Origin of the sequence: Sphaerisporangium sp. NPDC051017, from assembly GCF_040683095.1 — a bacterium.
Lineage (GTDB): Bacteria > Actinomycetota > Actinomycetes > Streptosporangiales > Streptosporangiaceae > Sphaerisporangium.
Map to the genome: position 1 here is coordinate 1 of NZ_JBFBCI010000011.1, position 57172 is coordinate 57172.

Below are 57172 nucleotides of genomic sequence, written 5' to 3' on the forward strand. Positions count from 1 at the left end.
CGGACTGGGCCGGAACGTCCTTGCGCCCGGCCTGGCGAGCCGCTTCGACCCGCGACCGCCATTTCTCGTTGCCGAGCAGCCAGTCGAACGACTCGATCTGCAGGGCGAGAAGATCGGGAACTTCGAGCGGCTCCTGGATGCGCGCGAAAGACACGCGGCGGGGACCAGCGGGTACGGCGAAGGCGTTGCGCGAGGCTGCCAACAGATGTCCTTCCGAGGGCTCGCGGACTGGCTGCGCGCACGCCGGACGGCTCGCGAATCAGGCGAGAGTCACGGGACGTCAGAAGGCGGCACGAGTAGACAGTCTAGGCAGAAAGCAAACACCTGTCCACACATTACTATGCGAGTCAATCACGCGGCCAACTTCAGGGTGACACATGGCAATGAACTCGTCAAGCCGTGCGCGACGGGGGAGCCGTGTCGTGCCCCTCGCCAGAGGGGGCGATCACGGAGCCGAGGGGCGGGGTCGATGCGGGGGGCCGGGGTGCCGGCGGCCATCGAGCCGAGGAGGGGCAGGGCGCGGGCGGAGTCGGTGCCGGGCTCGGCGTGGTAAGTGACCAGAAAGGCCGCCGCCGGCGCCGCTTATGGCCGGCTTGTCGCGGTACAGGTCGAGGTCGCCGACCTCCGGGACGCGATCGGCCGGTCATGATGTACGGAATGCCCCAGGCCGCGACGGTCATATCCGCGCGCGGTACTTGAGGGTTTATTTCCAGTCGTGTGTCACGCGGAGTAAGGGCGAGGGTTACGGGGCTTCCGAATGGTGCCTGTCCGCGCCGGTTCAGGGCTCCGAGAACCGTGTACTATTCGCCTCGACTTCTTGTAATCGCTTGACTACGGCGCCGCGGGCGGCGAGCCTCGGATGTGCAAGTCCGTGCATACTTCCGATGCTGGAGGACTCGATGGCGTTACGGTTCTACGGCAAGGGCGGCAGCGAGCAGAACAGTTGCCCGTCGGTCTCGGTCGACGAAGAGGACGGCAGCCTCGTGCTCGTCGGCTACCCGATCGAGGACCCGGACGTGATCGCCGAGATACAGACCTACAGCCATATCGAGGCCAATGAGCGTGCTTTCCGGTTGCCCTCGGAGCTGCGCAAGGCCCTTTGGGAGGCGTGTGGTGGCCATGACCCTCGATTTGACTGAGATGTTCGAGAAGGCCCGGCGCTCCGTGACGCACCTGGAACTCCGCGATACCTATGGCACCGGCAGTGCCGGCTACCGCGCGTGGCGTGAAGGCGTTCCCGTGGAACGGATCGCGCGATACGACTATCTCAGCCCCTGGGTGAATCTCATCAGAACCCACGTCGCCCGCGGGGTCTCCTTCCGTCGCGCGCGGGTGGTGTCCGAGCCGGTCAGCGACTACATCCGTTACGAGCACGCCATCACCCCGGCCGCGAATCTCGCCGGCGGCGAGCAGGTGCGATGGCTGCCCCGGCCCCGTGCGGCCGATCTGGCGCTGCCGGGCAGCGACTTCTGGCAATTCGACGACGGGCTGGTCTGTTTCGTTTTCCAGACGGGCGACGGCGAGCCCGCCGGCCATGTGATGTCCGAGGAGCCCGCCGTCGTCAAGTTGTGCGTCGTGGCGTTCGAGGGCGTCTGGGAAAGAGCCGTCGACCACGCGGAATACACCCCCGTCTGAGCACCGACCGCGCCGCACGTGTCCACTTCGCCGTCCTCCAGCGCCCAGCAGGCCCGCCAGGCCATCGCCGACCGGTTGCGCGAGATCCTGCGCGATTCCGGAATGACCGCCCGAGCCCTGGCCAGGCAGGCCGGCTGGGACGAGACCAAATGCTCGCGCCTCGTCAACGGCCGCACACCGCCCAGTGACGCGGACATTCGCACGTGGTGCCAGATCTGCGGGGTGCCGGACGAGATCCCCGATCTGATCGCCGCCTCCCGCAGCGCGGGCGACGCCTATGTGGAGTGGCGAAGGGTCCAGCGCAGCCAGAAACGCATGCAGGAAATGCGGCTGACGCTCTACGAGGAGACCCGCCTTTTCCGTTTCTACTGCTGCAACGTCGTTCCCTGGCCCTTGCAGACGCCCGGCTACATGCGGGTCCTCATGACGCGCTTCTCCGAATTCCACAGCGCGGGCACCGACATCGAGGCGGGTGTCGAGGCGCGGCTGGCGCGGCGGCGTTTCCTCGCGGGGCGGAACCGCCGCTGCGCGATGCTCATCGAGGAGTCGGTGCTGCGCAACCGGATCGCCGCCGACGATGTGATGGCCGAGCAGCTCCGGCACATGCTGACCGCCATGGGCCAGGCGAACCTGTCCCTGGGGATCATCCCGATGTCGGCGCCCCGGAAACAGGTGGTGACCGAGACCTTCTCCATCTACGACGAGGCGCGGGTCTTCATCGAACTGGTCTCGGCCGCCGTGACGATCACGCAGCCGCGCGAGATCGACCTGTACGTCAGGTACTTCGCCGAGCTGGCGGCGTCCGCCGTCTACGGAGACCAGGCGCGCGCGCTCATCCTCGCGGCCATCGAGGCCCTGGAATGATCGCGTGCAAGTTCGTACATGTTCGTTGAGGCCGGTGACCCTCCGCTCCTACCGTCATGCGTATGGTGATCGGACGGAGGGGGTTTCGCATGGCCCTGCCCGGCGAGAGGGCGGCCGCATGACCGGCGTGCGCGAACTGGAAGCCGCCTACGGCGGGCGGTGGACGTTCATGGACGGCGCCGGGGGAGGGTTCATCGCCCTCCGGATCGGCCGGGTCTCGGCCGAGGCGCAGAGCAGGGGGCTGGCGCACGTCGTGTGCGGCGCAGACGCCGAGGAACTGATACGAGGGCTCGAGGCGCAGTACCGCCTCGAAGGCCGGGCCGTCCCCGCCTCCCCCCGCCGCCAGGAAAGCCACCTGCGGGCCGTCTCCTAGGCGTCGGCAGCCGACCGGGCAGGAGACGGTGGGCTCGATGGCTCTGGACACGGCAATGGTCAACGGAGATTCAGTTTCGGCGGATGGTCGTGGAAGATCACCTGTCTACCGAAATGCGGGTCAGCGCTCCGGCCTTCAGGACTCTGTTGGCGAACCTGGTTGATCGTTCCCGGCAATTCTGATCAGGGTCTGCGCAAGATCCGGTTTGGGGTGGAAGGCGAGAAGCGTGTCCATGCGTCCGGAGTCGTTCATGGAAATTCCCGAGACGACCCGGAAGGTGGCAGCCGCGTTTCCCAAAGGCAGCATGTGCATGCGGCTCCGCGACACGCTAGGGACGATCTTCAGTGACGATGACTTCGCCGATCTGTTTCCGGGTGACGGGCGACCCGCCGAGTCACCCGCCCGGGTGGCTCTCGCGCTGGTGTTGCAATACGCCGAAGGGTTGTCAGACCGGCAGGCGGCCGATGCGGTTCGTGGTCGGCTGGACTGGAAATACGCCCTGGGCCTGGAGCTTGAAGACGCGGGGTTCGACTTCTCGGTGTTCGGTGAGTTCCGGGACCGTGTGATCGCCGGCTCCGCCGAGGAGCGGATTTTAGAACTGCTGCTGGAGCGTGTACGGACTGCCGGCGTGAGGTCCGACCGGCGTGGCGGCGACGGCTTCTCGGCGTCGCGCCGGGCGGGTGGGTATTATCGTCGATGCAATAAGTCGACGGTATTGCGCAATATTTCCGGAATGTTAACGCCACCTCTGTGGAAGGCCGGTTCCAGCGCGGATTCGCCGCCGGACCAGGGGAGTCGGGAGCCCGGCCCGCTTGGGCGGGCGGGTATGGGTCCGAGCTGTGGTGACGTCTCGGCGGGGCCGTTCGGCCTTGCCGGGAGGCCTTCACGTGGCCGTCGGATGACCCGCATGCCAACTCATGATGCTGTCACCGGCTTGCGTTATTTTTTACAGTATCCTTGCGGCATGACACGACGACTTGCGGAAGTTGCTAAGAAGGTCGGGGTCAGCGAGGCCACGGTCAGCCGGGTGCTCAACAGCAAGCCCGGGGTGTCGGAGTCCACGCGCGCCGCGGTGCTGACCGCGCTGGACGTGCTGGGCTATGAAAGGCCGTCCCAGTTGCGGGGGGAGCGGGCGCGCCTGGTCGGGCTCGTGCTGCCCGAACTGGGCAACCCGATCTTCCCCGCCCTGGCGGAGGTCGTCGGGGGCGCGCTGGCGCAGCGGGGCTTCACGCCCGTGCTGTGCACGCGTACGGCCGGCGGGCTGTCCGAGGCCGACTACGTCGAGATGCTGCTGGACCAGCAGGTCTCGGGCGTGGTCTTCGCCGGCGGCCACTACGCCGAGGCCGACGCCCCCCACGACCACTATCGGCGGCTGCTGGAGCTGCGCCTGCCGGTCGTCCTGGTCAACGCCGCCAGCGAGGCCCTCGGCTTCCCCTGCGTGGCCACCGACGACGCGGTGGCGGTCGAGCAGGCGTTCGGCCACCTGCTGTCGCTCGGCCACGAGCGCGTCGGCCTGGTGCTCGGCCCGCGCGACCACGTCCCCTCGCTGCGCAAGCTGATGGCGTTCACCGAGGCCGCGCGGCGGGCCGGCGTGGACGTGGGGCCCGAGACGGTGGAGCGGGGGCTGTTCTCGGTCGAGGGCGGCCAGGCCGCGGCGGCCCGGCTCGTCCGGCAGGGGTTCACCGGCATCATCTGCGCGAGCGACCCCCAGGCTCTTGGAGCGATCCGCGCGGTGCGCCGCCTGGGCCTTTCGGCGCCCGGGGACGTGTCCGTGGTCGGCTACGACGACTCGGCGTTCATGAACTGCACGAACCCTCCGCTGACGACCGTGCGGCAGCCGATCGAGGCGGTCGGCCGGGCCGCGGTCACGCTGCTGGTGGGGCAGATCGAGGGCGCGTCCGTCACCGCGCAGGAGCTGCTGTTCGAGCCCGAGCTGGTGGTCCGGGGCTCGACCGCGCCGGTCAGGGCCCGGGCGCTGGCCGCGGCCGTGTGACGAGATCGGGCAGGGTACGGACGGTAGGACGGGCCGCCGCCGTGTAACGCTCCACGCGGGGGCGGCCGCACGGCCGGGGCGGCCCCGTCCTCCCCGCGTGAAAGCCCCCGTTCGCACGGGCAGCCGGAACGACGTCGTCTATTTGCGGCTCATGTAAGCCGTGTTGCAGGGAGATGTCGCGTTCTGCAAGCGGCTTGTGAGGGGTTCCGGCCCTGCGGCGGGCCCGGACCGTGGCCCGGCGGGCGCGCGTCCGTCAGCCGTTGTGCTTCTTTTCGTCGATCATCTGGTTGAGCTGCGCGCGCATCTGCTGGGCGAGCGGGGCGTCCATCTTGTCGGTCAGCGCCAGCGCCCGCGCCAGCGAGTCCTGCGCCGCCTCGCCGTCCCCGGCGTCGTGCTGCGCCCCGCTGAGGGAGATCAGCGTGCGGGCCTCCAGCAGCGGCATGTGCATGGCGCGGAACAACGACAGCGCCTGCTCGAAGTGGACGACGGCCTGCGTGGCGTCCTCCTGCGCGATGGCGAGCTCGCCCAGCCCTAGCTGCACCCGGGCCTCCACGAGTTGCTCGCTGGACGTGCTCGCCAGCATCAGCGACCGGTGCAGCGCGCTCGCGGCGTCGGCCAGCTCCCCTCGCCGGAGCCGGGCGATGCCGAGGCCGTGCAGGGTGTACGCCTCGCCGGTGGGGTCACCGATGTTGCGTACGACGGTCAGCGCCTCGTTGAAGACCTCCGCCGCCAGCGCGGGCTGGTCGGACTGGAGGTAGGTATGGCCGATGCGGTGGAGGACCTGCGCCTCCACCCGCCTGCTGCCGCTCGTGCGGCTCAGTTCCAGCGCCTCGGTCAGCAGCCGCTGGGCCCCCGGCAGGTCGTCGAACTCCAGGCGGAGCTGGGCCAGGTTGTGCAGGACGTACGCCGACGCGACCTGGTCCTCGGTGCTCCGGAAGATCTCCAGGGCCCGTTTGTAATGTGCCTCTGCGTCGGAGAACCGCCCGCTCAGCCGATCCAGGAACCCGATGTTCCTGATGACCAGGGCCGTTCCCTGCCTGTCCCCGACCTCCTCGAACAACTGGACGGCCGCCTCGAAGTCGCAGCGGGCGTCGCCGAAGCGCTGTTCGGTGATGTAGAGCGAGCCGCGCGAGTAGTGCATCGCCGCCTGCCCGCGTTTGTCCATGGCCTGCCGGGCGGCCGTCAGCGCGATCTGGTGGGTCTCCCGCCAGTCGTCGAGGTAGACCCGCGACTCGAAGAGCGTCACCGAGCTGATCGCCAGGTCCCAGCACAGCTCGACGAAGCCCGCCTGCGCGGCCTGGCGTATGCCGGAGACGAGCATCGACCGCTCGCGCTCGTACCACTGCAGGGGCGCCGCGACGAGCTGGCCGACGAGCTTCTCCGGCAGCGGCCAGCGCAGGGCGCCGCTGTGGATCTGGACGTAGTCCCCGCCGTACTCCCTGCGGTGCGCGGCCTCGGCCAGGTAGAGCAGGCCGCCGAGCACGCGGGCGAGGGCGGAGCCGCGCTCGGCCGGGGTCTCCTCGGCGGCCAGGCGCTCCCGGGCGAACACGCGCAGCAGGTCGTGGAAGCGGTACTGGCTGTGGACGCCGTACCCGACGCCGGTCGTCTCGATGAGCTGGGCGTCGGCCAGGTCGTCCAGCAGGTCCTGCGCCTCGGCCAGCGGCCGGTCCAGAAGCGCGGCGCTGACCCACGCCGAGAAGACGGGGGAGTCGAGGATGGTCAGGCGGCGGAACAGGCGGCGCGCGTCCTCGGTGATGCTGTCGTAGGTCAGCGAGATGCTGGCCCGGATGCCCATCTCGCCGTGCTTCAGTTCGTCCAGCCGCCGCGTCTCGTCCTCCAGGCGGCTGACGAGCTGCTCGATGCTCCAGTGCGGCCGGGCCGACAGGCGCGCGCCGGCGATGCGCAGCGCGAGCGGCAGGTGCCCGCACAGCTCGGCCAAGGCCTCGGCGGCCTCGATCTCGGACTGCACGCGCTCGATGCCCGCGATGCGCGACAGCAGGTTGACCGACTGGTCGGACTCGAAGATCTCCACGTCGACGTGGACGGCCCCGGCCAGCCCGGCCAGGCGGCTGCGGCTGGTGATGATGACGGCCGAGGCCGGGTTGCCGGGGAGCAGGGGCAGCACCTGGCTCTCGCTGCCGGCGTCGTCGAGGACGATGAGCATGCGGCGGTCGGCGAGCAGCGCGCGGTACATCTCGGCCCGCTCCTCCAGGCCGTCGGGGATCGCCGTGCCCGACACGCCGAGGACGCGCAGGAAGCGTTCGAGGACCTGCATGGGGCTGGTGGGCCGCGGCGCCGCGCCGTGCAGGTCGGCGAAGAGCTGGCCGTGGGGGAAGCGGTCGCCGACGCTGTGGGAGGCGTGGACGGCGACGGTGGTCTTGCCGACGCCGGGCTTGCCCACGATCACGATGATGGGGACGGCGAAGCGCGAGCGGTCCTCCGAGGCGAGCATCAGCCGCTGCCGGATGTCCTCGATCTGCTTGGTGCGCCCGGTGAAGTCCGCGATGTCGGTGGGCAGCATGCCCGGGACGTTCGGGACGGTCGGCGCCGGTTGCACCTCCACCCGCTCCGGCTGGGCGGGAGGGGCCAGGCTCTCGTCGGAGGTGAGGATCGCGTGCTCCAGCCGCTGGAGCCGCTCGTTGGGCTCGATGCCCAGCTCCTCGATCATGGTGCGCCGGGCGTTGCGGTACACCTGGAGGGCCTCGGCCTGGCGGCCCGAGCGGTACAGCGCGGTCATGAGCTGGCCGCGCAGACGCTCGCGCAGCGGGTACTCCTCGGTCAGCTCGGTCAGCTCGCCGACCAGTTCGTGGTGGCGCCCGAGGTCGAGCTCCAGCTGGATGCAGTCCTCGTTGGCGGTGATGCGGTCCTCGGCGAGCCTGCTGGCCGCCGACTGCACCAGCCTGCTGTCGATGCCGTCCAGGGCCGGCCCCCGCCACAGCGACAGCGCCTCGCGGTAGTGCCGGATCGCCTCGTTGACGTTGCGGCTCTCACGGGCGCGCCGGGCCCGCTGGACGAGGCTCTCGAAGCGCTGGGCGTCGATCTCGTCGGCGGCGACCCGGATGGCGTAGCCGAGGGACTGCGTGGAGATGATGTCGGGGCTGCCGCTGGCGGCGAACAGGCGCCGCAGCGAGCTGATGCAGATCTGGACCTGGGCCCGGGCGGTCGTCGGGGGCTCGTCGCCGTAGATGGCCTCCATGAGGCGGCCGATGGTGACGACCCGGTTGGCGTCGAGCAGGAGGACGCCGAGCACGATCTGCTGCCTGATCCCGCCGAGATCGAGCCTCCGGCCGGCCACGGACGCTTCGAGAGCCCCTAGAATCCCGAATTCCACCCTGCATCTCCTCGCAAGAAAGCCCGCGGCCCATCCGGAACTTTGCTCACCCTCCGATGCGAGAGGTAACAGGTGTCTGATTCCAGGAGATCCGCCCCGTAGTAAACATCGACCATTGGCCGGTTCGTAGCAACTCCGGCGCATTGATACTGCCAGGCGCTGGATCGTCACGTATAGCGATGTCACTTATGTCTGGATCGTACTACTATACGTGGTTCAGATCTATAGAGAATCTGCGAAGACTTTCCGAACTCGTATGCGTGTTTGCGCGTGCAACCAAACGCCGGATGTCGGACATCCCCATACGGCGAAATGTCCGGTTATATGTGTTTCTTCCCCTTTTTGGTCCAGGTTTAGCGGAGCGAGGAGCGGGGGAGTGCTCTCCGGTGCGTCCGGAGGCGGGTGAGGCGCGCATGCGGAGGCTTTCTGATTCGATTAGCGAATCGTAGTCATGTCGTGGCATGCTGTTACCGGCACGCCCGGCGCCCAGGCGACGTCGGGCACCCTCCCCGGTCGGGCTGTGCACGCCTGACCGGTCGGCGTCCGGAGGGACGTGCTCAGCGGGCCGGCGGCTCCGGTTGCCGGCACCAGGGCACGAAGACGATCGGTGAATACCGGGCAGCTCGTTGTGCCTTGATTCTGTGTAACGCACAGGATCGCTCAGCCAATCAGAGACGCTCAGCCCCACGGAGTGCCGCCGCCGCCCTAGGCGGCCGCGGCGCCCGCGGCGGTCCCGGCGATCCCGATGGAACGGGCGGGTCCGGCCGGCGCGGGGCGGCTGGCGCCGGTGGTCCGGGCGGTCGCGGTCACGGCGACGCGGAAGGCGGAACGGGTGTGAGCACTCAACTCTGCTGACCTCTTCTCGTGTCGCGGTGCTGCGGCGAGCCGCAGCGGGTCGGTTCCGAACACCGACAACGTAGAAACCAGCGCCATTCGGTCATTATCGGTTCTCTTCTCGCCTGGCATTTGTCCTGCTCAGGGCGCTATTCGAGGATTTTTGGTCACTGGTCGCTATTGGTGGCCCGCACGGGGGCCGCAGGGGCCTTTCGCCGCTCGAAAGCGGTGCACGCAGGCGTGGGGCCCAGTGGGCGGCGGTGAATGCCGGGACCGAATAGCCGGACGAAAGTGAATCGATAGCGAGATTTGGCAGGCTTACCCCCAAGGCCGGAACTCTCGGGGTGCCCGTGGCATCTTCGGCTCCGGATCCATGCGCGTCGGGTCAAGGACGGTGAATCCGGATGTGCGCACGCCGTCCGGCAGCTCACGCGCGTGTCGCGCCAGTGGGGGCGCCATGGCGACCGGCGCGCGATCGCAGTGGTGGTCGAGCTGTCCGTCATGGCGGACCCGGCAGATGGGGTTCTCGGGATGAGCGTTACGGCGCAGGCGCTGGACGGCGTCTACGGCCGGTCGGTCGCGGGCGTGCGGGCGCGCCTGGAGCAGGACTGTCTCGGGCGATGGCAGGACCTCGCGGACGCGGAGACCGACAGCGAGGGCTGCATCAGCGAGTGGCGTGACAAGAAGCTGGAACGCGGGCTTTATCGCATTGTTTTCGATAGTGACTACTACTTTGTCGGGTTAGGGCTTATGGCTGCCTATCCCGAGATAATCGTCACTTTTCGCATGCGGGACGAGACCGACGCCTATCTGATCCAGGTGATGTTGTCCCCGTACTCGTACTCGACCCATTTCCGGATCACGTGATCCACGCGAGCCATGCCTTGTCCTTGCCCGACTTCCCGGGGGACAGGCCCCAGGCGGAGAAGGGAACCCCCACAGTGACCACAGGAGACACCGCGGGCGCGGCCGCCGGTGCCGGGGGACCGGCCAGGCCGCCCGCGGCCCGCTACCGCCCGGTCGCGCCGGTCGCGCCGGCCGGGCGTACCTGGCCGGACAACACGATCACCGGGCACGGCATGAACCTGCCTCGCCCGGCGGGGTGGCGGTGTGCGCGGAGTGCCTGCTCCCCGAGGGAACGCTGTGGGGCGCCGGGATCGACCCGGACGTGGAGACGGCCGCGCTGTCGGCCGTCCGGTCCGCGGTCACCCGCGCGCGCCTGGCGGCCACCATGGCCGCGCCCGCCCGACCATCACCCGCGGCGGAGGATGCCGAGCCGCTCGGCATTGCCGCGCCGCGACCCTCACATCCCGCAGTGGCCGTTCGCGCGGTGATAGCCACGCGATAAAGCCCGGAAGGTGCCCGAACTTAACGTGGGCATTAACGCCGAAATCGGACATGTATGGACAATCGGAAGACGCCACGACGTGCGGCCGGGAACTCCCGGCCAGGCACGAAATAGGCGGACGGGGATGCGACGCACTGAACCCGCGTATCGGGGGAGGCCGCTCTCTGGGCTTCCGATTTACGGCGGGGATGTGATTTTCGTCGGGAAAGAGGGAGGCTCGTCATGAGCCTGATCGAACGACAGGAGGCGTTGGCCTCCTTGGAGGGACTACTCGCCAGCGCTATCAACGGGAAAGGCCGGGTGGCCCTGATGAGCGGCACCGTGGCGACCGGCAAGAGTGAGTTACTTCACTCATTCGCCGAGCACGCGGCCGAACTCGGCGCGCTGCCCGTCACCGCGACGGGCTCGCTGGCCGAGCGGGACATGCAGTTAGGCGTGCTCGGGCAGCTCATCCACGACGCGCCGCTGGTCCCGGCCGAGCGTGAACGGGCGATGGCGCTGCTGCAGGAGGGCGCCCGCGCCATCACCTCGTCCGAACCGGACGGCGAGCCGCCCAAGCAGGTCGACGCGCAGATCGTCCATGCCCTGTGCACCGTCCTGCTGGAACTGTCCGAGCGCTACCCCCTGATGATCGTCGTGGACGACGTCCACCACGCCGACCGGGCCTCGCTGCTGTGCCTGGCCTACCTGTCCCGGCGGGTGCGGTTCGCCTCGATCATCGTGGTGTTCAGCCACTCCACCCACGGGCGGTACGCGGAGACATCGTTCCCCACCGAGCTGCTGCGCCAGCCGCACTGCCGCCGGATTCAGCTCGCCCCGCTGTCACCGGCGGGCGTGATGAGCCTGGTGGCCGAGCAACTCGGCGCCGGCGCGGCCGAGAGGTTCGCCGGCGAGTGGTACGCCGTCAGCGGGGGCAACCCGCTGCTGGCCGCCGGGCTCGTGGAGGACTACGAGGCCGCGATGCGCTCGTCCGGAGGCGATCCACCGGACGAACTGGTCGCCGGCGAGGGGTACGGGCAGGCCGTCCTGTCCTGCCTGCACCGGGCCGACCCCAAGATGACGCGGGTCGCGTGGGCTCTCGCGGTGCTCGGACGGCCCGAGTTCCTGGCCAGGCTGCTGGGCGTGGGCCAGGAGTACGTCACCCGCGAGCTCAATGCCCTGGACGCCGCCGGGCTGCTCACCGGGGGCCGGTTCCGCCACGAGGCGGCGCGCGCCGCCATCCTCACGGAACTGGACGCCGAGGAACGGGCCGAGCTGCACCGGCGCGCGGCCAGGCTCGCCTACGACGGCGGCGGCACCACCACGGAGGTCGCCGACCACCTGCTCAGCGCCGGAGGGTCCGGCGAGCCCTGGACCGTCGAGGTCCTGGAGGACGCGGCCCGGCACGCCCTGCGCGACGGACGGGTCGAATCCGCCGTCGAGTACCTGCGCATGGCCAGTCGGACCTGCACCGACGACCAGCGGCGGGTCAGGATCACCACGACGCTCATGCGGGCCGAGTGGCGCATCAACCCCAGCACGCCGACCGGGCACTTCGCCGAGCTGACCGAAGCGTTGCACCGCGGGCACCTGCGGGGAAGCGACGCCGTCGTGCTGGCCAAGGCGCTGCTGTGGCACGGCAGGCTTGAGGACGCCGAGGACGTCCTCAAGCACCTCAACGAGTCGGGGGAGAAGCTGGACGCGGACACGATCACCGAGCTGGTGGTCACCCGTCCGTGGCTGCGCTGCTCCTACGCCCCGTTCCTCTCCCACCTGCCCCAGGTGAGCAGCGAGCAGTCGCGCGCGGCGATCCTGACGGTGGCGGCCTACCGGCGCCTGGAGTCGGCGGTCACGCTCGCCGCCGTCCTCACCCGCGGGCCGCGCGAGGAGATCGTCTCAGGCGTGGAGCGCATCCTGCGCAGCTCACGCCTCGACGAGATGTCGATGGACACAGTGGAGAGCGCCCTGCTCGCGCTCACCTACGGGGGGCGGCCCGACAAGGCGGCGCCCTGGTGCGACGTGTTCATCGACGAGGCCTCCTCACGGTGGGCGCCGAGCAGGCAGGCGCGGCTGTCGGCGATCCGGGCCGAGATCGCCCTGCGTCAGGGCGACATGCTGGGCGCGCAGTTCCACGGCCGCCTCGCCCTGGACACCATCCCGCTGAGCGGGTGGGGCGTGGCGCTCGGCGGGCCGCTGTCGAGCCTCATCATCGCCTACACGGCGATGGGGAACTACGACGCCGTCAACGAACTGCTCGACCAGCCCGTGCCCGAGGCGATGTTCCAGACCCGCTGGGGCCTGCACTACCTGCACGCCCGCGGCCGCTACAGCCTCGCCACCGACCACCCCCAGCTCGCGCTGCGGGACTTCCAGCGGTGCGGCGAGCTGATGGGCAAGTGGGACCTGGACGTGCCCTGGCTCATCCCCTGGCGGGCCGAGGTCGCCGAGGCGTGCCTGCGCCTCGGACGTCCCGACCAGGCAAGGCGTCTGGCCGAGGAGCAGATCAGGCGGTGCGGCAACGGCGCGCCACGGGTGCACGGCATCGCCATGCGCCTGCTGGCCGCCACCAGCGAGCCACGCCACCGCCCCATGCTGCTGCGCCAGGCCGGCGACCTCCTGCAGGCGGGGGGAGACCGGTACGAGCTGGCGCGCGTCCTGGCCGACCTCACGGAGGCCTTCCACGCGCTGGGCGAATACCGGCGGGCCGGCATGATCGGAGGCCGGGCCCGCGCCGTCGCCAAGGAATGCCACGCCGACCCGCTGCACAGGTCCTTGGCCAGGGAGGGCGACGGCAACGGCGCCACCGCCGCGACGGGGACCGTCACCGAGACCACGGACGTGACGGCGATCCTGAGCGACGCCGAACGCCGGGTCGCGGTGCTGGCCGCCGCCGGGTACACCAACCGGGAGATCGCCGACAAGCTGTACGTCACGGTCAGCACCGTCGAACAGCACCTGACCAGGACCTACCGCAAGCTCGACATCACCAGCAGGTCCGAACTGCCCTCCACGTTGCAGCTCGGCACCTCGATGCCCGCCTGACAGACACGCCTTCCCCGGACGCGCTTGGATCGGAGCGCTTCCGAGGACGCTCCGGCCCCGGGCCGGAACGCAAGAGGCCCGAGCACAGGCCGCTCCGCGCGAGACGAGGTCCTCGCGGGAGAAGTCGCCGGCCTGTGCCACCGCCGCTCAGCGGCGACGCGGGCCCGAACGGATCGCCCCCGCCCCACGTGCCCGGCACACGACCGGCACCCGCGCACCCCGTGCCCGGCATAGGCCCGGCACCCGCGCCCGGCGGATCCCCCCACGCACCGTCCGCACCTTGTCACCCGTGCGGAACCCCTGTTTCCGCTTATCGCGCTATCGCGCACCCCAGGCACCCGCGCCCCCGCACCCGGCCGCCCGCGCGCCCCGGGAACGCGGCCGGCGATGTCGGCATAGCGGCTCGGCGGCGGCATGGCCATGCGCCCCATTACGGTCCGCAACCGGCCCAGACGGCGTCGGGGCCGGGGCTGTGGTCAGGTGGTCAGGAGGGCGCGGGCCTCTTTCGTCAGGCGGGTCATGCCTAGGCGGGTGGACTGGCGTAGGGAGCGGTGGAGGAGGCGGGTTGCCTCGCCGGTCGGGTCGGAGGGGTCCAGGAGGCGCAGGGCCTTGGCGCGGTCGAGCTGGATGCGGGCCATGTGCGGCGGCGCGCCCGACACCAGGCGCTTGGCCTCGTCGAAGCAGCGCAGCGCGTCCTCGGCGTCGCCCGCCGTGGTCGCCAGGAGGCCGCGGAACCGCGCCGTCGGCCCGATCAGCACCGTCGGCCACCCGGCGAGCACGATCTCCCCGGGGTAGGCGGCCAAGCGCTCGCGCAGCAGGCGTACGTGGCCGTCGGTCTCGGCCCCCTCCGCGCCCGCCTCGGCGATCATCGCGCACGCCTCGGCCAGCACCGCCAGCGTGGGCACCGTCCAGCCGTGCGGCGGCAGCGCGGACAGGCCCGCGGTGTCGCGGACGACGGCGGCCAGCCGGTCGGCGGCCTCGTCGTACCGCTCGGTCTCGCACAGGGCGAGCACGTGCGCGGCCCGCCAGACCGGGAAGTAGCCGTGCTGCTCGATCTGGGTGGCCAGGCCCCCGTCGAACAGCTCGGACATCGCGCCCCGCTCGCGCAGCAGCCAGAAGTACTGGCCCATCCAGGTCTGCTGCAGCGTCTCGGCGGGCATGGCCTGGCCCTTGGCCAGTTCCTGCACGATGCCGAGCGACTCGCCCATCAGGCGCTCCCGCGCCCGCGTGAAGTCGCCGCCCCACAGGTCCATCACGGTGTCGAGGGTCGCCTGGAGCCAGGGGCCGAGCGCGCGGGGGTTGCGGGCGACGTGCCTGCGGTGGTCGTCCACGGTGCCGAGCGCGTCGGGCAGCAGGCCGAGCCTGAGCTGGTCGACGGCCAGCGCCACCATGCCCTCACTCTGGAAGTACGCCGACCCCGCGCCGATGCCCGCCTCGCGCAGGCGGGCGGAGATGCCGATCAGCTCGCTGGGGTAGGCGTGGTCGAACAGGGCCCAGCGGCACTCGTTCAGCACCTCGCAGCGCACCAGCGGGTCGCCGTCCTCGGGCAGCTCGCGCAGGGTGGCGCGGGCGAGCTCGACCTCCTGCGGCGGCCCGGCGGGGACGGCGCCGGCGCCGGGGCTGACGGCCATCGTCCGCTTCTTGGCCAGATGGGCGCGTAACTGGAGGCGCAGCTCGGCGGTCTGCGCGCCCGGCCCGTCGCCGAGGGAGGCCAGCGCGCCGCGCAGCAGGTGGACGAGCTGCTGGTCGGCCTGCCCGGGGGCCGACCACCGGCGGGCGAGCCGGATCGCCGCGGCGGCGGCCAGCTCGGGCAGCCCCTCGGCGGCCTCGTACGCGGCCTGGTAGCGGCGGCCCGCCTCGTCCATCTCGCCGACGTCGCTGAGCGCGTCGCCGAGGGTGATCAGCAGCCCCACGCGGGTCGCCGAGTCGCACCGCAGCAGCAGCCCGGCCTGGGCCCACTCGACCGCGCTGTCCACGCCGAACCCGCGCTGCTCGGCGCGGGCCGCGTCCAGGCACGCGGCGGCGACGCGCTCCTGCGGCAGGCCGGCCCCGGCGGCGCGGGCGTGCCGGGCGACCCGCACCGGGAGCGCCGGGTCGACCCAGCCGCCGCCGGTCATGCGCTCGGTGAGCGCCTCGAAGGCCCGCCGGTGCAGGTCCCTGGCCAGCGCGGGGTCGCGTTTGAGGCCGTCGAGGACGGCCTCGCGGGACCGGTCGTGCGGGAAGCACAGCCGGTCGTGGACCAGGACGGTGTTGCCCGCGGCGGCCAGCGCCTGGTCGCGGTCCGCCTCCTCCGGGCGCAGGCCGAGCATGCGGGTGACCAGGGCGGCGTCGATGTCCAGGCCCACCGCGGTGATCGCGGCGGCGGCCAGCCAGCGGAAGGCCGGGGTGCCCGCGGGCTCGGCGCGGGCGGGCGCGGGACGGGGCTCGCCGTACTCGGTGAGGTTGTACAGCTCCAGCGGGACGCCGTCGGTGACGCGCGCCGCCTGCCTGGTCTCGTCGGCGGTGGGCTCGCGGCCCCACGCGCGCCCCAGCCACCGGCCCACCTCCTCCACGGTGAGCGGGGCGAGCGTGAGCGTGTCCATGACCGGCTGCCAGTGCGCGGCCTGCGTACGGGTGGCGAGCAGGAAGCCCACGGGCGCGGCGCCGAGCCCTCTGCGCACATGCTGGAGCAGTTCCTCGGCGTAGCCGGTGAGCAGGTGGGCGTTGTCGAAGGCCACCAGCAGGCCAGGCCCGGCCGCGCGGCGCAGCAGGCCGGTGAGCAGGAAGGTCAGCTCCCGGGGGTCGCGCTCGTGGCCGGGCCGGGCGGGGGAGTCCAGCGCGGCGGCGGACATGAGCTTGGCGAGGGTGCCACGCTCCTGGGCGCCGATCGGGTCGGCGGGCGCGGCCAGGTCGCGGCGCACGTGGCTCCACAGGGTGCCGGCCAGCTCGCGCCACGGCTGCAGGCCGTCCTCCTGCCGGCACATCACGGTGACCGCGCGCACGCGCGCCCCGGCGGCCAGGCGCGCCGCCTCACGCAGCAGGCGGGTCTTGCCGATGCCGCCCGCGCCGCACAGCGCGAGGGCGGCGGAGTCTCCGCCGCCCAGCCGCCCGATCAGGCGCGAGAGCTCCTGGAGCTCCCGTTCACGGCCGACCACCTCCCGGGGCCCGCCCTGCTCGGCGAGGCCGGAATCGGCGCCGAGGGGCGTGCGCACGTCGAAGCCGTGCTCGTACAGGGCCAGCAGGTCCTCGGCGCGCCGGACGGCCTCGTCGCCGGGGGCGTGGGCGCGGCGCGCCTCGGCCAGGCGCCGGGCGGCGGCCCCGCCGTCCTCGCCCAGGGTGGTGAGGAAGCGCAGCAGCCACATCGCGGTGGTGTCCTCGTGCCCCTCGCCCACCGCGCCCTCACTGAGGAACGCCGCGTCCTCGTGGCGGCCGAGCCGCAGGGCGATGCGGGCGACCAGGCGTACGAGCTCGGTGCGCAGCTCCTCCAGCCGGGCGCGGTGGGTCTCGCAGACCCAGGGCAGCGACCACCCGGCCGCCAGCGAGGCGAACGGCGCCCCACGCCACTCGCCGGCCGCGGTCCGCAGGCACGCGAGCGCGGCGGCGAGGTCACCGGACTCGTACAGCTCCCGTCCCTCGCGCAGCTTCGCCTCGAACCGGGAGGCGTCCAGGGCGGCGGCGAGGACGCCCGGTTCCTTCTCCACCAGTTCGTAGGCGTGGGACCACTTGGCGGGAGGGATGTCCAGGTTCGCCCCGGTGAGTGCCTGTCTCAGCCGGGAAAGCGGCGGCGCGACGTCCGGCACCGGCCAGTCGGGGCCCTGGCCGAGCGCGGCGGCGAGGGTGTCCTGGGGGACGGGGTTCCTGGAGGAGAGCAGCATTGCCAGGGCCTTGGCCGTCTGGGGGAGGAGTCTCCTCGGCGTTCCGTCCGCCAGGATCGCGACCTCGCCGAGGACTCTGATGTCGAATTCCGCCACATTCACCGCCGGATCGGTTCGCGATTCTCACTCGACGGCCTTCCCCGCAAGGACATCGCAAGGATCATTGGCCACGATGGGGCCGGTGGCAAAAAGAGTCGTGGAGCCATGGGGTCGCGGACGCCGGGAGCGCCGTCAACGCCGTGAGCGCCGTGACGTTGTCAACGCTATGACCCGAGGTGAGCCCGTGGCAAGGACCGAACTGATCTCGGTCGACGCGCTCGACGAGCATCAACTCGACCGTGTCAGACAGAGCGTACGCCGCGAACGTGACACCGAGGCGAATAAAGCCCTAAGTGTTGCGATCATGGGGCAGAGTGGCGTGGGAAAGTCCTCTCTGCTCAACGTTCTGTTCGGGACGCACTTCCCCGTGGGGGACGTGAAGCCCGCCACCCGCGAACCTCAGGCCATCTCTGTTCCCAGTAATTCCGGCCACACGTTGACATTCTGGGATATGCCGGGACTAGGGGATTCGGAGGATCTGGACGCGGGTTATCGCGCGATGTACCTGGAGAAACTGGCCGAGTGCGACGTCGTCATCTGGGCCATGCACGCCGACAGCCGCTGCACCGACCGCGAGGCCCGCCATCTGCGCCGCCTCCTCGACGACGCGGACCCCGGGGCGCGGCGGCGGATCGTCGGCAAGGTGACCCACGTCCTCACCAAGGCCGACCTGCTCACCCCGCCGCCGTGGATCTTCGACATGCGCGGGGAACGCGGCTCGTTCGTCCCCAGCCGGCCCCTCGCCGGCCGCATGGAGGTCAAGGCGGCCCACTTCGAGCAGATGGTCGTCGAACCCTGGGGCGACCTGCTGAGCGCCCACACCTACAACAACGGCGAGTTCGCCGTGCGCGACGACCGGCTCGGCTTCGACCGGCAGACCGTCACCTACCGGGGGCACTTCTCGCGGGAGGTCTGCGAGCGGTACACCGCGGCCCACCCCGAGCACGCGGACGTCTTCTCACGGCTGCGCGACAACCACCGCGTCCTGCCCTGCTCGGCGCTGTTCCGCTTCAACCTCGCCGCGCTGATGGTGAACGTCGTCAACAAGCTGGGGCCAACCGCGATCTTCCGCTTCCAGCGGGTGCTGGACGACGTCGCCGAGCTGGCGGGCGTGCCGGTCAGCGCGATGCGGGAATACGGCAACTTCCTGGTGTGGGACGGCATCCGCGGCACGCGCGCCTTCGACCTGTCCCAGCTGCCGTTCTGAGCCCCCGGTGAGCACCTGCGCGCCACCACTCCCCGACGCCGCCGCGGCGGGCGCCCCGGCCGGACACGAGGACACGACATGATCGAGGACGACGACGACATAACCCGGGCCGTGGAGGCCAGGCGCCGGGAGGACACCGAGTACGTCGCACGGCTCGACGACGCGGTGCAGCACCGCGACGAGACCGCCATCGAGCACCTGGTCAGGAACGCCGTCGCCCGCGTCGTCGGCAGGGTCGCCGACGTGGGGTTCGACGTCGTGCGCAACATCTGGAACTGGCTCGTCAGCCACTGACCCCGCGCCGGAGGCGCAGTCCCGGACACCATCCGTTTCCGCGCGTGTTCCCCGCCGATTCCCGGCCCATACCCCGGCCGTGACGGCCGCGTGACCGGTATGTGATCGAATCCTGGCTCGCCCGTCGCGGCGCGGGGCGCGCACTCCCCGGGTTTAGGTAAAGAATGTGTATGTAGATGGACTGGTCCATCCCGTACCGGGGGAGGCGCGGAGCGTTGGTCATGCGCGGGGCAGGCGGCCCGCAGATGGGTCTGGCCGAGGTCGACCATGCCCTGCGCCGCCGCACCGAGGAGCGCGACCGCGTCGCCGGCGACCTGCTCGACCTGGACGACCACCCGAGCCACCGCCTGCTGACCGGCATGACGCCCACCGGCGAGACCGGCCGCCGCTGGGAGCAGGCCCAGGGCAGGTACGTCACGCTGTGGTGGCTGTTCGACGCCTACCGCCGCGTCCTGGACCGCGCGCAGGAGCTCAGGGCCGCGGGCCGGCCCGACCTGGCCGCCCTCACCGCGCTGCTCACCGGCCCCTCGGCCGAGCTCAAGCCCGACGACGTGCCCGTCGAGAAGCGCTCCCTGCTCCAGGCCGCCGGTGAGCGCGTCACCCTGGACGTGCTGCTGGCCCGTATGGACGAGGCCTACCGTGAGGTCGCCGCGGCCGTCGCCGCCGTGGACGCCGCCTGGACCGACCTGCTGCCCGTGCTGGACGGGGCCGACGCCGCCCGCGCCGCCGCCAGGGACCTGGCCCGCGACCTCGACGTCCACGACCCCGACCTGGAGCGCCTGGACGCCGAGGCCGCCCGCCTGCGTGCCGCCGTCACCTCCGACCCCCTCGGCTCGCGGGAGCGCCGCGGCGAGCTCGACGCGCTGGCCTCCGCCGTGGCCGCGCGCAGGGCCGCGCTGGACCGGGCCGTGCTCGCCCGCGACGACTACGCCGTGCGCGCCCGACGCCTGGGCGAGCGCATCGAGCAGGTCGCCGAGGCCGAGCGTGAGGCGCTGCGCGTCCGCGACGTCGTCCTCGCCAAGATCGCCGCACCGGCCCTGCCCGCGATGCCCGGCCAGGCGCCCGCGCTGCGCGACCGCCTCGGCGCCCTCGGCACGCTCGGCGGCCGCTGGCTGGAACTGGCCGACCGCCTCTCGGCGATGGAGCGCGCGGCCGACGACGCCGTGGCCCAGGCCCGGGGCGTCGCCGAATCCCTCGGCGGGCTCATCGGCCGCCGCGACGAGCTTCGCGGGCGGCTGTCCGCCTTCCAGGCCAAGGCCTTCCGCCTCGGCCACGCCGAGGACATGGCGCTCGCCGACCTGTACGGCAAGGCGCGCGACCTGCTCTGGACGGCGCCATGCGACCTGCGGCGGGCCACCGTCGCGGTCGCCGAATATCAGCGGGCCATCACGCGGATCGGAGCGGCCGGATGACCAACTGCACGCAGCCCGGATGCGCCGGGACGGTGGTGGACGGGTACTGCGACACCTGCGGCATGGCGCCCGTCGCGGCGCCCGCCCCAGCGCCCGCCCCGTCCTCGTCTTCGCAGCCGGGCGCCCCCTCCGGGTGGGCGCCCGGCGTCCCGCCCGGCCCCGGCGGCCCCGGTTTCCCGCCGGCCCCCGGCGCGTCCGGCGTGGCCTGGCCCTCGGCCCCCGCGCCCGGCGGCCCCGGCGTGGCGTGGCCGTCCGCCCCGGCGGGCGCGCCCCCTTCGGCCCCCGTGCCCTCCGCTCCTTCGCCGTCCGCGCCGATGCCCCCGGTGACGATGCCGTCCATCGGCGGCACGCTCGCCACCGGCGCGTCCGGCGCCGCGCCGAGCACCCGCGGCTCCCGCCGCGGCAGCACCCGCTCGCGGCGCGGCATGCTCGGCATGGGCCTGGTCGAGGTTCCCCCCGTCCCCTACCGGGACCCCTCCGCCGTCGTGATGGCCGACCCCGTCGTCCCGGAGGACCGCCGCTTCTGCGGCAACCCCGACTGCGGCAAGCCCGTCGGCCGCCGCAGGGACGGGCGCCCCGGACGTCCCGAAGGCTTCTGCCCGCACTGCGGCCAGCGCTTCTCGTTCACCCCCAAACTGCACCCCGGCGACCTGGTGGCCGGGCAGTACGAGGTCAAGGGCTGCCTGGCGCACGGCGGCCTCGGCTGGATCTACCTGGCCGCCGACCGCAACCTCGACGGCCGCTGGGTCGTCATGAAGGGCCTGCTGGACACCGGCGACCTGGAGGCGCTCGCCGCCGCCGAGGCCGAGCGGCGCTACCTCACGGCGATGGACCACCCCAACATCGTGAAGATCTTCAACTTCGTGAGCCACCCCGACCCCGGCACCGGGACGATGGTCGGCTACATCGTCATGGAGTACGTCGGCGGCGAGTCCCTGCAGGACCTGCTGCGCAAGCGGCTCAGGGAGACCTCCAACGGCCAGGCGCTGCCGCTGTCCCAGGTCATCGCCTACGGGCTGGAGATCCTGCGCGCCTTCGGCTACCTGCACGACCGGGGCATGCTGTACTGCGACCTCAAGCCCGCCAACGTGATCCAGGTCGAGGAGCAGCTCAAGCTCATCGACCTCGGCGCCGTCCGCCGCCTCGACGACCCCGACAGCGCGATCTACGGCACCATCGGCTACCAGGCCCCCGAGATCGCCGCGCAGGGCCCGTCGATCGCCTCCGACCTGTACACCGTCGGCCGCACCCTCGCCGTGCTGAGTTTCCCGTTCAGCCCCACCAGCGGAGGCGAGCCGGCCCCGCTGCCCGACATGGGCGTCGGCCGCGAGTCGTTCATGCGCTTCCTGCGCCGCGCCACCGACCCCGACCCGGCCCGCAGGTTCGAGAGCGCCGCCGAGATGACCGAGCAGCTCGTCGGCGTGCTGCGCGAGACCAGGGCCGAGGAGGAAGGCAGGCCCCATCCCGCGCAGTCCGGCGTCTTCGGTCCCGAGCGCGGCGCGGTCGGCACCGAGCTCGCCGCCGCGAGCACCGGCCGGGTGTTCGGGCCGCTGGACCGCCTCGACGCCGCGTCCTCGCTCCCCGCGCCCCTGGTCGACCCGCTCGACCCCGCCGCCGGGTTCCTCGCCGGGCTCACCTCCGGCAGCCCCGACGAGCTGATCGCCGTCCTGCAGTCCGCGCCGCCCACCCCGGAGACCAAGCTCGCGCTGATCCGGGTGCTGAGCGAGCTCGGCCGACCCGTGGCCGACTCGCTGTACGCCGCCGCGGCCGCGGACCTGCCGGGCGACTGGCGGCTGTGGTGGTACCGCGGCGTCGCCGAGCTGGCCTCAGGGGACCCGGCCATGGCCGCGCGGTTCTTCGACGGGCTCTACTCCTGGTTCCCCGGCGAGCCCGCGCCCAGGCTGGCCCTGGCCTTCGCCCTGGAGGCGGCCGGGGCGGGCGCCGAGGCCGCGCGCCACTTCGCCGCCGTCTGGCGCACCGACCGCTCCTACGTCAGCGCCTGCTTCGGGCTCGGCCGCATCGCGCTCGCCCACGACGACCGGGCCGACGCCATCCACGCCCTGGACGAGGTGCCGCCCACCTCCATCCACCGCACCGCCGCGCAGGTCGCCGCCGTCGCGGTCATCGTGCGCGGCCAGGCCCCGGCCGAGCCCGAGCTGCTCTCCGCGGGCGAGCGGCTGCGCGTGCTGAAACTCGACTCGCGCGACCGCGACGGCCTGGCCTCGGAGGTCCTGGAGAGCGCGCTCGCCCGGTTCGTCACCGGCCAGTCTCGTCAGGGCCAGTCTCGTCAGGGCCAGTCCGTCACCGGCACCGGCACGCTGCTCGGCACGCCGCTGAACGAGCGCGGCCTGCGCGGCGAGCTGGAGCGGGTGTACCGCGCGCTCGCCCGGTCGGCCGGGTCCACCGAGGACCGCTACGCGCTGATCGGCCGCGCCAACTCCGTGCGCCCGAGGACGCTGTGGTGAGCGGCGCCTGCCCCGCGTGCGGCACCCGCGTCCTGGCCGGCGAGGCGTTCTGCGAGAGCTGCGGGCACGACCTGTCGTCCGTCCCGTCCGTTCCCGCCGGCCCGTGCACGGCCTGCGGGGCCTCGGCGGTGGGGCCCGACGGCTACTGCGAGAACTGCGGCATGCTCCAGCCCACCGGCCGCGACCACGTCGAGATCGAGGCGGCGTACTCGGCCGCCGTGAGCGACCGCGGCCTGCGCCACAGCCGCAACGAGGACGCGATGGCGCTGCTGCCCGGCGGCCAGGGCGCGGTCGTCGCGGTGGTCTGCGACGGCGTGTCCACCTCGCCCCGCCCCGACGAGGCGTCCCAGGCGGCGGCCGACGTCGCGGCGGCGGTCATCGTCAAGAGGCTGGCCGACGGCGACGACGCGCAGGCCGCGACCCGCGAGGCCGTCCGCCTCGCCGCCGACGCCGTCGCCGCCTCCGCCGCCCCAGGCGAGGACTCCCCGGCGTGCACCTACGTCTCGGCGATCGTCCACGGGCGGCAGGTCACGATCGGCTGGGTGGGCGACAGCCGCGCCTACTGGCTCGGCGGCCAGTCGGCGCTGCTGACCGAGGACGACGCGACCCCCGGCACCCACATGCTCACCGCCTGGCTCGGCGCCGACGCCGGCGAGGTCGTCCCGCACGTCAGGACGTTCACCACCGACGGCCCCGGCGCGGTGCTGTTGTGCAGTGACGGCCTGTGGAACTACTACCCGGAGCCGGAGGCGCTGGCCGCCACGGCGTTGAACGACACCCCTCTCGTGGCGGCGCGGCGGCTCGTACGCCTGGCCATCGAGGCGGGAGGCCACGACAACATCACCGTGGCGATCATCCCGTTCGGCCAGGGGGATCGGACGGACACCACGGTGGCTTTCCCGAAGGAGAGAAGTGACTGACTTCACCATCCGCGTGGACCAGAACAAGTACCTGCCCGCGGGGAGCCAGGAGGTCCACGGCATCATCACGGCCGAGGCGAGCGGGCCGGTCCAGAGCTCCTCCGTGGCGGAGGCGGCCGAGGTCATCATCATCGACACGTCGGGCTCCATGTCCTACGGCAAGATCAACGACGCGCGCAAGGCCGCGCAGGCCGCCGTGGACACCTTGCGCGACGGCGTCCACTTCGCCGTGATCTCCGGCAACCACCAGGCCGAGGTGATCTTCCCGGGTTCGGGGCGGCTCGCCCCCGCCGACTTCCAGAGCCGTCAGGCCGCCAAGGAGGCCATCGCCGGCCTGCGCGCCGAGGGCGGCACCGCCATGGGGCGGTGGCTGCGCCGCGCCGCCGACCTGTTCAGCGCCCACCAGGCCGACCACCCTGATGCCATCAGGCACGCCATCCTGCTCACCGACGGCAAGAACGAGCACGAGCCGGCCCCCGAGTTCGACGCCAACCTCGCCTACTCGGCAGGGAAGTTCGTCTGTGACTGCCGCGGCGTCGGCACCGACTGGGTGGTCGCCGAGGTCCGCAGGATCGGCTCCACCCTGCTCGGCAGCGTGATGGACGTCCGCAGGCCCGAGGAACTGGAGGCCGACTTCCGGGCGATGACCGAGGCCGCGATGGGCAAGACCGTCGCCGACATCGCCCTGCGGGTGTGGACGCCCCGCGCGGCGACGCTGAACTTCGTCAAGCAGGTGTCGCCCACCCTGGAGGACCTGACCGGCCGCCGCACCGACGTGGACGCCCTCACCGGCGACTACCCCACCGGCGCGTGGGGCGGCGAGACCCGCGAGTACCACATCAGCGTCAGCGTGCCCGCGGGCAACGTCGGCCAGGAGATGCGCGCCGCCCTGGTCAAGCTGGTCCAGCCCTCCACGGGCGAGGTCATGGCCGGCGGGAACATCCTGGCCCAGTGGAGCGACGACCCCGCCCAGTCCACGCGCATCAACCCCCGCGTCGCCCACTACACCGGCCAGCAGGAGCTCGCCTCGCTCATCCAGGAGGGCCTGCAGGCGCGCAACGACGGCGACGTCGAGACGGCCACCGCCCGCCTCGGCAAGGCGCGCGGCATCGCCGAGCAGGCCGGTAACGAGGAGACCGCCAAGCTGCTCGACAAGGTCATCGACATCGACCCCGCGACGGGAACCGCCCGCCTCAAGCGTGTCGTTGACAAAGCGGATGAGATCGCACTCGACACCCGCTCCGTCCGAACCGTCCGCATGCGCAAGGACCCGGAGAGCTGAGCGATGGCCATCTGCCCAGAAGGGCATGAAAGCTCCGACGAGGAGTACTGCGACACCTGTGGCGCGCGGATCACGGGCGCGTCCGCCGGGGGCGTGCCCGCGGCGTCGTCCGCCGTGCCGGCCGGCGCCTCCGGGGCCTCCGGCGGCGGGGACGGGCCCTGTCCCGACTGCGGGGCCCCGCGCACCGGCCGGTTCTGCGAGAACTGCGGGTACGACTTCGTGCTCGGCGGGTCGGGCGCCGCCCCGTCCCAGGCCGCGCGTCCCGCCCAGCAGGCACCCCCCACCGGCTCCTCCGCGCAGCCCCCGCCGTGGCAGCCCGCGCAGCCGGCCCAGCCCTGGCGGCCCGCCCAGCCCGGATGGCAGCCGCCCCCGCCCTCCTCGTCGTACCGCACGGCGCCGCCGCCCGCGTCCGCCCCGTCTCCCGCGCCCGCCCCGGCGCCCGCGGGCGGCTGGATCGCGGTGATCACCGCCGACCGCGCGCACTACGACAGCATGATCGCCCAGGGCGGCCCGGACGCGGCCAGGGTCGCGTTCCCGCCCTACTGCCCCGAGCGCCGGGTGCCGCTGCGCGGCCCCGAGACGCGCATCGGCCGGCGGCGCCAGTCGCGGCCCATGGTGCCCGAGATCGATCTGTCCGAGCCGCCCGAGGACCCCGGTGTGTCGCACCTGCACGCCGTGCTGCTCGCCCAGCCGGACGGGAGCTGGCAGATCGTCGACCCCGGCTCCGCCAACGGCACGCTGGTGAACGGCAAGCTGATCGAGGTCAACGTGCCGGTCCCGCTCGAAGACGGCGACCGCGTCCACGTCGGCGCCTGGACCCTCCTCACCGTGCGGAAGGGCTGACATGACGATCGCCGGTCCCCCCGCGGCCCCCGCCCCCGCGCAAGCCGCGCCCCCCGATCCCGCCACGCCGCCGGGTACGGTCGCCGTCCCGGTGCCCGGCTCCGTCGCCGGCTCCCCGTGGCCGCGCCGGGTCACCCGCGTGCGCACCGTGCCCGGCTGGATCCGCCTGCTCACGGGCCTGGTCGTGGCGACCGTCCTGCTGGTGTTCGGCGCGGTCGCCCTGGCCGTCGGGCACGCCAGGGACGGCCTGCAGGTCATCGGCCACACCGCCGGCCCGCAGGTCGTCGCCACCGCCGACCTGTACTTCGCGCTCAGCGACATGGACGCGCAGGTCGCCGGGCTGCTGCTCATCGGCAGGGACGCCGGGTTCCAGGCGGGCCGCCAGGGCATGCTCGACCGCTACGAGCAGCGCCGCGCGCAGGCCGACGGGGCGGTGCTCCAGGCCGCCGACCTCGCGAGCGGCGACGCCACCGGGCAGACCACCGTACGCGCGCTGCTGGACGGGCTCGGCCGCTACGAGCGGCTCGCCGCCCGCGCCCTGCTGCTGGACGAGCAGTCCGGCCACAACGCCGGGCCGCCGCCGGCCGAGGTGCTCCGGGAGTACCGCGAGGCCACCGACCTGATGCGGCTCCAGCTCCTGCCCCAGGCCTACAACCTCACCCTCGACAGCGCCACCATCGTCCGGCACTCCTACCTCGCCGAGCTGTCCTCGGTGCAGTCCGGGCGGCTGTGGGTCGTCCTCGCCGGGCTGATCGCGCTGGCCGCGCTCGTCGCGCTCCAGGTCTTCCTGAGCCGGGGCTTCCGGCGCACGCTCAACCTGCCGCTGCTGGTGGCCACCGCCGTCGTCGGCGCGCTCACCCTCGCCGGGGTGGTCGTGCTGCAGCACGAGGGCAACGCGCTGACGTCCGCCAAGGAGGACGGCTTCAACTCCGTCCTCGCCCTGTCGCGGGCCCGCGCCATCGGCAACACCCTGCACGGCGACGAGATCCGCTACCTGCTGGACCCGCAACGGGCCGACACCTACGAGCAGGTGTACCTCGACAAGTCGCAGAGCGTGCTCTACGTGCCCGGCGGCAACCTGGACAAGTACTACGCCGCCCTGGACTCGGCGGTGGCCGCCTACCCCGGCAAGGTCACCTTCCTCGGGTTCTACGGCACCGAGGCCTCCGGCGGAAGCCTTCCCGGGCAGGAGGCCGCCGTCGCGCGCGTGCTGCGCCTCTACCAGGCGTTCCAGCGCAACGACCAGCAGATACGCCAGGTCGCCACGGGCGGGGCGCGCCGCGACGCCGTCGGCAGGGTCATGGGACCGGCCTTCGGCGAGTACGACGAGGCGCTCGTCAAGCTGACCGGCCTGCACCGCACGGCGTTCGACGACGCCGTGGCCGACGGCGACGGCGCCCTCGGCGGGTGGAACCGGCTGCCCCCGGCGGCCGCGCTGGTCGCCATCGTGCTGGTCCTCGCCGGTGTCCGGCCCCGGCTCGCCGAGTACCGCTGAAGGGAACGTATCGATGCTCACGCTCATCCGGACGCGCGGCCCTCTCGGCGGGACCGGCCGGGCCGGCCGCCTGCGCCGCGCGGCCGCCGTCGCGGTCGCCGTGGCGGCGGCCGTCCCCCTCGCCACGTCGTGCGCGGCGGGCACCTCGGTGCTCGACAAGGACTCCCTGGTCATCGGGGTCAAGAAGGACCAGCCCGGCCTCGGCAATCTGGTGTCGGGCAGGTACGAGGGGTTCGACGTCGACGTCGCCACCTACGTCGCCGCCAAGCTCGGCAAGCAGGCACGGTTCGTCCCGGCGCCCTCCTCCCAGCGCGAGAAGCTGCTCATGGACGGCGCCGTCGACCTGATCTTCGCGACCTACTCGATCACCCCCGAGCGCAAGACCAAGGTGGCCTTCGGCGGCCCGTACTACGTCGCCCACCAGGACACCCTCGTGCGCACCGGCCAGCGCGAGATCAACAACGTCCGGGACCTGCGCGACCGCAAGCTGTGCCAGGTCACCGGGTCCAACTCCTGGAAGCGGGTCAAGGAGGAGCGGAAGATCCCCGTCGTGCTCGTCCCCTCGGCGTCCTACAGCGAGTGCGTGGCGGACCTGCGCTCGGGCAAGGTGGACGCGGTCTCGACCGACGATCTGATCCTCGCCGGGTTCGCGACCGCCGGGACCAGCATCGTCAACGCGCCGTTCAGCGACGAGCGGTACGGCGTGGGCATCCGCAGCGGCGACATCGACGGCTGCGAGGCGGTGAACAAGGCCATCACCGAGATGTACCAGGACGGCACGGCCAAGAAGCTGCTGCAGAAGTGGTTCGCCAAGTCGGGGCTGGCGCTCAACTTCAGCGTGCCCCAGTTCGAGGGCTGCGGCTGACGGTCCCGCGGCGGCGGGGGTTCTGGCCGTTCGAGGGCACCAACGCCACGGTCAGGGAACCGGAGCACATGTCCGAGGCGGGCCTCGGCCCTGTCCGCGCCCTCCACGCCGGGACGCTCGGCCCGGCCCGCCGGCTCGGTGCCGACGCCGGCCTCGGCACCGTCGAGCCCGGCAAGTACGCCGACCTCGTCGCGACGGACGCCGACCTCCTCGCCTCCGACTCGGCCTTCGGCACGGTGAGATGGGTGATGAAGGCCGGCACTGTCGTCCGCGACGACACTCGCACCTGACCACTTCACGCTGGAGCGGGCTCCGTGGTTCGGCGGGCGTCCGGACTCCGCCGGCGTCCGGGTAGGTTCGCTTAGGGGACGGAGGTGCGGATCGTGCGCGTGGTCGTTCTGACGGGGCCGGTGGCCGATGAGCGGCTGCTCAGGGAGGTCGCGGGGGCCGAGACGGCCGTGCTCGGGGTGCCCGCGCGGTTCGCGGCCGTGGACGGCGCCGCGGCGCTGGAGGCGGAGCTTGGCGCGACCTCCGGCGACTGCGCGGTCGTCGCCGTGCCGGGGCCGAGCCCGGACGTCCGGAGGCTCATGGACGTGCCGGCCGCGTACTCGCCGCGCACGGTGTGGCTCGACCTGGAGCGCACCGGCCCGATCCCGGTGGCCGGGGGAGCGGCGCACCAGCAGGGGCGCGGCGTCGCCGGGCTGATCTGGGCGATCCGCCACGCGGTGCACCGGTTGAGATGGCCCGCGCGCCGGATCGCGTACGGCGATCACCCCGACCAGTGGGCGGACCTGCGCCTTCCCATGGCGGCAAGCCCTCCGGCGCCCCGATCGGGCCCTTCGGAATCCGAATCGGTGCCAACGGCCGAGCCGCGGGAGGGGGCGGCACGTCCGGTGGCGGATGCGCCGCCGCCGGTGGCCACCGACCCTCGACCGTACTTTGTAAAGGATGTGGGTCCGGCCCGCCACACCGACCCGGGTGCGGACGGCGTCTCGGGCACAGGCAGGGACCGCGTCACGGGCACGAGCACAGGCAGCGTCGCCGACGTGAGCTCGGACGATCTCACCGGCGCCGGCTCGGGCGAGGTCGCCGGCATGAGCTCGGATGACGTCGCCGGTACCGGCCCGGACGATGCCATCGGCGGTGGCGGCACCGGATCGCGTCCGCCCGTCGTGGTGCTGGTCCACGGGGGCTACTGGCGGTCGATCTGGGGCGCCGACCTCATGGACGCGCTCGCGATCGACCTCGCGCGCCGGGGCATCGCGTCCTGGAACCTGGAATACCGCCGCCCCGACCTGCACGGATGGGACGCCACGACCGCCGACGTGGCCGCCGGCATCGCCGCGCTGCGCTCCCTGGACGTTCCGGTGGACCTCGACCGGGTCGCCGTGGCCGGTCACTCGGCGGGCGGGCAGCTCGCCCTGCGCGCGGCGGCCGACGCCGGGGGAGCGGTCGCGGTCGCCGTGTCGCTGGCCGGGGTGCTGGACCTGGTGGAGGGGTACCGGCGCCACATGAGCTCGGGGGCCGTCCACGACGCGCTCGGCGGGACGCCCGAGGAGATCCCCGAGACGTACGCCGCCGCGAGCCCGCTGCTCCGGCTGCCGCTCGGGGTGCCGCAGATCGTCGTCCAGGGCGCCTCCGACGACCTCGACCTCGTGGACATGGCCCGCAGATACACGTCCGCCGCGGGCGACGAGGCGACCTACATCGAACGCCCGGGCGACCACTGGTCGGTCATCGACCCGTCCACCCCGATCTGGGCCCACACGGCCCGCGAACTGACCACCCGCCTCACTCCCCGGCACGGCTGAACGAATCCCGAGGCGGCCCGGCATCGAGACCGCCCACCCGAGCCGGTGGGGCCGGTGGCTCGTCCGCACGTGGATCGTTCGAGGGGCTGAGACGACGGCCGGTTTGGGGGCGGAGGCTCGCCTTCATCCGCCTGATCGAGGAGTTCGCGGCCCGGGGTCCCGCCCCGGCGGCCCCGCCCTCCCGCTCTCTGGGCGGGGTCACCGCGCGTACGCGAGGTGCTCACGCTCATCGGGCGGGGCATGTCCAACACCGAGATCGCCGCCGACCTGGTGATCAGCGTCGCGACCGTCAAGGCGTATGTGACCCGGCTGCTCGCCAAGCTCGCGGCCCGCGACCGGGTGCAGCTTGTGATCATCGCCTATGAGGCGGGCCTGGCGTCGCCGTCCCGGTGATCGAGTACGGTCGTCACCCGCTGGGCCGGGTGTGGAAGTCCCGGCTGGGCCCGCCACGGGGGTTCGGCGTCAATCCTCCACGGGGCTCAGCGCGCGCCAGGGGAGGGGGCTGGACAGCATCATCATGCTGGACGGCTGGCCGTACGGGGCGAGGCGGTCGATGAGCTCCTCGAAGGCGGTCATCGAGGTGGTGGCGACGCGCAGCAGGCAGCAGGTGTCGCCGGTCACGCGGTGCACCTCGACGATCTCCGGCCAGGCCAGCGCCACCGGGTCGCGCAGCACGCAGCGCACGCCGTAGCAGGACATGCGGATGAGGGCGCTCACCTTGCGGCCGGCCCGGGACAGGTCGACGCGGGCGTGGTAGCCCGCGATCACGCCCGCCTCCTCCAGCCGCCTCACCCGCTCGGCCACGGCGGGCGCGGACAGATGCACGCGGCGGGACAGCTCGCTGTACGACAGCCTCGCGTCCGCCTGCAGTTCGGCCAGCAGGGCCCAGTCCATCGCGTCCACGGTCACGCTCCGTCATTCGCAAACCGGAATCCGGTCTGCACCTTTCATCCAGAAAGCCGAACGCCAGAATCGCTCCGGACCCAGTATTTCACTAAAATTCGACTTAAGTGAACATGGAGGTGAAACAGGGGAGACGCGAATGACGACCAGACGGCGGGCGGGCGGGGCGCGGGTGCGCCCGGCGGGTGGACGGCAGCGCGCCGCGCGGGCGGCGGCGAACCACGGCCGGCCGACGCTGGAGTTCACCTCCGGCACACCGTACGACGACTACGTGGCGGCGCAGGCCCTGCACGCCCTCCAGCGGCCGATCACCGACATCCCCGAGGAGCGCGCCTTCCTCGTCACGACCCAGGTGATGGAGCTCTACTTCGGTCTGATCCGCGCGGAATGGCGGCTCGCCCAGCGGCTGCTGGACGCCGAGGACGTGGCCGGGGCGACCGCCGTGCTGGCCCGAAGCGTCCGCTACTTCGAGGCGCTCAACGCATCCTGGGGCGCGCTCGGCTGGCTGACCCCCGCGCAGTTCAACTCGTTCCGCGACGCGCTCGGCGAGGCCTCCGGGTTCCAGTCCGCCATGTACCGCCACCTGGAGTTCCTTCTCGGCAACAAGTCCGAGTCGCTCACCCGGCCGCACCGGCGCGACGCGAAGGTGTACCGCGAACTGGTGGACGCGCTGCGGGCCCCGAGCCTGTACGACACCGTGCTGGCCCTGCTCGCCCGGCGCGGGTTCGACGTCCCTCCGGCGGGCGACCCGGCCGAGGAGTACGTGCCGAGCCCCCTGGTCGAGGCGGCCTGGGTGAAGATCTACGCCGAGCGGGGGCCCGGCGACGAACTCTGGACGCTCGCCGAGACGCTCACCGACCTGTCCGAGCGGTTCTCCGACTGGCGCTACCGCCACCTGATGGCCGTGCGCCGCTCGATGGGCGCCAAGCCCGGCTCCGGCGGATCGAGCGGCCTGACGTGGCTGGAGCGCAGCCTGCGCCGCGACGTCTTCCCCGAGCTCTGGTCGGCCCGCACGTCCATGTGACCGCCCCGCCGGAAGGGCCGCGCCGGCCGGACAACATGAGCTTTGTTCATGATGTTCACGTCCCACTGAACAGGACCTGGTTCCGATACACGAGCCGGGGTGCAGGTTCGGAAAGATCAGTAGAGACGCGGAGTCACCACCGACACCACCGTGGTGACGCGGTCGGTGTCGTTGTACATGCTGTGCGGCACGGTCGAGCGCAGGTGGACGCTGTCGCCCGCGTACAGGCGGTGCTCGACGCCCTCGACCTCGTACAGCAACTCGCCCTCCAGCACGAACGTGAACTCCTCCCCGGCGTGCCCGTAGGCGTCCTCGCGCCTGCCGCCGGGGGCGATGCGCACGAGCAACGGCTCCAGCACCAGGTGCGGCCCCCGGGAGGACAGCATGCGGTAGGTCTGCTGGCCGGAGACGTACTCGGTGGCCGCGGCCTCGGCCCGGGTGAGGGTGAAGTGGAAGGGCAGGCGGGCGACCTTGGAGCCCTCGCCCTCGGGCGCGTCGTCCTCGAAGAAGTCGGCCACGCTGCGGTCGAGCGCCGCCGCCACGCCGTTCAGCGCGGTCAGGCCGATGGAGGAGATGCCGCGCTCGACCTGTGACAGGAAGCCGATCGACAGGCCCGAGCGGGTGGACAGGCCGCGCAGGGTCATGCCGCGTTCCTTGCGGAAGCGGCGCATCCGCGCGCCGACGACGTCCGCACGGTCGGCACGGTCCGCCTGTTCCGCGCGCTCCTCGCGGTCGTCGTCGCGGCCCCGGCGCTCCGATATGCCCACCGGGACCCCTCCTGTCGACCAAGGCGGCACGTGCCGCGCCATAGATCCGGGCAAACCATATTTCACAACAGAGCCACCCCGAGTGCCAACCCGCGCGGGCCGCGTAGGGGTCCTAGGGGTCGCGGGACGCGTCCTTCCATGCCCCTTCCACATCTCCGGCGGGCCGAACGCTGACCCTGCGGGCGTCCAGGCCCGGTCAGCATGGCCGTTTCATGGGATAAGCCTGGGGATCGCGGGGGTAGGGAAGGGCGGGTGAAAGCCCGAGCGAACGAGCCGCGGGGCGACACCGCCCCTGGACCGATGACCGTCGACCTCCAACTTTCGGTGAACGACCAGCTATATCCGCTCACGGTGGACACCCGTGAGACCTTGCTCGACACCCTGCGCGAACGCCTCGACCTCGCCGGCTGCAAGAAAGGATGCGACCACGGGCAGTGCGGGTCCTGCACGGTGCTGGTGGACGGCAGGCGCGTCAAGGCCTGCCTCACCTTCACGGTCACCGTGGACGACAAGCCGATCACCACCGTCGAGGGACTGGCCGGGGAGCGGGGGCTGCATCCGCTGCAGAACGCGTTCATCGAGCACGACGCCTTCCAGTGCGGCTACTGCACCCCCGGGCAGCTCTGCTCGGCGGTGGGCATGCTCGCCGAGGCGGCGCTGGGCTGGCCGAGCGCCGCCACCCCCGACATCGCCGGCACCGCCGCCGAGCCCGTGCTCGGCGAGGAGGAGATCCGCGAGCGGATGAGCGGCAACCTGTGCCGGTGCGGCGCCTACCCCGGCATCGTCGCGGCGATCGGGGAGGTGGCGCGGTGAGACCCTTCGCCTACGAGCGCCCCGCCGACGTCCGGTCCGCCGTGGCCACGCTCGAGGCGGGCCTGGAAACGGGCGCGGACGCGATGTACCTCGGCGGCGGCACCAACCTGGTCGACCTGATGCGCCTCGGCGTCGCCCGGCCCGGCACGCTGGTCGACGTCACCCGCGTCGCCTCCGCGACGATCGAGGAGACCCCGGACGGCGGCCTGCTGATCGGCGCGGGCGTGCGCAACGGCGACCTGGCCGCCCACCCACTGGTGCGGCGCCGCTATCCCATGCTGGCCCAGGCGGTCCTGTCGGGGGCGTCCGGGCAGATCCGCAACATGGCCACGGTGGGCGGCAACCTGCTGCAGCGCACCCGCTGCTCCTACTTCCAGGACGTCACCAAGCCGTGCAACAAGCGGGCCCCCGGCTCGGGCTGCCCCGCCCGCACCGGCGACCACCGCAACCTGGCGATCCTCGGCCACTCCGAGAGCTGCGTCGCCACCCACCCGTCGGACATGGCGGTCGCCCTGGCGGCGATCGGCGTGACCGTCCACGTCGAGGGCCCCGGCGGCGCTCGGACCGTCCCCATGCCGGGCCTGCACCGGCTGCCGGGCGAGGACCCGAGCCGCGACACCGTCCTTTCGCCCGGCGACCTGATCACCGCCGTGGAACTGCCCGCGCTGCCGATGGCGGCGCGGTCGCGCTACCGCAAGGTGCGCGACCGCGCGTCGTTCTCGTTCGCCGTCGTGTCGGTGGCGGCGGCCCTGGACCTGGACGGCGAGGGCCGCGTGCGCGACTGCCGGATCGCGCTCGGCGCCGTCGCCCACGTGCCGTGGCGGGCCGAGTCGGCCGAGGCCGCGCTGCGCGGCGCGCCGGCGACCGAGGAGGAGTTCGCCCGGGCCGCCGACGCCGAGATGCGGGGCGCCCGGCCGCTGCGGCTGAACGCCTTCAAGGTGCCCCTCGCCCGCAACCTGCTCGTACGCGTCCTCGCCGACCTCGCGGAGACCCCATGACCACCACCGAGATCAAGTACGTCGGCGCCCCGATCGACCGCGTGGACGGCCTGGAGAAGGTCACCGGCCGGGCCCGGTACGCCTCCGAGCACAACCCGCGCGACCTCACCTACGCCGCGCCCGTGCAGGCGACGATCGCCCGGGGCGAGGTCACGGGCATGGACGCCGGCGCGGCGCTCAAGGTCCCCGGCGTGATCGCGGTGATCTGGCACGGCAACGCGCCGCGCCTGGCGCCCAGCGACGCCGCCGAGTTGTCGGTCCTGCAGTCGCCGAGGGTCGCCTACCGGGGCCAGTACGTCGCCGTGGCCGTCGCCGAGACGCTGGAGGCGGCCAGGGAGGCCGCGGGCCTGCTGCGCGTCGGGTACGCCGAGGAGACCCACGACGTCGAGCTGCGCGCCGACCACCCCCGCCTGTACCGCCCGGAGTACGTCAACCCGCGCTTCCCGGCCGACGAGGTGCGCGGCGACCCCGATACCGCCCTCGCCTCGGCGCCGGTCGTGGTCGACGCGACGTACACCACCCCGGCCGAGCACAACAACCCGATGGAGCCGCACGCCACCGTCGCCGAGTGGGACGGCGGCGGGCTGACCGTCCACGACTCGACGCAGGGGCCGACCGCGCTGCGCGGCGAGCTCGCGCCGCTGTTCGGCATGCCGCCCGAGCAGGTCCGGATCATCTCGCCGTACGTCGGGGGCGGGTTCGGCTCCAAGGGCCGCGCGCACCCGCACGTGGTGCTCGCCGCCCTCGCCGCCAAGCAGGTCGGGCGCCCGGTGAAGCTCACGGTGACGCGGCGGGAGATGTTCGCGGTCACCGGGTACCGCACGCCGACGATCCAGCGGGTGCGGCTCGGCGCGGAGGAGGACGGGCGGCTGATCGCGATCTCGCACGAGGCCTGCGAGCAGAGCTCGACCCTCACGGAGTTCGCCGAGCAGACCACCGTCGTCACCCGCATGATGTACGCGGCGCCGCACCGGCGCACCACCCACCGGCTCGTGCGGCTGGACGTGCCGACGCCGTCGTGGATGCGCGCGCCCGGCGAGGCGCCCGGCATGTTCGCGCTGGAGTCGGCGATGGATGAACTGGCCGTCGCGTGCGGCGTGGACCCGATCGAGCTGCGCGTCCGCAACGAGCCCGCCACCGATCCCGCGACCGGCCTGCCGTTCAGCTCGCGCAACCTGGTGGCGTGCCTGCGCGAGGGGGTCCGGCGGTTCGGGTGGGAGTCGCGCGACCCGCGCCCCGCGGTCCGGCGCCGGGGCAGGCTGATGTACGGCACCGGCGTCGCCTCCTCGACCTACCCGGCCTATCGCTCGCCGTCGGAGGCCTGGGCCCGCGCGGAGACCGGCGGCACGTTCACCGTGCGGATCGCCGCCGCCGACCTCGGCACCGGCGCCAGGACCGTCCTGACCCAGATCGCCGCTGACGCGCTGGGCGCGCCGGTCGAGCGGGTCCGGGTGGAGATCGGCGACAGCGCGCTGCCCCGGGCGTCCGTCGCGGGCGGGTCGATGGGCACCGCGTCCTGGGGCACCGCGGTCGTGCGGGCGTGTGAGGCGCTGACCCGGGAGCTGGAACGGTCCGGCGGCGTCGTGCCGCCGGGCGGGGCCGAGGCGTCGGCCGCCACGGCGCAGGAGATCCGCGGGCAGGAGCGGTACGCGCGGCACGCCTTCGGCGCGCAGTTCGCCGAGGTCGCCGTGGACGCCGACACGGGGGAGACCCGGGTGACGCGGCTGCTCGGCGTGTTCGCCGCCGGGCGCATCGTCAACCCCAAGACCGCGCGCTCGCAGTTCGTCGGCGGCATGACGATGGGCATGTCGATGGCCCTGCTGGAGGAGAGCGTCATGGACGCGCGGTTCGGCGACTACCTCAACCACGACCTCGCCCAGTACCACATCGCCGCCAACGCGGACGTGCCGGACATCGAGGCGTACTGGGTGGAGGAGGACGACCCGCACCTCAACCCGATGGGGACCAAGGGCATCGGCGAGATCGGCATCGTCGGCACCGCCGCCGCGGTCGCCAACGCCGTCCACCACGCGACCGGGATCCGCGTCCGCGACCTGCCCATCCGCCTGGACCGGCTGGTGCGCTGAGGGACCGGGCGGGATGAGCGGCCTGCTGCGCCGTCCCGCCGACCGGCTCGCGGACGTCGCGCCCGGCTGGCTGGTGGAGGCCGTGCGGCCCGTCCCGGTGCGGCCCCGCTGGGGCGCCATGCTGCGCGTGGCCGCCTCCATCACCACGCCGCTGCTGGTGGCCCAGCTCGCCGGGCGGATCACCCTGGGGCTGCTGCCGTCCATGGGGGCCATGGCTGCGGCGCTCGCCGACCGGGGCGGCTCCTACCGGGCGCGGGTGATCCGGGCCGGGGCGGGCGCGATCGGCGGGGCCACCGGCTTCCTGATCGGCCACTCCGTGCCGGGGCTCGGCTGGTGGACGGTGGCGGCCGTCGTCCTGGCCTCCATCGTCTCGGCGCTGGTCAGCACGGCCGGCGGCGCGGGCTCGTACGGCGCGCTCCAGCTTCTGGTCATGACGGTGATCGGCCTCGGGGTGCCGTTCCCCGAGACGCCCGTGCGGGGCGCGCTCATGTACCTGGCGGGCGCGCTGTGGTCGCTGCTCCTGTCGGTCGCGGGCTGGCCGCTGGACCCGCGGGCCGCGGAGAAGGCCGCCGTGGCGGGGGTCTACCGCGCGCTGGCCCGCCTCGCCGAGGACCCGCGCGCGAGCGACGTCCTGGAGACGTTCGACACGGCGCTGAAGCGGGCGTACGAGGTCGTGTTCGGCGCGCGGTCCTCCGCGGCGGGGCCTGACCCCGAGCGCACCCGCCTGACCGCGCTGCTGAACGAGGCCTCGCGGATCCGCCACGCCCTGGTCGCTTTGGCCCAGGAGGACCGAGGCCCGCCGCCGGAGGTCGTGGACGGCCTGCGGTCGCTGGCCGAGGCGCTGGAGCGTGACCACCACCCCGTGACGGTGCCATTCGAGACCGGCTCGCCCGCCCTGGCGGCGCTGTGCGCGGCGGTGCGGGGGGCCGCCGACCTGATCTCGGGCCGTTCGGTGGCCGAGGCGGAGGAGGAGCGGCCCTACGAGCGGGTCGGGCCCGGCGCGAAGCTGCGGCAGATCGCGCGGGGCATGTGCTCGGGGCATCTCACCCGCGTCTACGTGATCCGGCTGGCGCTGTGCATGGGCGCGGCGGCGGTGGTGAGTGAGCTGCACTGGCTGGAGCGGTCGTACTGGGCGATGCTGACCGTCGCCCTGGTGCTCAAGCCGGACTTCGGGTCGGTCTTCGCGCGGGCGGTGCAGCGCGGGCTCGGCACCGTCGTCGGCGCGGTGATCGGCACCGCGGTCCTGTACGTGGTGCCGTACGGCCCGGCCATCCTGATCCCGATCGCGATCTTCGCCGCGCTGCTCCCGTACGGGCAGCAGCGCAACTGGGGGCTGATGTCGACCTTCCAGGTGCCGGTGGTCGTGCTGCTGGTCGACCTGCTGACGGGCGCGGGCCCGCGCATCGCCGAGATCCGCCTGGTGGACACCCTGGTCGGGTGCGCCATCGTGCTGCTGCTCGGCTACCTGCCGTGGCCGGCGAGCTGGGAGGCGCCCGTGCGGCCGCGCTTCGCCGACGCGGTCGCGGCCACCGCGCGCTACCTGCGTCACGCCTTCGAGCCCGGGCACCCCGGCCGCGCGGTGGCGCAGCGCCGGGCGTTCGACGCGCTCGCCGACCTGCGCACGGTGTTCCAGCGTGCGGTGACCGAGCCGCCCGTGGTGAGCCGGCGCGTCACCACCTGGATGGCGCCGATGACGGCGCTGGAGCAGGTCGCCGACGCGACGGCGGCGACCGTCGCCCGCACCGGCCACGGCGCGCCGCCTCCGTCGGAGGAGGCGGTGCGGGACGTCGTGCGGTGCCTGGACGCGATCGCGGACGGCGTGCGCGCGGGGACGCCCGTGCGGGGCCGTCCCTGCCAGGTCGAGAGGGGGCCGCTGGAACGGGTGAGCCGCGCGGTGAGCGGCCTGCGGGGCACACTGGAGGGCGGCTGAGGGTTGCCTAATCCCCATATTTACGGTAGGAAATACGTGTGACCGCCACCTCTCGCCGTCCTCCGCGCGCACGCCCGTGACCTCGCCCCCCTCCGTCCGCCCGGACTCGCCTCCCGCCCGGGGCGCCTCCGGCGAGAGCCCCGCCTTCCCGGCGGGACGGCCGCGCGCGGGCGCGGCGCGGTACCGCCGGCTCGGCGTCAGGGCGCTGGCCCTGGTGGTGCTGCTGGCGCTGTGGCAGCTCCTGGCCGCGGCGACGCGCAACCCGTCCTTCATCCCCTCGCCGCGCGCGGTGTGGGACCAGCTCGTGCTCACCTCGACCGTCCACGACGGCACCCGCGGCTACAGCGGCCACCTGCTGATCGAGCACCTCGGGGTCAGCCTGCGCCGCATCCTCATCGGCTCGGTCCTCGGCGTGGCGGCCGGGCTGGCGCTCGGCGTCGTCATGGGAACCGTCCCCTGGATCCGCGTGGTGGCCGAGCCGGTCGTCACCTTCGTCCGCGCCCTGCCGCCCCTGGCGTACTTCAGCCTGCTGATCATCTGGTTCGGCATCGACGAGACGCCGAAGCTGTGGCTGCTCACGATCGCCGCGCTGCCCCCGGTCGCCGTGGCCACGGCCTCGGCGGTGTACGCCGCGCCGGTCGGCCTGGTCGAGGCCGCCCGGGCGCTCGGCGCCACCCGGTGGAACCTCATCGGCGACGTCGTCCTGCCGAGCGCGCTCCCGGAGATCTTCACCGGCGTCCGCCTCGCCGTGGGCCTCGCGTACTCCTCGGTCGTGGCGGCCGAGACGATCAACGGCGTGCCCGGCATCGGCGGCATGGTGCGCGACGCCCAGCGCTACCTGCAGACCGACGTGGTCGTGCTCGGCCTGCTGGCGATCGGAATCTCCGGCCTGCTCATCGACGCCGTCCTGCGCCTGGCCGAGAACAGGCTCATCCCCTGGCGGGGCCGCGCCTGAACCGGCCCGTGGCGGCCCAGGCACCGCGCGAGACCCCGGCACGCAAACCGGATCACCCGGGATCCCGGAACGGGGCCCGGAGAGAGACAAGGAAGACCGACCCATGGCCCGACCAGGCCTCAGGCGCCTGCTCCTGCTCACCGCGGCCGCCGCGACGGCCGCCGTCCTCGCCGCCTGCGGCGACGGCGCCGCCTCCGCCGGCCCGTCCGGGGCGGGCGGCGGCGCGGCCAAGACGATCCGCATCGCCTACCAGGCGTTCCCCAGCGGCGACCTCGTCGTCAAGAACAAGGGCTGGCTGGAAGGGGCGCTGCCGGGCTACCGGATCACCTGGACCAAGTTCGACTCCGGCGCGAGCATCAACACCGCCTTCGTCGCCAAGGCCGTCGACATCGCGGCCATCGGCTCCAGCCCCGTCGCCCGCGGGCTGTCGGCGCCGCTGAACATCCCCTACCAGGTGGCGTTCGTGCTGGACGTGGCCGGGGACAACGAGGCCCTGGTGGCCCGGGACGGCACCGGCATCTCCTCCATCGCCGATCTGCGCGGCAAGAAGGTCGCGAGCCCCTTCGCCTCCACCTCGCACTACAGCCTGCTCGCCGCCCTGGCCCGCGCGAACGTCCCCGAGTCGGCGCTGACCATCGTCGACCTGGAGCCGCAGGACATCCTCGCGGCCTGGGCGCGCGGCGACATCGACGCCGCCTACGTCTGGCTGCCCGCCCTGGACACGCTGAAGAAGAACGGCAAGGTGCTGGTCTCCAGCCGCGAGCTGGCCACGGCGGGCAAGCCCACGCTGGACCTCGGCGTCGTGTCCACCGCGTTCGCCGAGGCCCACCCCGACGCCGTCGACGCCTGGCGCAAGGCGGAGGCCAGGGCCCTGACCCTGATCAGGACCGACCGGCAGGCCGCGGCGGCGGCCGTGGGCGCCGAGCTCAACATCAGCCCCGCCGACGCCGGGAACCAGCTCTCCCAGGGCGTGTTCCTCGACCCCGCCGAGCTGTCCTCGCCCGAGTGGCTGGGCACGCCCGGGAAGGTCGGCGGCCTGGCCGGCGATCTCGTCAGCGCCGCCGAGTTCCTCAAGGGCCAGCAGAAGATCGACGCGGTGCCCGACCTCGCCACCGTGCAGAAGGCCATTTACACCAAGGGGCTGCCCGATGCCCTCTCCTGACGCCGCCGGGACCGGCCCGGCCACGCGGACAGAGCACGCCGCCGTCGAGGTCCGCGACGTGGAGCACGTCTACGGCCGCGGCCCGCAGGCCGTCACCGCGCTCGGGCCGATCTCGCTGAGCGTCCCCGCGGGCGCGTTCCTCGTGCTCGTGGGACCGTCCGGGTGCGGCAAGAGCACGCTGCTGCGCCTGATCGCGGGCTTCGAGGCGCCCGTGTCCGGCTCGGTGCTCACGGCCGGCGCGGTCCCCGTCCCGGGGAAGGGGGCCGGGGTCGTGTTCCAGCAGCCCCGGCTCTTCCCCTGGAAGACCGTCGGCGGCAACGTCGAGCTGGCCCTGCGCTACGCCGGGGTCCCGCGCGCCGAGCGCCCGCGCCGGGTCACCGCGCTGCTGGAACGGGTCGGCCTGCACGACGTCGCCGGGCGCAGGATCTGGCAGATCTCCGGCGGCCAGCAGCAGCGCGTGGCCATCGCCAGGGCCCTCGCGGGCGACGACCCGCTGCTGCTGCTCGACGAGCCGTTCGCCGCGCTGGACGCCCTCACCCGCGAGCGCCTGCAGGAGGACCTGCGCCGGGTGAGCGCCGAGACCGGCCGCACCTCGGTCTTCGTCACCCACAGCGTGGACGAGGCCGTGTTCCTCGGCAGCCGCGTCGTCGTGCTGACCCGGCGGCCCGGGCGCGTGGCCCTCGACATCGACGTCGACCTCCCGCGCACCGGGCCGGACCCCGACGAGCTGCGCGCCCTGCCCGCCTACGCCTCGCTGCGCGCCGAGATCGGCCACGCCGTCCGCGCCGCCGCCTGACCCCCCGAACCGGCCCGCCCGCCCGTACGCGACCGCCACCACAGATCGGAGGACCCGGAGATGACCTACACATCCGAGAAGCCGGCCCCTGCGCTGACCCTCGACCCGCTCGGCCCGCACTTCGGCGCCGAGGTCATCGGGCTCGACCTCGCGACCGCCACCGACGCCGAGCTCGGGGCCGTGCGCGCCGCCCTCGTCGAGCGCAAGGTGCTGTTCTTCCGCGGACAAAGCCTCGACGACAACGGCCAGATCGCCCTCGGGCGGCGGCTCGGCGAGCTCACCCCCTCCCACCCGGTCGTCGCGGGCGTGGACGAGGCCCACCCGGAGATCTACGCGATCGACAGCGCCGACAACGGCTTCGCCGACGTGTGGCACACCGACGTCACCTTCATGCCCCGGCCCCCGCTCGGCTCGATCCTGCGCGCGGTGAGCCTGCCGGACTCGGGCGGCGACACGAGCTGGGCCGACTCCCAGCTCGCCTACGACTCCCTGTCGGAGCCGGTGCGCGACCTGGCGGACCGGCTGACCGCCCTCCACGACGGCAACCGCGAGTTCGGCTATTACCTGACCCAGCGCCGCGGCGGCCGGGGCAACGTGTGGGAGGGCGAGACCGTGACGCGCCTGGACCCGGTCGAGCACCCCGTCGTCCGCGTGCACCCCGAGACCGGGCGCAAGGGGCTCTTCGTGAACCCCGGCTTCACCTCCCACATCGCCGGGGTCTCCGACGCCGAGAGCCGCGGGATCCTGGACCTGCTGTACGCCCACCTCACCAAGCCCGAGCACATCGTGCGCCACCGCTGGCGGGCCGGGGACGTCGCGATGTGGGACAACCGCAGCACCTCCCACTACGCCAACCGCGACTACGGCGACACCCGCCGCGTCATGCACCGCATCACCCTGCGCGGCGACCGTCCCGTCGGGCCCGCGAGCGCCCGGTAGGCCTCAGGCGTCCTCCCACAGGACCTGGCGCGGCGCGCGGGGAAGGCGGACCGCGCCGCTGCGGTCGGCCAGGGCGACGGCCTTCAGCAGCAGCGGATGGCCGTCGCCGAGCGCCGGGCGGCCGTGGGCGAGCGGCGTGCGGTCCAGCAGCGGGGCCAGCAGCTCGTCCAGGCCGTCGAAGCGGCCGGTCTCGAAGCGGCGGGCCGCCTCGTCGTAGCGCCCCTCCAGCAGCAGCGGGTGGGCCGGGTCCAGGCCCTTGACGCCGGCCAGGGCGGCGCGGTGGCGCGCGGCGGCCTTGTCGTCGCCGCGCGCGTCCTCGCACCGCGCTGCCAGCAGCGACGTCCGGACCCGGCCCGGCGGGTCTCCCGGGACTGACTCGGCGGCCCGCACCGTCCGCAGCACGGCGGAGGCCTCGTCGGCGTCCCCGGCCCACAGCAGCACCTCGGCCAGGGCCCGCCGCACGAGGAGCGGCAGGGCGTCCCCGGCGTCCGGCGGCAGCCCCTCGGCCAGCTCGCGCAGCGCGGCCACCGCGGCCCCCGGGTCCTCGCCGAGGGCCAGCGCCTGCGCGTGCACCACCCGGGCCTCCGCCCACAGGCGGGAGGAGACCTGCGCGGCGAACCAGTCGGAAATGACGGGCGCCCGCTCCAGCAGCCGTACGACCGTGCCCGGATCCCGCAGGGCCAGCTCGGCCTGCGCCGTGCGCACGATGTCGTGGTTCGGCCAGTAGGCGGTCGGCTGGAGCAGGTCGGCGCGCTGCCGCCCGGCCTCCTGGAGCAGGTGGCGGGCCTCGATGGGCTGCCCGGCCTCCAGCAGGGCCTCCCCGAGGGACACCCGGGCCGCGACCACGTTGATGTCCCCGGCGCCGCCCAGGCGGGCCTGCCGGTCGGTCACCACGGCCTCGGCCTGGCACAGCCCCTCGACGACCCGGCCGGATCGGACGGCCGCGCGGGCGGCGGCCTGGGTGGTCAGGGTGAGGCGGCGCCAGGCCCGGGACGCGGCCCCCGCGCCCTCCGCGCCGCCCGCCTCGGGCGCCGAGCGGGCCTGTTCGATCAGACGCAGCCCCTCGACGGGGCGCCCGGCCTCGACCAGGGTCTCGCCGAGGTGGTGGCGGGAGCGCGCGGCGTAGGCGGCGGCCTCGTCGGGGTCCAGGGACCGCTCCTTCTCGGCGATCTCCAGCGAGGACTCGAAGCTCGCCCGCGCCGACTCCAGGTCGCCGTACCGCAGCAGCGCGAGCCCGCGCCGGTTCTGCACGTCGCAGCGCGTGCCGAGGTCCGCGCCGGCCTCCCGGCCCGCGTCCGGGGAGTCCAGCAGCCCCGCCAGCTCCCCGGCCTCCCGGGCGGCCCGTTTGAGCAGGATTCCCGTGTCCAGCAGCGCGCGCAGCACGCCCGCCTGCGCGTCGGCCTCGGCGGGGGCGCCCGGGGCGGACCGGCGCGCCACGTCGCGGGCGCGCTCGGCCACGTCCAGGTCGTTGATCCAGGTGCCGGCCAGGGGGACCAGGTGCCGTTCGTACCAGTGCGCGCTCAGCGCCGCCGCCTGGCGGTCGACCGGGCCGTCCAGGTCGTCGGTGAGGGCGTCGAAGGCGAGGTCGGAGAGCTTCTCGGCGCAGCCGCGCGCCCAGCCGGGCGGGGGGAGGCAGACCGCGCGCGCCGCCGCCGCGATCACCGGGGCGAGGTGGTCGGCGTAGGCGACGATCCGCCCCGACCAGCCCGCGACGGCCGTCCGCCCGATGGCGGTGTCGGGCCAGATCGGCGGCCCCTGGGCGGACTGGCGCTTCTCGGAGGTCGCGATGTCGCCGATGCCGAGCTGGACCTGCTGGGTCAGGAACGCCTCGGCGCGGTGGAAGCGCGCCACGAGCAGCAGCGCCTGGGTGAGCAGGTCGCGCGCCTCGACCAGCGAGCCGGGCGTCTCCAGGGGCTCGCGCGGGCCGGCGCGGTCGGCGAACTCCGCGAAGGCGTGGCGCAGCGCGAGCGCGACGAGCACCCTGCGGCTCTTGACCTCGTTGTACAGCCAGACGGCGCTGCGCCGCCCGCTGTGGCCCTCCCGGGAGAGCCGCACGGCAGCCGCGACGTCCTCGGCCCTGACGAGGTGGTAGTCGGTGTGGCGGAGGACCTCTGCCGCGGCCTCTCCGATCGCCGAGAGCCGTCTTTCCTGCGCCGACACCCCTGAAGCCTCCTCGGTCGGTGATGCGGTTCGCACACGTGGCAGCGGATATCAATGGGCAAAAGCCATATTGATCTCCAAAGCATATATCTCGGGCAACTCCGAAGCCTCATGGTTCCCTCACGGAGGGACGCCTTCGCGAGCGGGGGAATCGCTACTCATCTTTCCAACGTTGCCTGGAAAGTCGCCATCGCGCGACCGGCAAACGGGTGGATGAAGTAGGCCTCAAAGGTAATAACGGGATATATCTCTCGGATATCTGCCGACCTTTCGACCACTGGATCGCTCCACGCTACGCCCCCGGCGCACCGCTCGCGCCACGGGGGCTGTGCCTATTGCCGCGCCTCCGGCACGGCGGGTTCGGGGCCGGCCTCAGCTCCACGGGCCGTCCGGGCACCTGCGACAGGAACAGCGCGAAGTCCTGGTCCGGGTCGGAGTACCAGCGCAGCGGCGCGTACCCGGCCCGCTCCACCTCGCGCTCCAGCCGGTAGCGGTAGAACTTCGAGCTGATCTCCGTGCGCGTCTCCTCGCCCGCCTTGAACGACACCACCAGGTCCAGCTCGCGGAAGCGGACCCGCATGTGCCGGCCGGCGCGCAGCCGCATCTCGATCCGGTTCAGCCGGGCGTCGTACAACGCGACGTGCTCGAACGCCTCGGGTGCGAAGTCGGCGCCGAGCTCGCGGTTCATCACCGACAGGACGTTCCGGTTGAACGCCGCCGTCACCCCCTGTGCGTCGTCGTAGGCCGCGACCAGCCGCCCGGTGTCCTTGACCAGGTCGGCGCCGAGCAGCAGGCCGTCGCCGGGGGACAGCGTCGCGCGCAGCTCGGCCAGGAACGACGCCCGCGACTCCTCGTCCATGTTGCCGAGCGTGCCGCCGAGGAACGCGACCAGCCGCCTGCCGATCCGGGGCAGCAGGGACAGGTGCCGCTCGAAGTCGGCGCGGACCGCCCAGATGGCCAGGCCCGGGTAGGCGGCGGCCACCCGCCGGGCCGCGGCCTCCAGCGTCTCCCCGTCCACGTCGACCGGCGTGTAGGTCTTGAGCGTGCCCTCGGCGGTCAGCGCGTCCAGCAGCAGCGTCGTCTTCTCGCTGGTCCCCGACCCCAGCTCGACCAGGTTCTCGGCCTCGGTGAGCGCGGCGATCTCGCGCGCGTGCTCGCGCAGTAGGGCCAGCTCCCGCCGGGAGGGGTAGTACTCGGGCAGCCGGGTGATCCGGTGGAACAGCTCGCTTCCCGTGGCGTCGTAGAACCACTTCGGCGGTAGCGTCTTGGGGACGGAGGTCAGCCCGGCGCGGACGTCCTCGGCGAGGGCGCGGCGCAGGTAGTGGGGGCCCATGTGGTCGACCGTGTACAGGAACGGCAGCGGAATCTGTGTGACGGACACGCGAACCTCCTGAGGTGACGGGTGGACGGGCGGCGGCGCGCGGCGTGAGCCCTCCCCGGCGGGGTCACACCGGCTGGACGCGCACGCCGTCGGGTGTGGCGAGGACGATGTGCCGGTCGGGAACGACGTCCCAGCCCGGCCGGTCGTCCAGCGGTTCACTGGCGAGGAGCGCCCCCTCGCCGAGGTGGAGGAACAGGGTCTCGTTCCAGGCGGTCGCGGCGATCATGTCGCCGTCGGTGACCAGCAGGTTCAGCCGGGCGGCGGGGTCGCTCAGCCCGGCCAGCCCCACGACCTCCGACACCGCGCCGCCGAGCGTGGCGCCCGCGCCGAGCCGCGCGAACACCGCCGCCGCCAGCCACGCCGAGTCGCAGAGGCTCTCCGGGGCGCGCCCGCCGGTCAGCGGACGCACCGCCTCGCGGGCCACCCGCCCGTTGTGGCTGAGCAGCCAGCGCCCCTCGGCGAACGGCGCGGTCGCCGACTCCTCGACAGGCATGCCGGGGCTCGCCGAGCGCACCGCGGCCACCAGGCAGGCCGAACGGGCGGCGGCGGCCAGTCCCGGCAGGTTCGCGTCCGCCCAGATCGGGATGGAACGGCGGTAGCGCACCGGCTCCTCGCGCCCCGCGTCGTACCAGCCCATCCCGAAGCCGTCGGCGTTCACGACCCCGCACCGCTGCATGCGCGGCGCGTGGGACTGCCGGAACAGGCCATGCGACGGCTCCTGAAGGAGGGACGTGAGCGGGCGGGGGGCGCCGAGCCACGCCGCGTGGCGGCACACCTACGCCCCCTCCGCCGGCTCTCCCGGTGCCGGCCGCGCGCAGCGGAAGCCCGCGAAGATCTGCCGCCGGTTCGGCAGGTCCCAGTTGCGGAAGCCGGCGCGCACGGCGCGGGCGTGCGTGGCCCAGGAGCCGCCGCGCAGCACCCGGTAGGCGCGCCCGAAGAACACCTCGCTGTACTCGCGGTAGGGGAAACCGCGGAAGCCGGGATAGGGCAGGAACCACGAGCCGGTCCACTCCCACACGTCCCCGATCATCTGCTCGGCCCCGTAGCGGGACGCGCCCGCCGGGAACGCGCCTACCGGCGCGGGACGGGAGGCGCGGTGCCCGAGGTTGGCGTGCTCCGGCCCGGGTGCCGCATCCCCCCACGGGTAGGAGCGGGTCCGTCCGGCGGCCGGATCCCAGCCGCACGCCTTCTCCCACTCGAACTCGGTGGGCAGCCTCTTGCCGGCCCAGCGCGCGTAGGCGTCGGCCTCGTACCAGCTGACGTGCTGCACGGGCTCCTCCGCGGGCACCGGCTCGTCCCGCCCGAAGCGGGTGCGCCACCAGGCGTACCCCTCGCGCCGCCAGAACAGCGGGGCCGTGACGCCCTGCTCGGCGCGCCAGCGCCATCCGCGCGGGCTCCACCACCGCGGCTCGGCGTACCCGCCGTCGTCCACGAACGCCGCGTACGCCCCGGCGGTCACCGGGTGGCGGTCGATCCAGAACGCCGGGAGGTCGACGTCGTGGGCGGGCAGCTCGTTGTCGTAGGCCCAGGCGTTCGCGCCGCTTCCGGCGCGGAACGGACCGGCCGGGACGAACACCTCCTCGGGGCCGCCGGGCCGTCCGGGGGGCAGGCCGCCGTCGCGCACGAGCCCGGGACGCCCGCAGAGCTGCAGCGTGGCGAGCATCGTCTCGTCGTGCTGGTCCTCGTGCTGCAGGACCAGCCCGAACGCGAACCCGCCGGCGCGCAGCGGGTCGGCGCCGCACAGGTCGGCCTCGTCCAGCCCCTCCAGGACGTCCAGGACGCGGCCCCGGACCCCGGCGATGTAGGTGCGGGCCTCGGCGGGGCCGAGCAGCGGCAGGTTCTGGCGGTCCTTGCGCGGGTGGGCGAAGGCGTCGTACAGCGGGTCGATCTCCGGGCGGGTCGGGTCGGCCCCGGCGAGCGCGCGCAGCACCCACAGCTCCTCGTAGTTGCCGACGTGGGCCAGATCCCACACCAGCGGGGACATCAGGGCCGAGTGCTGGCGCACCAGCAGGTCGTCGTCGATGTCGGTGTAGGTGAGTGACCGGCGGCGCCCATCCTCCAGCTCGGCGGCGATCCGCTCCTTGAACGCCTCCACCTCCTGGACTTTCGGGAACGTGCTCTGGAACATGCTTTGGAACACGGCGCTCATGCCGCGACCTCCTCGCTCAGCCAGGCGAGCGGCCCCGCGCCCGGCCCGCGCGAGCGCGTCAGCGCGTCCACGGCGGGGGAGCGCCCGGGCGTCACGTGACGGTCGGCGTAGGACTCCACGTCCGTGACCAGCCACGGTTCGGCGCCGAGCCGGGGGAGCGCCCCGGTGGCGGCTCGGAAGCACGCGTCGGCCGCCCGCCGCACCCGTTCGTCGCCGAGGCCCACGTGCGCGGCGTGCCACCAGCGGTCGGCGAGCGGCCCGGCGGCGGCCAGGGCGGCGTCGGCGGCGCGGTCGTCCAGCAACAGCGCGCAGGTCACGGCCACGCACACCGGCCACCACCGCACCGGCAGCGCGTCGAGGTAGCGGATCTCCAGCCATCCCCGGGGCCGCACCGGGGGGAACACTGTGGTCGCGTGGTAGGTGAGGTCGCGCAGCGTGGGCGGGTGCCCGCCGAGGTGCGGGGAGCGCATCCAGTCGCCGAACGTCGCCCGGCTCGGCGTGGGCGGGCGGCGGGTGCCCTTCTCGCGCAGGAGCATCAGGCGGGCGTCCACGAGGTAGCGCGCCCAGGCCGCCGCCGGGTCGCCGTCGCTGGTCACCGGGCGGGTGCGTGTGGGGTCCAGGTGGAGCCATACGGCCTGGCGTCCCGACATCCATCCGCACGGCCGCCCGCCGGACAGCGGGGAGTTGGCGAAGGCGGCGTTGAGCACCGGGCCGAGCGCGTTGGCCCGGTGCCAGCGGACGTGCGGCCGGTCACCGAAGTCCACGTTGACCTGGATGGACGCCGACAGGCACATCATCATCGGCCCGTAGGGCACGCCGAGAAGATCGGCCATCGCCTCGTAGCGGGGCTGCCGGAGCTGGCGCAGGGGCGGGCGGATCGGGTCCAGGCCGATCCCGGCCAGCAGCAGGCCGTCGTCGGCCAGGGCGCGGCGGGCGGTCTCCAGGTCGGCGGTCATGTCGCGGACGGCCCGTGCCAGCGGGGCGGCGGGGCCGGACAGTTCGAGCTGGCCGCCGGGTTCGAAGGTCAGGGCGCTGCCGCGCGTCAGCGGAGGGAGGGCGTCGACGATCCGGGCCACGGTGACCTGCCGGGAGGGTTCGGCGCGGTCGAAGACGAGGAACTCGAGCTCGACCCCGACCCTGCCACCGGAGGAGCCGGAGGAGCCGTGAGAGGGGGAGGAGGTGGGGGAGGCCGGGGGATCCGGCGGGTCGGCCGGGCCGCTGGGGTCGGGGGAGCCGCGGAAGCACCGCCGCGCGAACCTCTCCACGTCCGCCGGACCGCGGACCCGCGCGTCGCAGTTCTCTGTACCGATCATGAGACCTCCTAGGACGAGGCGTGTACGGTCGGCAGAGCCGTGGAGACCTCCTTGTCGCGGCAGGCGGGCGGCGAAGAGGGCGGGCGGGGCGTCGGAGGGTCCGCGAAGGCCGTCGAGGACGTGAAGGACGAGAGGGCGGCCCTTCCGGGTGCGCCGGTGCCGGGCCGCTGGCTAAGCATCTCGTACCCGGCATTCCCCCCCATGAAGCCCAAAGGGGATGGTCGGCTCAAAAGCCTATGATCTCCCCGATATGCGGATTATGCCGTATAAAGCGGATGTAAGGGGCGCTCGCCGGGGTCTCGTCCTGTCCTCTTGTGGCCGCACGGGGGAGCGGCGGCGCGGGCGCGTGGACGGGGTCGCGCGGCGGGCGCCGGGCGGAAGGCGCAGGTCGCGCGGGGACTCGCCGCGTCAAGAGCTCGCACCGACCGAAGTGGGCGCCGCACCCGCGAGGGCCGGGCGGCGCGCGAGGTGATGGACACACTGTGTAGCCGTATGGATACTTCCGGTGACGAACCGAAGATCCCCAGCCCCCGGCCGCCCGGGAGCACGCGAGGGCGTCACCCCTCGACGGCCGTGCGGGACGGGGCGGGGAACCATCGAAGGAGAATCAATGCGCGCGAAGAAGGTCTGGATGCTCGGCGTTGCCGCCGCCTGCTGCGCGGGACTCGCCACGATCGCCGCCGTCCCGGCGTCGGACGCGGCCCCCGTCCCGGCGCCGGCCGCTCAGCGGGCCGCCGACTTCACCGGATACCAGATCGTCAAGCTCCCCAACGCCAACGTCCCCAACTTCCAGCGCCGCGTCGTGCGGTGCCCCTCCGGCAAGCACGCCGTCGGCGGCGGCGCCGAGGCCCAGGGCAACGACGCGATCCTCGTCGGCAGCTTCCCGACCGACGACGGCGCCGGTTGGATCGGCCTCGGCCGCCAGAACAAGTACAACGACGTCGGCATCAGCGTCTACGTGATCTGCGCCAACGTCAGCTGATCGTCTCTCCCCGCGGTTCCGGAGAGGACTCCAGGTCGTCCTCTCCGGAACCGCGAACGGCCGCCGGCGGAGCGGGTCCGCCGGCGGCCGTCCCCTTTTCCCGAGGGGGACGGGTCGCCCTCCGTCAGGAGAACAGGCGGTCGCGCGTGGCGCGGGCGATGCCAGGGTCGTCGGAGAACACGCCGTCCACGCCGAGGCCGAACAGCCGCTCCAGCCAGCCCATGACGTCGCCGGTGGCGCGCGGGTAGGTCGGGCTCGCCGGGTTGCCGAGGCGGTAGTCGACCGGGAGCTGCGAGTTCTCGGGGCGGATCGTCCAGGTGTGCACCTTCAGGCCGCGGCGGTGGGCGTCCTTGATCACCGAGGTCGGCTGCAGCAGCTTGCCATCGGGGCCGACGGGGACGATCCACGAGGTCGCCACGCCCACGCCGTCGGCGTACCGGGCGACGTCGCGCAGGCCGTCGGGGGTGACCAGGTCGGCGTAGGTGCGCTTGTCACCCGCCACCACCAGGTCGTACGGGGCGCCCGTGCCGTTGACGAGCTGGATCAGCGGCAGGCGGGTCAGCGGGCGCAGCTGCTTGAGGTTCGTGGTCTCGAACGACTGGATGAAGACCGGCGCGCGCGAGCCGTCCCAGTTGTGGCGCTTGAGCGCGGCGAGCAGCGGCTCCTCAAGCGACAGCCCGATCGAGTCGAAGTAGGTCGGGTGCTTGGTCTCCGGGTAGACGCCCACGCCCTTCTTCTGCGCGAGCTCGATCACCTCGTCGAAGGTCGGGATCTGAGCCAGGCCGTTGAACGCGGTGTTGTCCGGCCGCAGGTCGGGGATGCGCTCCTTCGCGCGCAGCGTCCGCAGCTCGGCCAGCGTGAAGTCCTCGGTGAACCAGCCGGTCACGGCCACGCCGTCGATCGTCTTGGTCGTCTTGCGCGAGGCGAACTCGGGGTGGTTCTCGACGTCGGTGGTGCCGCCGATCTCGTTCTCGTGCCGGGCCACCAGCACGTGGTCCTTCGTCGAGACCAGGTCGGGCTCGATGTAGTCGGCCCCGAGCTTGATCGCGGCCTCGTACGACAACAGCGTGTGCTCAGGGCGGATCGCACTGGCGCCGCGGTGGCCGATGACGAGCGGAACGCGGTCGTCGTGGCGGTCACGGTCTCCGGCGGTCGCGTTCTGCGGCGCGAGCACGGCGAACGCCGCTCCCGCCGTGAGCGCCGTCGTCAGCACCGTCAGCATCTTCTTCATGTCCGGGCACACCCCACTCTCTCGTTTCGCGGGGCACGCTAACGGCCGTACCTGTACCCGGGGTGGCGGACCGGTTAACGATCAACGGCCGTGGCGTCTCTGCCCGACAGCCACTCGCGGGCGCGAGCCAGGTGCGCGTCGGTCAGGCCTGTGCCCGGGTCGACGTCGACGAGCAGGAACTCGTCCACGCCCGGGTGGTCCTTGAGGTAGTGCCAGTCGGCGACGCCGAGGCTGTCGTCGAACCAGACGAACGGGCGTCCGGCGACGTACTCCGCGACGTGACGGGTCTTGAAGTGCTCGCCCGCGCGCGACCCGGGGTCGCTGTTGACCGCGATGACCGGCAGGGGAGGCAGGCCGAGCCGCGGGGCGATCTCGGCGTTGGCGTGCTGCTCCCAGGTGGTGGCCCAGGCCAGCTCGGCGCCGGTGTCGCCGGCGAGCCTCGCCAGCTTGGCGCCGTGCCGGGCGTTCAGCAGAATGCGGTACGAGCGGCCGTCCAGGACGCACTCGTGCCGCCGGAGGAACAGCGAGTGGCGCCGGGCCGGGTTCAGCACCCCGTCCACGTCCAGAAGTACAAGGGGACGCTTGGTCACGTGCCGCTCCTCGGTCGTCGGGTGCTGTAGACATGATGCCTGGTCTACGCGGCCGACGGGCTCCGGCGGGACGACGGGACGCTCACGCGGCGCCGAGCCCCGCCGCCCGGCGGCGCACCTGGTTCTCCGGTGGGGGCGGGACGTCGCCTACGGCCGGTTCCACGCCTCCGCGAGCAGCCGGTAGGAGCGCACGCGGTCGGCGTGCTCGTAGGCCGTCGCCGTGACGAGCAGCTCGTCGGCGGCGGTCACGTCCCTGAGCACGCGCAGCCGCTCCACGACGTCCTCCGGGGTGCCGACGAACCGGGTGTCCAGGCGGTCGGCCACCAGCCGCAGGTCCTCCTCGCCCAGCGGGTCGGCCGCCGCCTCCCGCGGCGAGGGGTAGCGCATCGCGCCCTCGCCTGTGCGGATCGAGCGCACCCAGTGGCCGAACGGCGAGGCCACCTCGCGGGCCGTGGCGTCGTCCTCGGCCACCAGCGCGTCGGCCGACACCAGGACGTGCGGCGCGGCGAGTGTGGCCGACGGCTTGAACGCGGCCCGGTAGGCGTCCACCGCCTCCAGGACGCTCGCCGGGCTGACGTGGTAGTTGGCCGCGAAGGGCAGGCCGCGCTCCCCGGCGACCTGGGCGCTCTGGCCGCCGCTGCTGCCGAGCACCCACACCGCCAGGTCGGCGCCCTCGCCAGGGACGGCGTGCGCGTCGATGCCGTCGGGCGACACGTAGGTGCCCGCCAGGAAGGCGAGGATGTCGTCGACCTGCTCGGCGAAGTCCGAGGTCCGCGCGCCCGGCTGCTGGAGCAGCGAGGCGTACAGCGCGAAGCGCGGCGACCTGATCAGGGGGGCGAACGAGAAGGGCGGGGGGATGAGCAGGCCGTCGACGATGTGGCCGCCCTTGCCGTCCGGGCCCTTCCCGTTCGGGCCGGCCTCGCCGCGGCTCGCGGGCGGCTGCGGGGGCGTGGGCTCGGGGGCGTCCCTGAGGACCTCGGTGCGCTTCTGCCCCGACCGGCCGAGGCCGAGGTCGATCCGGCCCGGGTAGAGCGCGTCGATCGTGCCGAACTGCTCCACCACGGTCGCCGGGGCCTGGTGGCCGAGCTGCACGGCGCCCGATCCGACGCGGATGCGGCTGGTGGCCGCCGCGACCAGCGCGATCAGCACGGCCGGGGCCGAGCTCGCCACCCCGGCGGCGAAGTGGTGCTCGGCGAGCCAGTAGCGGTGGTAACCGAACTCCTCGGCGTGCCGGGCGAGGTCGATGGTGTCGCGCAACGCCTCGCCCACGGTGCCGCCGGAGCGGATCGGCGCCAGGTCGAGGATGGACAGCGGGGTCCGTTGGGGTGCCATGGGTGCCTTCGTCTGCCTTTCTGTGCCAGGCCGGGCGCCGGTTCAGGTCGCGGGGGTCTCGCCGGGGAAGGGCCTGCTCGGGATCTCCCGGCGGAGCACCGGGGCGATCTCGCTCTGGAACAGCTCCAGCGCCGCCCGGTGCTGCTTGTCCGTGAGGCCGTCGGCGTCGGCGGCGATGTGCATGACCTCGTGGCCGAACCGGGCCTGGTAGCGATGGACCTTGTCGATGATCTGCTGCGGGCTGCCCACCAGGATCGAGCTGCGCTCGATCGCGTCCTCGAGCGTCGGGAACACCGGTTCCACGCCGGCCTTCCTGAACAGCGCCATGCGCGCGTCGTAGATCGGCCGGTAGGTCTCGATCGCCTCCTGGGAGGTCCTCGCGGCGTAGTAGCCCGCCGAGCCCGCGCCGACGAGGGCGTCCGCCGGGTCGTGCCCGTAGTGGGCCCAGCGCTCGCGGTAGTACTCGATCAGCTCGGCGTACGGCTCGATCGGGTTGGTGACGTTCGCCGAGAACAGCGGGTCGCCGTACCTCGCGGCCAGATCGACCGAGTCCTTGCTGGTGGCGCTGCCGTGCCACACGCGGATCGGCCGCTGGAGCGGGCGCGGCAGGGCCTCGGCCTCGCGCAGCTCGGGGCGGAACCGGCCCGACCAGGTCACCTTGTCCTCGCGCCAGAGCCGGCGGAACAGCTCGTAGCCCTCCCGGTTGCGGTCCCACTGGTCCTCGGCCGTCACGTGGAACAACTTGGCCTGGGCGGCGCCGTTGCCCTTGCCGATGATGAGCTCCAGCCGCCCGCCCGACAGGTGGTCCAGCGTGGAGTAGTCCTCGAAGGCGCGCACCGGGTCCAGCAGGCTCAGCGTCGTGACCGCGGTGAACAGCCGGATCGCGGACGTGCGCGCGGCGATATGGCTGAGCACCACGGGCGGAGAGGAGGAGATGAACGGGCGCTCGTGGCGTTCGCCCACCCCGAAGCCGTCGAAGCCGAGCTCCTCGGCCAGGACGGCGTTGTCGACCACCTCGCGCAGCCGCGCCGTGGTCGGCTTGGTCTCGCCGGTCAGCGGGTGGGGGCCGTGGACGATCAGGGTGATGGCGAGGAACTTCATGCGGTCTCCCGTTCCGGGCTCGGAGGGTCGGCGGCGACGGGCGCGTGTTCCCGGGGTGCCCCGGGCCGCTCGACCGCTCGCGCCCCCCGGTTCCGCCGGCCGTCCGGGTCGCCGGGCCGGCCTTCCTCGACCATAGCCCCGCGATCACAAGGTATGCAATTCCTACCTGATTAGTTCTAAATATGGTCTGGGATGCGCGGGCGGGGCGTCACGTCCGGGCGGATCGGCCCCGGCGGCGCGCTCCCCGAGGGCGCCACCCGACGCCTCGGGCCGCACGGCGCCGGTCGTCCCCGGCGCCCCGGGCGCGGCCACCAAGGTGGGCGTCGCGATCGAGCCCGCGGGCGGCTCGGCCCAGCCGGCCACCACGCCGATCATGGTGATGGACCTGCCCGCGGCCTGACCGCCGCGCGGCGTGCGGAGGTTGACAGAGAAATCCGATTATTCCTACCTTTTGACTGGATAATGAGGGGATGTGAGCGCATGACGGCGGCACACGAGACGTACGACGTCGGCATCGTCGGGGCGGGCGTCCACGGCGTCGCCGCCGCCTACCACCTGGCGCGGCGCGGCGTCCGGGTCGCCGTCTTCGAGCGGCTGACCCCCGCCGCCGGCCCCACCGGGCGCTCCGGCGGCATCTGCCGCGCCTACTACACCGACCCGTGCCTCGTCGAGACGGCCCGCGACGGCATCGCCTTCCTGGACGCCTTCGAGGAGCGCACGGGCGGCGGCCAGTCCGGCTTCCGCCGCACCGGCGCGTTCTACCTGCACGGCCCGGACGACGTGGCCGCCGCCGGCCGGACCGCCGCGCGCCTGGCCGAGGCGGGCGTCCCGAGCGAGGTGGTCCCGGCGGCCGATCTGCCGGAGCGGCTGCCGGGGCTCGACCTCGGCGGCGTGGCCGTCGCCGTCTGGGAGCCGGGCGCGGGGTTCGCCGACCCGTTCGCCACGACCCTCGGGCTGGCCGAGGCCGCGCGGCGGCACGGCGCGGACCTGCTCACCCGTCACCGGGTCGCGCGGATCGCCGAGGGGCCCGGCCAGGTGGCCGTCACCACGGCGGACGGCCGCGAGGTCGCGGTGGGCCACCTGCTCGTCGCGGCCGGCCCGTGGACCGCGGCGCTGCTGTGCCCGCTCGGGATCGACCTGCCCCTGACCGTGGAGCGGCACGTCGTCGCGGTGCTCGAACACGACCTCGCCGACACCGCCGAGATCGTGCCCCACGTGCTCATCGACGTCGCCGGCGGTCACTACTCCACGCCGCAGCCGCGCACGCAGTTCCTGGTCGGCGGCGTCGTCCCCGCCTCCCAGGCCGACCCGGACGACTTCCTGGCGGCCCCGCGCGAGTCCGAGCTCGCCCGGCTCGCGCGCGCGGCCGCCCGCCGGAGCCCGGCCCGGCGGCGGGCGGCCGTGACCGGCGGATGGGCGTCGCTGTACGACGCCAGCCCGGACTGGCAGCCGGTGACCGGCCGGGTCGGCGAGCGGATCTTCGTCGACGCCGGCACCAGCGGCCACGGGTTCAAACTGGCCCCCGCCTGGGGCGAGCACGTGGCGCGGCTGGTCCTCGGCGAGGCCACCGACCCCCGGCTGGCGGCCTTCGGCCCCGAGCGCTTCGCCGCCGGGACGACGCTTGCCGCCGGGTTCGGCGCCGCCCGCATTCTCGGATAGCGCGGCGTCCGCTTTCTCCGGCCCGGTGGGCAGGCGGGCGGACGCCGGTTCGCGGGTGTGGCGGGACGCCGGGCTCAGGGGATGTTCGAGGTATTGGTGCAGTCGGCGAAGGTGTTCGTTCCGGTGCCGCCGGCGCAGGAGTCCGTGCCGAATCCGCCGTTGAGGTAGTCGTCCCCCGCCATCCCGACCAGGACGTCTTTGCCGTCGCCGCCCCAGAGCATGTCGTTGCCTCCCTGGCCGAGCAGCAGGTCGTCACCGCCCAGGCCGACCAGGGTCTCGTCGCCGTCACGGCCGCTGATCGTGTCGTTGTGGGCCGAGCCGTAGATCTGCTCGAAGTCGTTGAAGACCTGGTCGCCCTCGCCCGGCATGCCGTTGGGGGTCACCCGGTAGAGGGCCACGTCCACCCCGGAGGTGGCGTAGCGGTACAGCAGCGCGTCGGTACCGGTGCCGCCGTTCATGCTGTCGGCACCCACACCGCCCTCGACCACGTCGTTGCCCTCGTTGCCCTCGATCCGGTCATCGCCCGCCCCGCCGTAGAGGGCGTCGTCGCCGCGACCGCCGTCGATGGCGTCGTCACCGTCCAGCCCGCAGATCACGTCGTCGCCGTCGAACCCGTAGATGGTGTCCGGGCCGGGGGATCCGTACAGCACGTCGTCGAACGGCGAGCCGTAGAGCGTACCGGGACCGGTGGCGGACCCGGTGACGAAGTCACCCGCGCAGTCCTGCGCCTGGTCGCGGAGGGCCCGCCGAGCGGGGTCAGCGTGCTGGGCGCCCCGGTGTAGACCTTGGTCACGAGGGTGTACTGCCCGGTCACCTGGTCGTAGACCGACACCCACGCCTTGTACGCCGCGTCCAGCCAGCTGATCGCGATGAACCGTCCTCCGGGGCTTACCGCCGAGCCGTGGCCGTACCATCTGGTGACGGTCTCGGGAGCGCGCGGATCTCTCAGCGTCC

49 protein-coding genes and 1 pseudogene (1 of these 50 cut by a window edge) are annotated in these 57172 nt (G+C 73.2%); 31 read left to right on the top strand and 19 right to left on the bottom strand.

Annotated features, from left to right (window positions below):
• Window positions 1–202 (bottom strand): hypothetical protein (locus AB0M95_RS12230; protein WP_363762581.1); only part of this gene is annotated, 202 nt, incomplete at its 3' end.
• A gap of 682 nt (window positions 203–884) precedes the next feature.
• Here AB0M95_RS12230 and AB0M95_RS12235 point away from each other — a divergent pair.
• The 6 genes and pseudogenes from AB0M95_RS12235 (at window position 885) to AB0M95_RS12260 (ending at window position 4865) form a co-directional block, all read left to right on the top strand.
• The gene (locus AB0M95_RS12235) at window positions 885–1139 is read left to right on the top strand and encodes a hypothetical protein (RefSeq protein ID WP_358523682.1); all 255 of its coding nucleotides are present in this window, start codon (window positions 885–887) and stop codon (window positions 1137–1139) included.
• Window positions 1120–1635 (top strand): DUF6879 family protein, encoded by a 516-nt coding sequence (locus AB0M95_RS12240; protein WP_363762932.1) that lies wholly within the window; start codon window positions 1120–1122, stop codon window positions 1633–1635. The genes AB0M95_RS12235 and AB0M95_RS12240 overlap by 20 nt, the downstream gene beginning before the upstream one ends.
• 18 nt (window positions 1636–1653) lie before the next feature.
• Window positions 1654–2499 carry a helix-turn-helix transcriptional regulator gene (locus AB0M95_RS12245; protein ID WP_363762584.1) on the top strand — a complete coding sequence of 282 codons (846 nt, stop codon included), beginning with the start codon at window positions 1654–1656 and terminating at the stop codon, window positions 2497–2499.
• A 118-nt stretch (window positions 2500–2617) separates the two neighbouring features.
• Entirely contained in the window at window positions 2618–2872 is a 255-nt protein-coding gene (locus AB0M95_RS12250; protein ID WP_363762587.1) for a hypothetical protein, read from the top strand.
• Between the two features lie 226 nt (window positions 2873–3098).
• Window positions 3099–3458: pseudogene (locus AB0M95_RS12255) on the top strand (transposase); the annotation flags it as partial.
• A 378-nt stretch (window positions 3459–3836) separates the two neighbouring features.
• Window positions 3837–4865, top strand: a complete 1029-nt coding sequence (locus AB0M95_RS12260; RefSeq protein WP_363762935.1) for a LacI family DNA-binding transcriptional regulator — start codon at window positions 3837–3839, stop codon at window positions 4863–4865.
• A gap of 253 nt (window positions 4866–5118) precedes the next feature.
• Here the strand turns inward: AB0M95_RS12260 and AB0M95_RS12265 are convergent, their stop codons facing one another.
• Both AB0M95_RS12265 and AB0M95_RS12270 read right to left on the bottom strand, forming a co-directional pair.
• Window positions 5119–8196, bottom strand: coding sequence for a BTAD domain-containing putative transcriptional regulator (locus tag AB0M95_RS12265; RefSeq protein WP_363762590.1), 3078 nt, complete (start codon window positions 8194–8196; stop codon window positions 5119–5121).
• A 705-nt stretch (window positions 8197–8901) separates the two neighbouring features.
• Window positions 8902–9129, bottom strand: coding sequence for a hypothetical protein (locus AB0M95_RS12270; RefSeq protein ID WP_363762593.1), 228 nt, complete (start codon window positions 9127–9129; stop codon window positions 8902–8904).
• Window positions 9130–9465: 336 nt separating this feature from the next.
• On the opposite strand from AB0M95_RS12270, the gene AB0M95_RS12275 reads away from it, so the two are divergent.
• A complete protein-coding gene (locus AB0M95_RS12275) occupies window positions 9466–9897 on the top strand; it encodes a hydroxyisourate hydrolase (protein ID WP_363762596.1) in 432 nt (143 codons plus the stop codon).
• Window positions 9898–10600: 703 nt separating this feature from the next.
• Window positions 10601–13399: an AAA family ATPase gene (locus tag AB0M95_RS12280; RefSeq protein ID WP_363762599.1), complete on the top strand. Its 2799-nt coding sequence runs from the start codon at window positions 10601–10603 to the stop codon at window positions 13397–13399.
• A 476-nt stretch (window positions 13400–13875) separates the two neighbouring features.
• Here AB0M95_RS12280 and AB0M95_RS12285 read toward each other — a convergent pair whose 3' ends face one another.
• On the bottom strand, window positions 13876–17355 hold the full coding sequence (locus AB0M95_RS12285; protein ID WP_363762601.1) for an AAA family ATPase: 3480 nt from the start codon (window positions 17353–17355) through the stop codon (window positions 13876–13878).
• Window positions 17356–17518: 163 nt separating this feature from the next.
• On the opposite strand from AB0M95_RS12285, the gene AB0M95_RS12290 reads away from it, so the two are divergent.
• The 3 genes from AB0M95_RS12290 (at window position 17519) to AB0M95_RS12300 (ending at window position 20265) form a co-directional block, all read left to right on the top strand.
• A complete protein-coding gene (locus AB0M95_RS12290; RefSeq protein WP_363762605.1) occupies window positions 17519–18559 on the top strand; it encodes a GTPase in 1041 nt (346 codons plus the stop codon).
• Between the two features lie 78 nt (window positions 18560–18637).
• The gene (locus AB0M95_RS12295; protein WP_363762608.1) at window positions 18638–18853 is read left to right on the top strand and encodes a hypothetical protein; all 216 of its coding nucleotides are present in this window, start codon (window positions 18638–18640) and stop codon (window positions 18851–18853) included.
• Window positions 18854–19029: 176 nt separating this feature from the next.
• Window positions 19030–20265, top strand: coding sequence for a hypothetical protein (locus AB0M95_RS12300; protein ID WP_363762611.1), 1236 nt, complete (start codon window positions 19030–19032; stop codon window positions 20263–20265).
• Here the strand turns inward: AB0M95_RS12300 and AB0M95_RS12305 are convergent.
• The gene (locus AB0M95_RS12305) at window positions 20240–20605 is read right to left on the bottom strand and encodes a hypothetical protein (RefSeq protein ID WP_363762614.1); all 366 of its coding nucleotides are present in this window, start codon (window positions 20603–20605) and stop codon (window positions 20240–20242) included. The genes AB0M95_RS12300 and AB0M95_RS12305 overlap by 26 nt on opposite strands.
• Here AB0M95_RS12305 and AB0M95_RS12310 point away from each other — a divergent pair.
• The 9 genes from AB0M95_RS12310 (at window position 20595) to AB0M95_RS12350 (ending at window position 30339) form a co-directional block, all read left to right on the top strand.
• On the top strand, window positions 20595–22730 hold the full coding sequence (locus tag AB0M95_RS12310; protein WP_363762938.1) for a tetratricopeptide repeat protein: 2136 nt from the start codon (window positions 20595–20597) through the stop codon (window positions 22728–22730). The two genes, AB0M95_RS12305 and AB0M95_RS12310, sit on opposite strands and share 11 nt — an antisense overlap.
• The gene (locus AB0M95_RS12315; RefSeq protein ID WP_363762617.1) at window positions 22727–23650 is read left to right on the top strand and encodes a protein phosphatase 2C domain-containing protein; all 924 of its coding nucleotides are present in this window, start codon (window positions 22727–22729) and stop codon (window positions 23648–23650) included. The genes AB0M95_RS12310 and AB0M95_RS12315 overlap by 4 nt, the downstream gene beginning before the upstream one ends.
• Window positions 23643–24932 (top strand): VWA domain-containing protein, encoded by a 1290-nt coding sequence (locus tag AB0M95_RS12320; protein ID WP_363762620.1) that lies wholly within the window; start codon window positions 23643–23645, stop codon window positions 24930–24932. The genes AB0M95_RS12315 and AB0M95_RS12320 overlap by 8 nt, the downstream gene beginning before the upstream one ends.
• A gap of 3 nt (window positions 24933–24935) precedes the next feature.
• The gene (locus tag AB0M95_RS12325) at window positions 24936–25775 is read left to right on the top strand and encodes an FHA domain-containing protein (protein WP_363762623.1); all 840 of its coding nucleotides are present in this window, start codon (window positions 24936–24938) and stop codon (window positions 25773–25775) included.
• A gap of 1 nt (window position 25776) precedes the next feature.
• Window positions 25777–27270, top strand: coding sequence for a hypothetical protein (locus AB0M95_RS12330; protein ID WP_363762626.1), 1494 nt, complete (start codon window positions 25777–25779; stop codon window positions 27268–27270).
• 13 nt (window positions 27271–27283) lie between these two features.
• Complete coding sequence (locus tag AB0M95_RS12335; RefSeq protein WP_363762629.1) at window positions 27284–28135, top strand: glutamate ABC transporter substrate-binding protein; 852 nt, start codon at window positions 27284–27286, stop codon at window positions 28133–28135.
• A gap of 68 nt (window positions 28136–28203) precedes the next feature.
• Complete coding sequence (locus AB0M95_RS12340; protein WP_363762632.1) at window positions 28204–28425, top strand: amidohydrolase family protein; 222 nt, start codon at window positions 28204–28206, stop codon at window positions 28423–28425.
• 93 nt (window positions 28426–28518) lie between these two features.
• Window positions 28519–29946 carry an alpha/beta hydrolase gene (locus AB0M95_RS12345; protein WP_363762635.1) on the top strand — a complete coding sequence of 476 codons (1428 nt, stop codon included), beginning with the start codon at window positions 28519–28521 and terminating at the stop codon, window positions 29944–29946.
• Window positions 29947–30162: 216 nt separating this feature from the next.
• Complete coding sequence (locus AB0M95_RS12350; RefSeq protein ID WP_363762638.1) at window positions 30163–30339, top strand: LuxR C-terminal-related transcriptional regulator; 177 nt, start codon at window positions 30163–30165, stop codon at window positions 30337–30339.
• A 69-nt stretch (window positions 30340–30408) separates the two neighbouring features.
• Here the strand turns inward: AB0M95_RS12350 and AB0M95_RS12355 are convergent, their stop codons facing one another.
• Window positions 30409–30840 (bottom strand): Lrp/AsnC family transcriptional regulator, encoded by a 432-nt coding sequence (locus AB0M95_RS12355; RefSeq protein WP_358523698.1) that lies wholly within the window; start codon window positions 30838–30840, stop codon window positions 30409–30411.
• Between the two features lie 148 nt (window positions 30841–30988).
• On the opposite strand from AB0M95_RS12355, the gene AB0M95_RS12360 reads away from it, so the two are divergent.
• Window positions 30989–31873, top strand: coding sequence for a tryptophan 2,3-dioxygenase family protein (locus AB0M95_RS12360; RefSeq protein ID WP_363762641.1), 885 nt, complete (start codon window positions 30989–30991; stop codon window positions 31871–31873).
• A gap of 116 nt (window positions 31874–31989) precedes the next feature.
• On the opposite strand, the gene AB0M95_RS12365 is transcribed toward AB0M95_RS12360, so the two are convergent.
• Window positions 31990–32640, bottom strand: a complete 651-nt coding sequence (locus tag AB0M95_RS12365; protein WP_363762644.1) for a cupin domain-containing protein — start codon at window positions 32638–32640, stop codon at window positions 31990–31992.
• Window positions 32641–32940: 300 nt separating this feature from the next.
• On the opposite strand from AB0M95_RS12365, the gene AB0M95_RS12370 reads away from it, so the two are divergent.
• The 8 genes from AB0M95_RS12370 to AB0M95_RS12405 all read left to right on the top strand — a co-directional run bounded on the left by AB0M95_RS12370 (window position 32941) and on the right by AB0M95_RS12405 (window position 42320).
• Window positions 32941–33453: a 2Fe-2S iron-sulfur cluster-binding protein gene (locus tag AB0M95_RS12370; protein ID WP_363762647.1), complete on the top strand. Its 513-nt coding sequence runs from the start codon at window positions 32941–32943 to the stop codon at window positions 33451–33453.
• Window positions 33450–34451 (top strand): xanthine dehydrogenase family protein subunit M, encoded by a 1002-nt coding sequence (locus AB0M95_RS12375; protein ID WP_363762650.1) that lies wholly within the window; start codon window positions 33450–33452, stop codon window positions 34449–34451. Before AB0M95_RS12370 ends, AB0M95_RS12375 begins: the two co-directional genes overlap by 4 nt.
• Window positions 34448–36538, top strand: coding sequence for a xanthine dehydrogenase family protein molybdopterin-binding subunit (locus tag AB0M95_RS12380; protein ID WP_363762653.1), 2091 nt, complete (start codon window positions 34448–34450; stop codon window positions 36536–36538). Before AB0M95_RS12375 ends, AB0M95_RS12380 begins: the two co-directional genes overlap by 4 nt.
• Window positions 36539–36551: 13 nt before the next feature.
• Entirely contained in the window at window positions 36552–38468 is a 1917-nt protein-coding gene (locus tag AB0M95_RS12385; RefSeq protein ID WP_363762656.1) for an FUSC family protein, read from the top strand.
• Window positions 38469–38544: 76 nt separating this feature from the next.
• Entirely contained in the window at window positions 38545–39423 is an 879-nt protein-coding gene (locus AB0M95_RS12390; RefSeq protein WP_363762659.1) for an ABC transporter permease, read from the top strand.
• Window positions 39424–39526: 103 nt separating this feature from the next.
• Window positions 39527–40585, top strand: a complete 1059-nt coding sequence (locus AB0M95_RS12395; RefSeq protein WP_363762662.1) for a glycine betaine ABC transporter substrate-binding protein — start codon at window positions 39527–39529, stop codon at window positions 40583–40585.
• On the top strand, window positions 40572–41381 hold the full coding sequence (locus AB0M95_RS12400; RefSeq protein ID WP_363762665.1) for an ABC transporter ATP-binding protein: 810 nt from the start codon (window positions 40572–40574) through the stop codon (window positions 41379–41381). The genes AB0M95_RS12395 and AB0M95_RS12400 overlap by 14 nt, the downstream gene beginning before the upstream one ends.
• A 60-nt stretch (window positions 41382–41441) precedes the next feature.
• A complete protein-coding gene (locus AB0M95_RS12405) occupies window positions 41442–42320 on the top strand; it encodes a TauD/TfdA family dioxygenase (protein ID WP_363762668.1) in 879 nt (292 codons plus the stop codon).
• Between the two features lie 3 nt (window positions 42321–42323).
• Here AB0M95_RS12405 and AB0M95_RS12410 read toward each other — a convergent pair whose 3' ends face one another.
• From AB0M95_RS12410 to AB0M95_RS12430, 5 genes are all read right to left on the bottom strand, one after another.
• Complete coding sequence (locus AB0M95_RS12410; protein WP_363762671.1) at window positions 42324–44480, bottom strand: hypothetical protein; 2157 nt, start codon at window positions 44478–44480, stop codon at window positions 42324–42326.
• Between the two features lie 292 nt (window positions 44481–44772).
• Complete coding sequence (egtD, locus tag AB0M95_RS12415; RefSeq protein WP_363762942.1) at window positions 44773–45813, bottom strand: L-histidine N(alpha)-methyltransferase; 1041 nt, start codon at window positions 45811–45813, stop codon at window positions 44773–44775.
• Window positions 45814–45925: 112 nt separating this feature from the next.
• A complete protein-coding gene (egtC, locus tag AB0M95_RS12420) occupies window positions 45926–46636 on the bottom strand; it encodes an ergothioneine biosynthesis protein EgtC (RefSeq protein ID WP_363762674.1) in 711 nt (236 codons plus the stop codon).
• Window positions 46637–47989: an ergothioneine biosynthesis protein EgtB gene (gene egtB, locus AB0M95_RS12425; RefSeq protein WP_363762945.1), complete on the bottom strand. Its 1353-nt coding sequence runs from the start codon at window positions 47987–47989 to the stop codon at window positions 46637–46639.
• Window positions 47990–48006: 17 nt separating this feature from the next.
• The gene (locus AB0M95_RS12430) at window positions 48007–49323 is read right to left on the bottom strand and encodes a glutamate-cysteine ligase family protein (protein ID WP_363762676.1); all 1317 of its coding nucleotides are present in this window, start codon (window positions 49321–49323) and stop codon (window positions 48007–48009) included.
• A gap of 610 nt (window positions 49324–49933) precedes the next feature.
• Between AB0M95_RS12430 and AB0M95_RS12435 the strand changes: the two genes are divergently transcribed.
• Window positions 49934–50305, top strand: a complete 372-nt coding sequence (locus AB0M95_RS12435) for a hypothetical protein (protein ID WP_363762679.1) — start codon at window positions 49934–49936, stop codon at window positions 50303–50305.
• Between the two features lie 124 nt (window positions 50306–50429).
• Here the strand turns inward: AB0M95_RS12435 and AB0M95_RS12440 are convergent, their stop codons facing one another.
• The 5 genes from AB0M95_RS12440 to AB0M95_RS12460 form a co-directional block, all read right to left on the bottom strand.
• On the bottom strand, window positions 50430–51536 hold the full coding sequence (locus AB0M95_RS12440; protein ID WP_363762682.1) for a glycerophosphodiester phosphodiesterase: 1107 nt from the start codon (window positions 51534–51536) through the stop codon (window positions 50430–50432).
• Between the two features lie 74 nt (window positions 51537–51610).
• Window positions 51611–52126, bottom strand: a complete 516-nt coding sequence (locus AB0M95_RS12445) for an HAD domain-containing protein (RefSeq protein ID WP_358523569.1) — start codon at window positions 52124–52126, stop codon at window positions 51611–51613.
• A gap of 147 nt (window positions 52127–52273) precedes the next feature.
• A complete protein-coding gene (locus tag AB0M95_RS12450) occupies window positions 52274–53458 on the bottom strand; it encodes an MsnO8 family LLM class oxidoreductase (RefSeq protein ID WP_363762685.1) in 1185 nt (394 codons plus the stop codon).
• A gap of 42 nt (window positions 53459–53500) precedes the next feature.
• Entirely contained in the window at window positions 53501–54559 is a 1059-nt protein-coding gene (locus AB0M95_RS12455; RefSeq protein ID WP_363762688.1) for an LLM class flavin-dependent oxidoreductase, read from the bottom strand.
• A gap of 162 nt (window positions 54560–54721) precedes the next feature.
• Window positions 54722–54934 carry a hypothetical protein gene (locus AB0M95_RS12460; RefSeq protein WP_363762691.1) on the bottom strand — a complete coding sequence of 71 codons (213 nt, stop codon included), beginning with the start codon at window positions 54932–54934 and terminating at the stop codon, window positions 54722–54724.
• Window positions 54935–55039: 105 nt separating this feature from the next.
• Here AB0M95_RS12460 and AB0M95_RS12465 point away from each other — a divergent pair, with 105 nt between their 5' ends.
• The gene (locus AB0M95_RS12465) at window positions 55040–56218 is read left to right on the top strand and encodes an FAD-dependent oxidoreductase (protein WP_363762694.1); all 1179 of its coding nucleotides are present in this window, start codon (window positions 55040–55042) and stop codon (window positions 56216–56218) included.
• 74 nt (window positions 56219–56292) lie between these two features.
• Here AB0M95_RS12465 and AB0M95_RS12470 read toward each other — a convergent pair whose 3' ends face one another.
• Window positions 56293–56868 (bottom strand): hypothetical protein, encoded by a 576-nt coding sequence (locus tag AB0M95_RS12470; RefSeq protein WP_363762697.1) that lies wholly within the window; start codon window positions 56866–56868, stop codon window positions 56293–56295.
• Window positions 56811–57172: the end of a hypothetical protein gene (locus tag AB0M95_RS12475; RefSeq protein ID WP_363762700.1), read on the bottom strand. Its footprint extends 598 nt past the window's final position; only the last 362 of its 960 coding nucleotides appear in the window; the start codon falls outside the window, past its right edge; it ends in the stop codon at window positions 56811–56813. The genes AB0M95_RS12470 and AB0M95_RS12475 overlap by 58 nt, the downstream gene beginning before the upstream one ends.

What these genes read in the sequence shown, in the direction of transcription:
- AB0M95_RS12465 (WP_363762694.1), top strand. Translation starts at nt 55,040, where the DNA reads ATGACGGCGGCACACGAGACGTACGACGTCGGCATCGTCGGGGCGGGC.
- AB0M95_RS12460 (WP_363762691.1), bottom strand. Translation starts at nt 54,934, where the DNA reads ATGATCGGCGTGGTGGCCGGCTGGGCCGAGCCGCCCGCGGGCTCGATC.
- AB0M95_RS12355 (WP_358523698.1), bottom strand. Translation starts at nt 30,840, where the DNA reads ATGGACTGGGCCCTGCTGGCCGAACTGCAGGCGGACGCGAGGCTGTCG.
- AB0M95_RS12455 (WP_363762688.1), bottom strand. Translation starts at nt 54,559, where the DNA reads ATGAAGTTCCTCGCCATCACCCTGATCGTCCACGGCCCCCACCCGCTG.
- AB0M95_RS12340 (WP_363762632.1), top strand. Translation starts at nt 28,204, where the DNA reads ATGTCCGAGGCGGGCCTCGGCCCTGTCCGCGCCCTCCACGCCGGGACG.
- AB0M95_RS12260 (WP_363762935.1), top strand. Translation starts at nt 3,837, where the DNA reads ATGACACGACGACTTGCGGAAGTTGCTAAGAAGGTCGGGGTCAGCGAG.
- AB0M95_RS12450 (WP_363762685.1), bottom strand. Translation starts at nt 53,458, where the DNA reads ATGGCACCCCAACGGACCCCGCTGTCCATCCTCGACCTGGCGCCGATC.
- AB0M95_RS12440 (WP_363762682.1), bottom strand. Translation starts at nt 51,536, where the DNA reads ATGAAGAAGATGCTGACGGTGCTGACGACGGCGCTCACGGCGGGAGCG.
- AB0M95_RS12330 (WP_363762626.1), top strand. Translation starts at nt 25,777, where the DNA reads ATGACGATCGCCGGTCCCCCCGCGGCCCCCGCCCCCGCGCAAGCCGCG.
- AB0M95_RS12435 (WP_363762679.1), top strand. Translation starts at nt 49,934, where the DNA reads ATGCGCGCGAAGAAGGTCTGGATGCTCGGCGTTGCCGCCGCCTGCTGC.
- AB0M95_RS12240 (WP_363762932.1), top strand. Translation starts at nt 1,120, where the DNA reads ATGACCCTCGATTTGACTGAGATGTTCGAGAAGGCCCGGCGCTCCGTG.
- AB0M95_RS12305 (WP_363762614.1), bottom strand. Translation starts at nt 20,605, where the DNA reads ATGGACGGCATCGTCACCGGGGGCATCGGCGCGGACGGCGAAGGAGCG.
- AB0M95_RS12290 (WP_363762605.1), top strand. Translation starts at nt 17,519, where the DNA reads ATGACCCGAGGTGAGCCCGTGGCAAGGACCGAACTGATCTCGGTCGAC.
- AB0M95_RS12430 (WP_363762676.1), bottom strand. Translation starts at nt 49,323, where the DNA reads ATGATCGGTACAGAGAACTGCGACGCGCGGGTCCGCGGTCCGGCGGAC.
- AB0M95_RS12335 (WP_363762629.1), top strand. Translation starts at nt 27,284, where the DNA reads ATGCTCACGCTCATCCGGACGCGCGGCCCTCTCGGCGGGACCGGCCGG.
- AB0M95_RS12295 (WP_363762608.1), top strand. Translation starts at nt 18,638, where the DNA reads ATGATCGAGGACGACGACGACATAACCCGGGCCGTGGAGGCCAGGCGC.
- AB0M95_RS12405 (WP_363762668.1), top strand. Translation starts at nt 41,442, where the DNA reads ATGACCTACACATCCGAGAAGCCGGCCCCTGCGCTGACCCTCGACCCG.
- AB0M95_RS12325 (WP_363762623.1), top strand. Translation starts at nt 24,936, where the DNA reads ATGGCCATCTGCCCAGAAGGGCATGAAAGCTCCGACGAGGAGTACTGC.
- AB0M95_RS12310 (WP_363762938.1), top strand. Translation starts at nt 20,595, where the DNA reads ATGCCGTCCATCGGCGGCACGCTCGCCACCGGCGCGTCCGGCGCCGCG.
- AB0M95_RS12385 (WP_363762656.1), top strand. Translation starts at nt 36,552, where the DNA reads ATGAGCGGCCTGCTGCGCCGTCCCGCCGACCGGCTCGCGGACGTCGCG.
- AB0M95_RS12250 (WP_363762587.1), top strand. Translation starts at nt 2,618, where the DNA reads ATGACCGGCGTGCGCGAACTGGAAGCCGCCTACGGCGGGCGGTGGACG.
- egtD (WP_363762942.1), bottom strand. Translation starts at nt 45,813, where the DNA reads ATGGGCCCCCACTACCTGCGCCGCGCCCTCGCCGAGGACGTCCGCGCC.
- AB0M95_RS12300 (WP_363762611.1), top strand. Translation starts at nt 19,030, where the DNA reads ATGGACTGGTCCATCCCGTACCGGGGGAGGCGCGGAGCGTTGGTCATG.
- AB0M95_RS12270 (WP_363762593.1), bottom strand. Translation starts at nt 9,129, where the DNA reads ATGGCGCTGGTTTCTACGTTGTCGGTGTTCGGAACCGACCCGCTGCGG.
- AB0M95_RS12280 (WP_363762599.1), top strand. Translation starts at nt 10,601, where the DNA reads ATGAGCCTGATCGAACGACAGGAGGCGTTGGCCTCCTTGGAGGGACTA.
- egtB (WP_363762945.1), bottom strand. Translation starts at nt 47,989, where the DNA reads ATGTTCCAGAGCACGTTCCCGAAAGTCCAGGAGGTGGAGGCGTTCAAG.
- AB0M95_RS12370 (WP_363762647.1), top strand. Translation starts at nt 32,941, where the DNA reads ATGACCGTCGACCTCCAACTTTCGGTGAACGACCAGCTATATCCGCTC.
- AB0M95_RS12395 (WP_363762662.1), top strand. Translation starts at nt 39,527, where the DNA reads ATGGCCCGACCAGGCCTCAGGCGCCTGCTCCTGCTCACCGCGGCCGCC.
- AB0M95_RS12360 (WP_363762641.1), top strand. Translation starts at nt 30,989, where the DNA reads ATGACGACCAGACGGCGGGCGGGCGGGGCGCGGGTGCGCCCGGCGGGT.
- AB0M95_RS12380 (WP_363762653.1), top strand. Translation starts at nt 34,448, where the DNA reads ATGACCACCACCGAGATCAAGTACGTCGGCGCCCCGATCGACCGCGTG.
- AB0M95_RS12235 (WP_358523682.1), top strand. Translation starts at nt 885, where the DNA reads ATGCTGGAGGACTCGATGGCGTTACGGTTCTACGGCAAGGGCGGCAGC.
- AB0M95_RS12400 (WP_363762665.1), top strand. Translation starts at nt 40,572, where the DNA reads ATGCCCTCTCCTGACGCCGCCGGGACCGGCCCGGCCACGCGGACAGAG.